Here is a 57,671-nt window from a genome sequence, read left to right as displayed (position 1 = left end):
TCATGCGTGTTTCGGACGGATGTTTTGCTTTGAGAAAAGATGGTGATTGATATGTGCAACTATCTGACATTTCAGATGAATACATATCATGTCGCCCGTGGTCGGCCAAAGGCGCGCAGACTGCCGGGCATAAAAATTTTTACCAGAAAACGCTTGCATAAACAAGCAGTTTCTTGCTTATATACCTGTGGAGCGTTAAGCTCCTTTTCTTTTCTCTGCACTGAAAAATACGAAGCGTCTGACGTTATGATAAAAAAATATCAAATATTCCGCACGCTGTCTGCGCGCGTGCTTTGTTGTGTCCTTATCGGATCGGCCGTGGCCGCGGGAGCATGGCTGTTTTCCCGTGAAGACGAGATTCCCGGCTGGCTGATGTCCGAAAACGGCGCGGAGCTGCTGTTGCAGGCCGTGAAACCGCATGATTTTTCTCTCGGCTCGGATGTGCCGGTGCCGGATGAGACGCGTCTTGCCACTCTGGGCAGCGGGCTTTCCTGGATGCGGGATTTCTGGAGCGAGGGCGGTCTCACTTCCGGCGAGGACGCCGAAGCCGCGCCGCGCTACGACGATTCGCTCAGCGCCTTCCTTTCTTCGAGGGGGGACATGTGCATTCCGAACTATTCCGAAGCCGTGCCGTGGGAGGAGGACTCGCGCTACATGGTGGAGGATTCCGGCTGCGGCACGCAGATGTTCCGCAGCGCCGTGCGCAGCGGCGACAACGCGGGTTCCCTCTTCCTCCGCTGGCTGGACAACAACGAGACCGATCAGGCCGTGAAGGCGGCTTCGTCGGTGTATTCTCTCACGAAAATCATGCCCGGCCATCTGTTCAGCGTGGAGCGCGACAAGGACAGCGGACAGGCCAGCCGCTTTTTCTATGACATCGACGAAGAGAGCCGTCTGGTGATCGAGAGGGCCGAGAACGGATTTTCGGCCCGCGTGGACGTGTTTGAATTCGACACGAAGCTCGTCAAGGTGAGCGGCGTTATCCGGTCTTCGCTGTTCGAGGCCATGGCCGACGCCGGGGAATCCGCCAATCTTGCCGTGCGTCTGGCCGACGTGTTCAGCCATCAGATCAACTTCGTGAACGAGGTGCAGGAAGGCGACACCTTCGAGTTCGTGGTGGAAAAGAAGTATCTCGGCGACGATTTCCGCCGTTACGGCGACATTGTGGCGGCCCGCTTCGTCAACAACGGGGAGACCTTTGAGGCGTTCCGCTTCGTGGACGAACAGGGCCGCGCCCGTTACTACGCCGCGGACGGCAGCTCTCTGGAAACCGAATTTCTCAAGGCTCCGCTCAACTTCACCCGCGTAAGCTCCGGCTACACCATGCACCGCCGTCATCCCATCTTCGGCAAGGTCCGCCCGCATCAGGGCGTGGACTACGCCGCGCCCCGCGGCACGCCCGTGAAGGCGCTCGGCGCGGGCAAGGTGACGTTCAAGGGCTGGAGGAGCGGCTACGGCAACACGCTCGTCATCCGTCACAGCGGCGGCATCGAAACGCAGTACGCCCATCTTTCCCGGTTTGCCTCTTCTCTCAAGGTGGGGCAGAAGGTCGATCAGGGCGAAGTGGTGGCCTTTGTGGGCGCCACGGGCACGGCCACCGGCCCCCATCTGGATTTTCGCGTCATGAAGAACGGCAAGTTCGTGCACCCCGACAGTCTTTCCGGCGCGCGTTCCGAACCGGTGTCCAGAGCAAGCCGCAAAAGCTTCCTCCAGACCGTGGCGAGCGCCCGCTCCCTGCTTGACAGCAACGCCGCCGTGGCGGAAAAGTAATCCGATTTTTTTGCTTGTATCGAAGGCTGGCGCCGTCTCCCGAAAGCGGGGCGCGCCAGCCTTTCCGTCCCCATATTTTTGAAGGCCTGCAAGGGCATGGAACAACAATGAACGAATCCGACTTTCAGCTGTCGAGCTACAACTATGATCTGCCCGAGGAACGCATAGCCCAGTATCCTCCCGAAAAGCGCGGCGCGTCGCGCCTCATGGTGCTGGATAGGGCGAGCGGAAAAAACATTCATTCCACGTTTTCTCATCTGGGCGATTTTCTGCCCGAGGGCGCGTTGCTTGTGGCCAACAATTCCTGCGTGGTTCCCGCGCGTCTGTTCGGACATCGTCCCACGGGCGGCAAGGTGGAACTTCTGCTGCTCACGCCGCCTCCGCTGCTCAAGGCCTGCGCCTCGCTCGGTGCCGACGGCTGGAGCCGTGCGCAGGCCGAAGTGCTCTTGCGCCCCTCCCGCAGCATTCACGTGGGCGACCGCCTCGTGTTCGGCGACGACATCGCCGCCGAAGTGCTCAGGAAAAAGGAATTCGGTCAGCACGACGTGACGCTGTGCTGGAAGGGCGATCTTGTGGAGTGCATGCGGCGCATAGGCAAGCTGCCTCTGCCGCCGTACATCAAGCGCGAGCAGAGCAGCGAGGACATGGCCCGCTATCAGACCGTGTACGCCGACAGGGAAAAGTCCGGCAGCGTGGCCGCGCCCACGGCGGGACTGCATTTCACCGATGAGCTTCGCGAAGAGCTGCGTCAGCGGGGCTTCGGCTGGGCGGAAGTGACGCTGCACGTGGGCTACGGCACGTTCAGCCCCGTGCGCGAGCAGGACATCCGCGAGCATCCCATGCACAGCGAGTACGTGGAAGTGTCGCCGGAAACCGCGGCAGTCATCCGTGAGGCAAAGGCTTCCGGGCGCCCCGTGGTGGCCGTGGGCACCACGTCCTGCCGCACCATGGAAGGCTGCGCCGCGCAGAACGGCGGCGTCATTCCCGAAGGCGGCTGGCACGGCTGGACCAATATCTTCATCTATCCGGGCTTCCGCTTTCAGGTGGTGGATCATCTCATCACCAATTTCCACCTGCCCGAATCGTCGCTCATCATGCTGGTGGCTGCTCTCTGCGGCAGAGAGCGCATTCTTTCCGCCTACGCCGAGGCCGTGAAGGAAAAGTACCGCTTCTTCTCCTACGGCGACGCCATGTTCGTGCGCTGACGCCGTTTCCATCATCGCTCTCCGGTGCTTCCGCGCGGGCGATGTTCGGCCTGATCTGAAAAAAAAAGACTCTCCGCATGCGTGCGGAGAGTCTTTTGCGTTCTTGAAGCAGGGCGGGGGCGTTACTTCGCGATTTCCCAGATGGTGACGGGCACCGGCACTTCCTGTTCGGTGAGCGGCGAAACGGGAAGGGAGCAGATGCGCTTGTGGCGGAGCTTGTGTTCGGGCAGCGCGTCGAGAAGGTGATGGAACACGTCCCTGCCGGGTTCGGATATCCACGCGCGGCCGCCGCTTTTCAGCATGGCGGAAAGAAAGGCGGCGATGGGGTGGGCGAAGTCCTTTTCGTACATGATGTCGCCGGCCCAGATGCGGTCGAAGCTTGCGGGCGGCAGCGTGGGATTCCGCCAGTCCATGACCTCGAAGCGCACGCCTTCCACGCTGTTGAGCACGGCGTTGACTCTGGCGTATTCCAGCGCCTCCGGCTCGTAGTCCATGGCGGTGACGTTCGCCCCGAGCCAGCGCCCGAGCAGCGCCGTGAATCCCAGGCCGCAGCCCATGTCGAGGCAGTTTTTGCCGCGTATGTCGTCCTGCATTTCCGCGAGCCACCCGGCCAGCGCCAGGGAAGAAGGCCATATTTCATTCCAGTAGGGCAGGTGGGCTTCTTCGCCTTCCTTCTGGTCCATGGCGGCCCAGAGCTTGTCCATGTCGGCGCGGCGGATGTGCCAGAGTCGGCCGCAGGACTGGAATATCCTGTCGAAGGGGGTAAACTGTTCCATGATGGTTCCTCAAGGCGACGTGACGTTGATGTTCGTAAATCCCGCAGGCTCGGCGAAGCGGCAGGGACGCGGCTTTGCCTTGGGCGTGTCAGAAGGCACGTCGGCGGACCTGCGCGGGCCGTCCGGGGCGGGCGGCCGCAGTATAGTCCTTTGTTGCTCCGGCGTGAAGCGCGCCGCGGGGGGCGTCCCAAAAGACTTGCCGGGGCGCGGCAATAGGGGTATCATGCCTGTTCACCATGACTTTTCGCGTAGGAAAAGTCGGTTTACGGGGTGAACATCCGGGGCGTCGGCTTCGCTTTCTGCCCCTTTTGAAACGACGTGCGCGCCTGCCGACGCGCCACGCACAGAGCAAAGCAGGTTTGACATGGATAATAGGGGCGAGGATAGAAAGGATTTCGCCAGGCGTTCCTTCAGAAAAAATGACGGCGAACGCGGCGAAGGCCGGCGTCAGGAACATTCGGAAAATTTCCGCCCGCGTCGATTTGAACGCGGCGACGACGAGCGCCGCGAAGGGCGCAGAGACTTCAAGAAGGACGGCTACCGCATGCGTTCGGACCGCGGCGTGTCCCGCGGCCGTGAACTCGGTGCGCTCATGGATCTGGACAACGACATTCTGCATCTTGTGATGCGCCGAGCCCAGATGCTCGCCCGCCTGCGCCGCGGCGGACGCCTCGCTCCCGAGACGGAAAAGACCCTGCGCACCGCGTGGGAAAGCAAGGCCGCGCGTCTTGCCCGCGACAACCGTCTTTCCCGCGATCTTTTCGTGCTGCTCCAGACCATCGAGCCCCTGACCCGCATGGAAGAGGAACAGGGCTTCTACAATCTCGCTCCCAACGGCGAAGCCGTGGACATTCAGATTCCCGCGCCTTCCGACACCGTGGCCGCCCGCTGCTGGCTGGCCGTGGCCGCCGCCGCCGGACAGGTGACCCGCGTTTCCCGCGTGCCGCTGACCGACGCCGTGGTGAGCGGCGTGAAGGCTCTCAATCAGATAGGCGGTCAGCTCTGGTGGGAAGAGAACGGCGACGTGCAGAGCCGCGGCGGCAACGGTCTTGCCCGCAACATGGACAAGGTGGTCCACATCGGCGACGACGCCTTCAACCTCTGGCTTGTCGTGGCGCTTTGCCTGGGCATGCCCGCGCGTCTCAAGCTCACCGGCGACAGCTCCCTGCGTTTTCTCGATCTTGCGCCGCTGCGCCACTTCCTGCCGCAGCTCGGCGTGCGTCTGACCAACGTCATTCCCTCGCAGGACGGTCTGCCCGTGCGCATGGAGTGCTCCGGCCTCATTCCCCGTCAGATCCGTCTGGCCGACGATCTGCCCGAAGACTTCGTGGCCGCGCTCGTGCTGGCCTCCGCGTTCTGGGACACGAGCTGCCGCCTGACGCTTCCCGAACATGAACCCCGTCTGCTGCCGCTGGTGCTGGACGTGCTTTCCGGCTGCGGCATGAAGGTGGAAAAGAACGGCCGCGACATTCTTGTGGAGCGCGGCGAGCTTTCCGTTCCCGCCGAGCCCGTGGTGCCCATGGACGCTTCCGTGGCTTCCGTGGTGCTCATGTTCCCCGGCTTCAACGGCGGTCGCGCCGTGCTCGAAGGCGTGTGGGGCAACAGCGAGTCCGCTTCGCTTGTGGAAAAGATTCTGCGCGGCGCGGGCCTCAACGTGAAGTACGGCGCGAACAGGGTGGAGTGCTCCGGCAAGGAGCGCGAAACCTCCGCTCCCGCGCCCGAGGTGATGCGCGACGTTTTGGAACGCTGCCCCGAACTTCTGCCGCTTTGCGTCGTCATCATGGCGGCCGCGGCGCACGAAGGCGCGAAGGTCTCCCTGCCCGAGCTTTCCGAAGAGAATCGTCACCTCGTCACGGCCTTCCTCTCCCGCTGCGGCGTGGAGGAGAAGGACGGCGTTCTCGTTCCGGTGGAAGAAACCGTGCCCGGCTCGTGGGTGGCTCCTTCCGCGCAGTGGGCCATGGCCTATGCTCTGGGGGCGTTCCTGAAGCCCAATCTGCACCTGTCCAATCCCGGCGTGATGACCGGTCTTTTCCCGGCCTTCTGGAACATGTACAACACCCTTCCTCATCCTGAACTGAAACGCAAAGTCGAGCAGGAGCCTGAAGATGCCAAACCCTCGCGCAGAAGAGTCATCGCCCATGGAGTCTATGGAGAGCTTCCTCCAGAAACCGCTTCCGGAGACGATTTCTGAGCTTGAGGCGCAGATGGCCGTCATCGGCGCGGTGCAGAAGGAGTGCGACAGAAAAATCCGGGAGCTCATGGCCGCCGAGGACATAGCCAACGGCATTGTGTTCCCGCAGGAAATTCACGAACTTCACCAGCAGAAAAACATGCTGGAAACGCACATGCAGTACCGCCGGGTGCGCATCAACCGGCTCAGGCTGTACAAGGGACTAGCGAGATAGTCCGGGCAGGGAGCGCAGGGGCCGAAAGGCGTTTTGCTTTCGGAAGGGGAAGACATTCCCGCGGCGCTCCTTGCCGCATTCACCACGGAAACGCTCCAGTGAGGATATCATGAGCGAACAACATCAGTGCCGCCAGTGCGGAACCTGCTGCCGCAAGGGCGGACCGGCGCTTCACAAGGAAGACGCCCCGCTTCTGACGGACGGCGTGCTTCAGCTTCAGGATCTCTGCACGTTTCGCGCAGGCGAACTCGTGCGGGACAATTCCAACGATCATGTGGTTCCTCTGCCCGAGGAAATAGTCAAGATTGCCGCTCCCTACGGCTCCCGTCCCGACGTCTGGACCTGCCGCTTCCTCATGGAGGACAACCGCTGCTTCATTCACGACAGAAATCCCGCGGAATGCCGGGCCCTGTTCTGCGAAGATCCGACGGCGCTTTTGTCCATGCAGGGCGAGGACAGGCTGGACCGCAAGTCCATTCTGGAACTGCTTCACGCGCCGCAGTGGCTCATGGATTCCGTGGAAGCGCATGAGGCCCGCTGCAACTATGCGGCGCTCATCGAGCTGGCCTCCCATCTGGAAAAGCAGGAGGCGGCCCGTCGCGCGCTCGTGGAAGTGGTGGAATACGACAGAGCGTTCCGCGATCTCATGATGGAAAAGGGCAAGGTGCGGAAGGAAATGCTGGACTTTCTGTTCGGGCGTCCGCTTCTGCACACCGTCATCATGTTCGGCATAGACGCCAGACGCAATGCCGACGGCAGCATTACCCTCGTGCAGACCACGAAGGCAACCTTGAAGGGGCACGAATGATCATCGTCACCGGCGGCGCCGGCCTCATCGGCGCAAACATGATATGGGAACTGAACCGCCACGGCGTGGACGACATTCTCGTGGTGGACAACCTTGCTTCCACGGAAAAGTGGAAGAACCTCTCCCACCTGCGCTACAGCAACTACATGCATCGCGACAGATTCCTGGAACAGCTGCGTTCCGGGAAGAAGCTCGAAGGCGTGGACTGCGTGATCCACATGGGCGCGTGCTCCTCCACCACCGAGCGCAATGCCGATTTTCTCATGGAGAACAACTTCCACTACACGGTGGAACTGTGCCTCGCCGCCCTTGAGGCGGGAGCGCGCTTCATCACCGCGAGCAGCGCCGCCACCTACGGCGACGGCGAACTCGGCTTTTCCGATTCGCTCGACATCATGCCGAAGCTGCGTCCGCTGAACATGTACGGCTATTCCAAGAAGCTGTTCGACTTGTGGTGCATGGAGCACAAGCTGCTCGGCGAAGTGGTGAACCTCAAGTTCTTCAACGTGTACGGTCCCGACGAATACCACAAGGGCAGCATGATGAGCATGGTGTGCCGCGCGGTGCCGCAGGTGAAGGAAACCGGAAAGATCCGTCTGTTCCGTTCGGACAATCCGCAGTACGGCGACGGCGAGTCCGTGCGCGACTTCGTGTATTCCAAGGACTGCGCGGCCCTCATGCGCTGGTTCATGGAAACGCCTTCCTGCAACGGCATCTTCAACGTGGGCACGGGCCACGCCCGCAGCTGGAACGATCTGGCGAAGGCCGTGTTTGCCGCCATGGATCGCCCGGTGGACATTGAATACTTCGACATGCCCGAACACCTCAAGGGCAAGTACCAGTATTTCACCGAAGCGGACATGGGCTGGCTCGAACGCGAGCACTGCCCGGTGAAGTTCCATTCGCTGGAAGAAGGCGTGGATGACTACGTGCGCAACTACCTCATGCAGGACGATCCGTATCTCTGCTCGCTGTAGAGAGACGCGTCTCCTCTCTTGCTGAATCAGGGCCCGTTCCGACTTTCAGAACGGGCTTTTTGTTGCTGCGGCTGTAAAAAAGCCGCTTCTTTGATAATGAAAATTTTAATTCCGGGAAACATTGGAGCAATATTTCAGGCATATTTATCATCCTGATAATTCAGGAGGTTGTATGCTTCAGGCCTTGAATATTGCCAAAAGGTACGGTCGGACGACGGCGCTTGCGCCCACGACGATACATCTGGATCCCGGCACCTTCACCGTTCTTCTCGGGCCTTCCGGTGCGGGCAAGTCCACGCTGCTGCGCAGTCTGGCGCTGCTCAGTCCGGTATCGGAAGGCAGCATCAGCGTTCGCGGAATAGGCGTTGTCGATTCTGCCGGAAAACTGCGTGAGCTGCACCGGAAAACCGGATTCATCTTTCAGCAGCATCAGCTCATTTTGAGGCAGACGGCCCTGAGAAACACGCTCAACGGCCGCATCGGTTTTCATTCTCTGTTTCATGGTCTGCTTCCGGCGTCTTCCGAGGATCTGGAGAATGCGTATGCCTGTCTTGCCCGTGTGGGAATGGAAGGCTTTGCACTGACGGCTGCGGGCAATCTTTCCGGCGGGCAGCAGCAGCGCGTCGGCATCGCCAGGGCGCTCATGCAGCAGCCGGAAATCATGCTTGCCGATGAACCGGTCGCCAGCCTGGATCCTCAGCGGGCCTACGAAGTCATAGAGCTCCTCCACGGAATCTGCCGGGAAAGGGGCATCTGTTCGGTCGTGAGTCTGCATCAGGTGGAGCTGGCACGACGTTTCGCCGACAGAATCATTGCCCTGAACGGCGGATGCGTGGTGTTCGACGGCAGTGCCGCCGAACTGGACGACGGGGTGCTGAACAGACTCTACGCAACGTCTTCCGCGGAAACATCCGTTCTGCCTCCTGTCGCCGAGCCTTCGCTGAAGCCGGCCCTGGCCGCATAGTTACCGGATACGGGTCGTACCGTTCTTCGTATCGGATCGGAGAGCGGAGTCCTGAGTATGTATTTTCATTTTCAGAGAGGAATTTTTATGAAGATCCGCAACATCGTTCTGGCGCTTCTGGGCGTGTTCACTATGCAGACCGCTGCCTTTGCGGCCGGAGACGGAAACCCTCAGACGCTTCGCGTGGCGCTTCTGCCCGATGAAAGCCCCAGCGTGGTGATAAAGAATAATGAGAATCTGAAGAACTATCTTCAGGAAAAGCTGGGCAGAAAGGTGGAGCTCGTGGTGACCACCGACTACTCCTCCATGATTGAGGCCATGCGGCACGATCGTCTGGACCTCGCCTACTTCGGACCGCTTTCCTATGTCATGGCCAAGTCGAAGTGCGATATAGAACCCTTTGCCGCCATGCAGAAGAAGGGCAAGGCCACATATCGTTCGGTCGTCATCGCCAATGCGGCCAGCGGTATTGAAAAGGTGGCGGACATCAAGGGGCACGACATGGCGTTTGGCGATGTCGCCTCCACGTCTTCTCACCTCATTCCCAAATCCATGCTTCTGAATGAGGGGCTCAAAAGCGGCGAGGATTACAAGGAACATTTCGTGGGCAGCCACGACGCCGTGGCCATGAACGTGCAGAACGGCAACGCACAGGCCGGCGGCATGTCGGAGCCCATTTTCCAGACCATGATGGAAAAGGGACTGCTGAAGGCGGACAAGGTGAGAATCATCGCCACGTCGCAGGAATTTCCCGAATATCCCTGGACCATGCGCGCAGGTCTGAATCCCGAGCTCAAGAAGGCCGTCAGACAGGCTTTTCTCGATATGAAGGATCCTGCGGTTCTCAAGCCTTTCAAGGCGGACGGCTTCACGGCCATCGACGATGCCGCCTATAATCCCGTGCGCGAGCTGGCCACGATTCTCAATCTCAATCTGGCGCAGATGTAACATGGCGGCAACTCTGGAAGACGTCCGGCGCACCGTAAGCGGCGGCTATCGCAGATCCTGCCTGAAGCTCGTCGCGCTGGGGCTGATGGTTCTTGTCTGTTCGTGGCATACCGGCCTGCTTGATCTGCAGCGCATGGTGGAGGGTGGGCCTGCGCTCTGCCAGCTGCTGGGAGAAATGTTTCCTCCTGATTTTTCCAATATGCGCAAGTGGGGAAAGCCGGTGGTCGATACGCTGTGCATGAGTGTTGCCGGTACGTTCATAGCGCTGGTTCTTTCTTTGCCCGTGGGGCTTCTGGCCGCCGGAAATGTGGCTCCGAACAGGGCCGTATATCGTCTGGCAAGGGGGATTCTCAATATTCTCCGTTCGGTACCCGAGCTTATCATGGGCATCGTTTTCGTCGCGGCGGTGGGGTTCGGCGCGCTTCCCGGCGCGCTGGCGCTGGGGCTGCATTCCGTCGGCATGGTGGGCAAGTTTTTTGCGGAGGCCATTGAACACTGTGATCCCAAGCCTGTGGAAGCCATTCGGGCCGTCGGCGCAACAAGGGCGCAGACCGTTCTTTACGGCATTCTGCCGCAGGTCATGCCGCAGCTTGTGGATACGCTTGTGTACAGGTGGGAATACAATTTCCGGGCATCCACCGTCATGGGCATGGTGGGCGCCGGAGGCATAGGCTTCGAGCTTATGGCTTCGCTGCGCATCATGCAGTACCGGGAAGTTTCGGCCATTCTTCTGGTCATTCTCGTCATGGTGACGCTGGTGGATGGCCTCGGTTCAAGAATACGGAGAAAGGTTTCATGAACGGAAAACCCCGTTGTCTGGTCACGTGTCGCATTCATGCCGAGGTTGAGGAGTATCTTGGAAGGTACTGCGAGCTTGACCTGAACCGGAGCGACGAGAGCCTTTCGCATGAAGAGTTCTGCCGGCGCGCGGCCGATGTCGATGCGGCCATGACCTTCATGCCCGACAAGGTGGATGAAAAACTTCTTGCCGGGGCTGCCCGTTTGAAGGTCATAGGGGCGGCTTTGAAGGGCTATGACAATTATGACGTGGAAGCCGCCACCCGTCATGGAGTTTGGCTGACGTACGTCCCCGACCTTCTTACCGAACCTACCGCGGAACTGACCATTGCACTTATGCTCGGACTGAGCCGGAACGTGAAGGCCGGTGACAGGCGTGTCCGCAGTGAGTTTCAGGGCTGGCGTCCCGTGCTGTTCGGTACGGGCGTATCGGGTTCCGTGGTGGGCATCATAGGTCTGGGGCGTCTGGGACAGGCCGTGGCCCGGAGACTTCAGGTATGGAATGCCAGGCTGCTCGGCTTTGACGTCTCGGAAAAGGCGCTGGCTGCTGCCCGCGCGTTCGGGGTGGAGGGCTGTGCACTGCACGAGCTTCTGGAGCGGTCGGACGTTGTTCTTGTGCTGACGCCGCTGACTGTTCAGACCCGGAGTCTGCTGAATGCCGGACGCATAGCGCTCATGAAAAAGGGCGCGTTTCTGGTGAATACCGGGCGAGGATCATGCGTGGATGAGCCCGCCGTGGCGGAAGCTCTGGAGCGGGGACATCTTGCGGGGTATGCCGCCGATGTTTTCTCATTCGAGGACTGGGCTCTCGAAGGGCGTCCCGAAAGCATTTATCCTCCGTTGCTTTCTCCGGCGCTGAATACTCTTTTTACGCCTCATCTCGGCTCTGCCGTGGACAAGGTGAGAGCAGCCATTGAAATGACGGCGGCAAGGAACATTGTGGATGTGCTTGAAGGTCGCGTGCCAGCCAATCCTGTAAACCGTGTCGGCGAAAGATAACGTTTCCGCTCTGTGATGCGTCCCCGCCTCGAACGGATTTGAGCGGAGCGGAAACGAGCTCGGACCGCTTTCGGATGGAGTGAATAATTCTGTAAGCGTCCTTGCTGAAATATACGAAAAAGCCGGAGAAGCGATGATGCTGTTCTCCGGCTTTTTTATGTAGTTTTAGAGCGTTACATGTCCACGGCTTCAAACACCGCGACGATGCTCTTTTTGGAGCGCAGTTCCAGCATGGAGCCGTTGATGTTCCATTCGTCGGCTTTGGAGAACATGGCGTGCATGTTTCTGGCCTGTTCCTCGCCCTGCGGGCACATGCGCAGGGTGGAGCCGCCGTCGGAAAAGCTGATGGCTTCACCCTTTCGCTTCCAGTTCATGAAGAAGTTGTTGCAGCCGTCGGAGCCGGAAGCCTGACCGTTGTCGCGCAGAATGAGATGGGGTTCCGGCTGCTCGGGAAAGAGTTCCACGGGCGCGCCGTTGAGCTCGTGCAGACGCCAGTAGGTCTGCTCGAGCGGCGCGGAGGCGTAGTTTTCCGTGGAGCAGACGCCGCCCTTCTGCACGAGAAAGACGTTGGAAGCTTCCAGGTGACCGTCCTGAATGCGGCCTTCCAGCACCACGGAGGAATTGCCGTTGGACTGCAGAATGTGGCTGAGCTGATCGTAGCCCCGGCCCGAAGGCTGAATGGGAATGTCCCGCTGGGAATTGCATTCGGAAAACACGGGCTTGCCGTTCTGCTTTCTGAGTTCTCCTTCGATGAGAAAGCCCTTGGAAGGCCAGGGAATATCGGCCTTCTTGAGTTCCACGGGCTGCGCGGACAGGCCGTGGAGCAGCAGATTGCCGCCGGCTTCGCGCGTGGCGGTCACGGGCTTGAGCGCGCCGCGCGTGATTTCGATGGTGCGGTTTCTGTCTTTTTCCATCCAGGTGCCCATGTACTGATTGCGGTCGCCGTCCTGAGTGAGCAGGGCCAGGCCGTCGTCTTCAAGGTACAGATGGACGGAAATGTTTTTCCCGCCGCTTTTCAGCGACCCCTGATAGCTTGCGGGCGTCTTGAGCCCGGGAAGCTGATGCTCGCCGGGCATGGTGCGATAGACAAGTACGTTCGGCCTGCCGGGAATGGAAACGACTTCGTCGGTCTGCGTGGCGAAGAGCGTTTCGCCGCTGTGCATGACGGCGGCGGCAAGACGCGCCTCGTTCGGCATGGTCTGTTCAAGATAGTACACGCGGAAGGGAATGCTTCCGCTGCCGGACGAGGGCATGGTGGACGCGGCCACGGGAATGGGGGAGTGCAGCGGATAGAGCTGCACGCTGACCACGACTTCCGGCGGCAGGGCCATGCGTTCGCGGTAGAACAGCGTGCCTTCCAGCCTGCCTACCTTGGCCCGGCTTTTTTTCCATACCACGGCGGCGCCGTCGGCGTCGGTGAATTCCAGTCTTCCCGAGCCGGACTTGGCAAGCACGAGCTTCTGCGTGCGCACCTTGTCGCCGGGGCTGTCCATGGTGGCGAGCGAGAGCACGCCGTTTTCCAGATTCCAGCTCACGCCGGAAATGGCGGTCTGATCGGGCAGACCGAGCGCGCCGTCTTCGTCCAGAAAATAGATCCGCCCTTCGTCATCCACCCATGCGCCGCTGATGTCTCCCGGAGTGCCCGAAGTGGCGACGCAGGAAATGAGAAGAAGCGAGCAGAAAAAAAAGAGCAGTGTTTTACGCATGCGGTTCCTCAGTTCAGGCCAGGGCCACGAGGTCGTACTCCCTGGTCTCTACGATGTCGGCTTCCACCATGGCGCCGTTTTCCACGCCCGGGCCGCTCACGTAGGTCAGACCGTCCACGTCGGGGGTCTGGAACCAGGTGCGGCCGGTGTGAAGACCGGGCCATTCTTCGGAACTTTCATCGACCAGCACTTCCATGCGCTGTCCGGCGTAACCGGCGAGAATTTCCTCGCTGATGCCGCGTTGCAGTTCCATGAGTTCGTCCTTTCTGGCTTCCTTGACGGAGTCGTCGATCTGATCGGGCATGGCTGCCGCGGCCGTGCCTTCTTCAGGCTGAAAGGCGAACACGCCCATATGGTGAAAGCGGTTCTTTTCCACAAAATCCATGAGCGTGCGGAAATGTTCGTCGGTTTCTCCCGGAAAGCCCACCATCATGGTCGTGCGCAGGGCGGCTTCGGGGAAAAATTCGCGTATGCGGTCCACCGCCTCCTGCGGATTGCCGGAGAAGGGGCGGCCCATGCGGCTGAGAATGTCCGGGTGGGCATGCTGCAGAGGCATGTCGAAATACGGCACGAACGGCTTGCCCGCCTCCTTGAGAAAGCGCAGCAGGTCGCGGGTGAGTCCGCCCGGATACAGATAGAGCAGGCGCAGGCGTTCCAGTCCGTCGAGCGCAAGGAGCTTTTCCAGAAGAACGCGCGGATCCCTGCCGAAGTCCGTGCCGTAGGCGGTCACGTCCTGCGCCACGACAATGAGTTCCTTCACGCCGTCGTTCACGAGGGCGGAAGCTTCCGTCACCAGCTTGTCGACCGGTTCGGAAGCGTACTTGCCGCGGATGGACGGAATGGCGCAGAACGAACAGTTGTGACGGCAGCCCTCGCCGATTTTCAGCCAGGCGTAGGAAGGGCCGGTGCTGAGCAGGCGTCCGGCGGAGGCGTGTTCCAGATGAAGCGCACGCATGATCTGATCGGCCCAGGTGTCGATGTCGTCGGTGTGGAGCCAGAGATCGACTTCCGGCAGCTCGGACTTGAGATCGGCGATGCCGTAGCGCCCGGGCAGGCAGCCCGCCACGGCCAGGAACGGCTTTTTGTTTTTCGGCAGCTCGCTGAGATCTTCGATCATCTGAAGGACGGTCTGCACGGATTCCTGCACGGCCGGCGCGATGAAGGCGCAGGTGTTGATGAACACGAGGTCGGCCTGTTCAGGCTCGTCCACGGTGAGAACGGGGCCCAGCGAGCCCAGCAGACGTTCGGTGTCCACGCGGGTTTTGGGGCAGCCAAGACTTTGGGAATAGATACGGAGCATTACTCTACCTTCGAGCAGGCCTGGACTTGTCAACAGGACTGGCCTGAGATATCCCTTTCTGCCATGAAAACAGCCTTTCGGCAAGGAGACCCCCATGACGCTGCTTGAGACGCTCATTCTCGCCACCCGCAATCAGGGCAAGGTGAGGGAACTGCGCGACCCCCTGGCCCGTTTCGGATTCGACGTGAAAAGCCTGCCCGACGATTTTCCCGAAATTCCGGAAACGGGAACCACGTTTGAAGAAAACGCCCTCATCAAGGCCCGGGCCGTGGCCGAAGCGCTCGGCGTGCCCGCGGTGGCCGACGATTCCGGCATAGAGGTGGACGCGCTCGGCGGCGCGCCCGGGGTGTATTCCGCAAGGTACAGCCTGGACTGGCCGGAGCGGGAAGGCGAAAGCACGGACGAGCGCAACAACCGCAAGCTCCTTGCCGAGCTGGAAGGCGTGAGCGCGGAAAAGCGCACCGCGCGTTTCCGCTGCTGCATGGCCATGACGTATCCTTCTTCGTGGAAGAACAGACCGGAAGACATCGTGGTGAGCGGCGCGTGGGAAGGAAGCATTGCGGACGCGCCTTCGGGAAGCAACGGCTTCGGCTACGATCCGCTTTTTCTCGATCCGGCAAGCGGCCGCACGGGCGCGGAACTTTCCCGCGAGGAAAAGATGGCGCGCAGCCACCGGGGCAAGGCGCTGGCCCGCCTTCTGGAAGAGCTGGAAAAGCGCGGGAACCTTCGCTGACGCTTTGGCGCTTCCATGATTTTTTGAGTGCGGAAAGGCCCTGTTTCTTTTTGCGGAAACAGGGCCTTTTCTGCGGCAGGAGCGCGAGAAAGTGCAGATTCTGCGTTCAGGCCGCGTCCGTCACAGGAAAAATGGCGGGTTACTTGTTCCTCAGCGGAAAATGAATGTGGGGCGTGTAGGTGTAGCTCTGGCTGAAGAGCGGCGAGGTGATGATGAAGTTCGCCGTGGCGCGGTTGTTGGCAATGGGAATGTCGTACACCTGGGCGATGCGCAGCAGGGCCTTGACGTCGGGGTCGTGAGGCTGGGCGGTGAGCGGATCGGAGAAGAAGATGATGATGTCGATGTGGCCTTCGGCCACCTGCGCGCCTATCTGCTGATCGCCGCCGAGCGGGCCGCTGAGGTAGGGCGTGACGGGCAGGCCCGTTTTTTCATTGATGAGGTGCGCCGTGGTGCCGGTGCCGCAGAGAAAGTGACGGGCCAGAATCTGGCTGTGTTCCGCGCACCATTCGATGAGGCTCTCCTTCATGTTGTCGTGGGCGATGAGAGCGATGTGCTTGGTGGCGCTCATGGTTCTTTCCATGTGATCCTCGCTTGTTGTGGGGCCGGTGCGTCCGGCTGCATGAGTGATGTTTCTGACGGCGTCATGGTAGGCGGTCAGTGTGAAGCCAGTATGAAGAAACAGCACTTCTTCATGCGGCAAAATGGTCGAATCCCGCAGAAGCGGGGGCGCGGCCGTTGAGCGTGATGCCGCCTCGGCGCACCCGTCCGAGCGCGAGCGCGGGCGCGTTCAGTTCGCGCTCAAGTTCCGGCCACAGCGCTTCGGGGCAGGTGCCTGCAAGGGCGTAGTCCTCGCCGCCTTCAAAGGCGAATTCCGGGGCGCTGACGCCCGTGTCCGAGGCAAAGCGCCGAAGCTCTTCCGGTAGAATGTCTTCCGCAAGCTCGATGTCCGCGCCGAGCCCGGAGCGGCGGCTTGCCAGAAGGCGGGGCAGATCGCGCGCGAGTCCGTCGGAAACGTCCATGAGTCCGATGCGGTTTCCGGCGTGGCGGCGCAGAGCGAATCTGGCGACGGCTTCGCCTTCCCGGGCCAGTGGCTTCGGACGCAGATGCTTTTCGCAGGCTTCGGGCCAGTCGCTCTTCGTCTCTTCCGCCTCTTCTGGCGAGGAGGCGCGCTCAAGCAGCGAGAGTCCGAGCCTTGCCAGGCCCACGGAGCCCACGAGAAACACCACATCGCCTTCTTCAGCCACGCCGCGGCGAAGCCCCTGCGGCAGAGATTCGGGAAGTTCGCCCCAGGCCGTGACGCACACGTTGACCAGCGAGGAGCGGGCCAGATCGCCGCCGGAAAGAGCCAGGGAAAAATCGTCGCACACGGCCTTCACGCCCCGGCAGAAGTCGGCAAGCCAGGCTTCGTCTTCGCGTCCCGTGAGGGTGAGCCCCATGGAAATGCCCACCGGCCTTGCGCCGCTTGCGCCCACGTCGCTCACGTTGACGGCCACGGACTTGAAGCCGATGTCGAAGGGCGTGAAGTAGCGACGGCGGAAGTGCGCGTCTTCGGCGAACACGTCGGTGGTCAGGGCAAGCGGGCCGCCCGGGCGGAGAACGGCGCAGTCGTCGCCGCGGCCGAGCAGAAGCGCCGGATGATCTTCGGGGAAAAAGCGGTCGATGAGACCGAGAATGTCGTCTTCGCTGGCCATGCGCATGGCTTACTCCAGGGTGAGGTAATCGGCGAGAATGATTTTCAGGCCGAGGCCGGGAAAGTTCACCCGGTACTTGTCCGGCGGAATTTCCTCCACGATTTTGCCGCGTCCGAACAGGCGGTGGCGGCAGAAGCCGAGTTTTTTCCTGACGGGTTTGGCGTCCGGGCTTTCCTCCAGCGTGCGGCCGTTCTTCACGGCTTCGCGCACGGCGGCCAGATAGGCGTCGTCCGCGTCTTCGCGGGAGCGGGGCGAGGGGGCGAAGTCCCTGTCGCGGGGCGGCCAGTCGTCGTCATCCTTCCGGCGCTTCCCGCGGAAGGAATCGTCCGTTTCCTCGCCGTCTTCGTCCCAGTGCCAGGAGCGGCGCTTCGGCGCGCCGAAGCCGGAAAAGGCCGGGGCGGGCTGTTCCCGGATGCGGCGTTTCGTCAGCGCGCCGCCGTAGTTTTCATAAATTTCGTTCAGCGTGTCCGTAGGAAGTTCACGGATGAAGGGACTCGGCGAGGCGGGTTCCTGACTGCCGGAGCTGCGGTTGTAGAGGCTGAGTGGCACGAAAAGATCGAGCGTGTCCTTGGCGCGCGTGCAGGCCACGTACATGAGCCGCCGCTCTTCCTCGAAGTCTTCGGGACGCACCAGCGCGTGGCGGGAGGGAAAGCGGTCTTCCACAAGGTCGATGACGAGCACGGCCGACCATTCCAGCCCCTTGGCGGAATGCACGGTGGAAAGGGTGATCTTTCTCTCGCCGTCGTCTTCTTCCGGGGCTTCTTCGGGGCTGTCCAGAGAAAGATCGGCAATGAAGAGCTGGAGATCTTCGTAGGACGAGGCGATGCCGGACATTTCTTCCAGACCCTGCAGGCGGCGGGGCCAGTCGTCGGGAAAAAGTTCCTCCATTTTCGGGCGGTAGTGTTCGAGAATGGTGTCGATGACTTCTTCGGGGCGGGGATTTCTCACGCGCAGGTCGGCAATGAGCGCCATGTTTTCCAGAAAGTCCGGCCAGCGTGTGCAGGCTTTCTTGAGCGCGGCCTCGTCGCTGCCGGAAGCCAGGGCGAAGAGCTTGCGCGAGGTTTTCGGGCCGATGCCGCGGGAGAGCGCGGCGATGCGGTCGAAGGAGGGCAGATCGAGAGGATTGCTCACCAGACGGGCGAAGGCCATGACGTCCTTCACGTGCGCGGCTTCGGCGTAGCGCAGGCCGCCGTACTTGCGGAAGCCTATGCCGCGCTTGTTGAGCTCGATTTCCATGTTGTAGGACTGGTAGCCGGAGCGGAACAGCACGGCGATTTCCCGGGCGGGCACCGTGTCGAGCAGCTCTTCGATGCGCCTTGCCGCAAGCACGGCCTGCGTCTTGTCGCTGAGGGGCCGGTACAGCGTGACCGCGGGCTCGGCGGGCACGGGACGGCGGGAGAAAAGATGCTTGCGGTACCCTTCGGTGGTGTTGGCGAGCAGACTGTTGGCAATGTCGAGCACGGGCTGCACGGAGCGGTAGTTCTCTTCCAGCCGGATGATGCGCGTGTTGTGAAAGAGCTTGGGAAAATCGAGAATGTTGTGAACGGTGGCGCCGCGGAAGGCGTAGATGGACTGCGCGTCGTCGCCCACGGCCATGATGTTGCCGTTCTCTCCGGCCATCATGCGCACGAGCCTGGCCTGCACCTTGTTGGTGTCTTGATATTCGTCCACCATGATCTGGCGGAAGCGCTGCTTCTGCGTTTCCAGCACGTCGGGCTTGTCGAGGAAGAGCTGTTCCAGCTCGAAGAGCAGATCGTCGTAGTCGAGGAGGGCGTGTTCGCGCTTGTATTTGCGGTAGGCTTCGCCGAGTTCCGCAAGATCCGAGGCGTGCGGCAGCAGATGCTGCGCCTCGCGGCGGAGCACCTCGTCGAGTTCCATTTCCTTGTTGCGCGCCTTGCTCAGAAGTCCGAGCACGGCCTGCGTGCGCGGAAAGCTGCGGTCGCCCTTGCCGATTTTCAGCGCTTCCTTGCAGGCCTGAATGGCGGCGACGCTGTCGGAAGTGTCCATGACCGTGAGGGAGCCGCCCGTCCAGTCCGGGCTCCAGCGCCGCAGCACGGAAAAGGCGAAGCTGTGGAACGTGCCGCCCTGCACGCCGAGAAGCTGATGGTCGAGCAGATTGGCGGCGCGGTGCAGCATTTCCTGCGAGGCCTTGCGCGTGAAGGTGAGCAGCAGCATGGAATGCGGATCGAAGCCGTGTTCGGCCAGCCACGCCAGACGGTACACGATGGTGCGGGTTTTGCCGGAGCCTGCGCCGGCAATGACCAGCATGGGCCCTTCGGGCGCGGTGACGGCCTGTTTCTGGGCCTCGTTGAGAATGGAGATGTCGAGCATGGCGTGAATCAGTCTGCGGAGGGACCGTCGATATCATCGGCGGAGGGAAGAGGATCGGGGGCTCCGGCTTCGCGCAGCCTTGCCCACAGCTCGTCGATGCCGAGCCTCGTGACTGCGGAAACCACCACGGGTTTCTGTCCGCCGAGAATGGCTTCCCAGGTCTTCTGCTGGGCGGAGCGTTCCTTGAGGGAGCACTTGTCGGCCTTGGTGAGCACGGCGATGACGGGAAGCTTCCGGGCTTTGGCGAAATCGGCCATCAGCCGGTCGGACTGCTGCGTGGGAATGCGGCAGTCGATGAGCAGGGCGAGCGCGCGCAGCGTTCTGGTTTCTTCCAGATACTTTTGAATGAGGGCCGCCCAGTTGCGGCGCTCCTCGTGGCCGCGGCGGGCGTAGCCGTAGCCGGGCAGATCGGTGAGGCAGAAGCCGTCGGGCTTGACCAGAAAAAGGTTGACCGAACGGGTCTTGCCCGGTTCGGAACTGACCTTGGCCAGTTTTTTCCTGCGGGCGAGAGCGTTGATGAGCGAGGACTTGCCCACGTTGGAGCGGCCGGCCAGCGCAATCTGCGGCATGTGATGCGAGGCGTCTTCCAGCTGTTCAAGGGTGTACAGGGTGGCCAGAAGTTCCAGCGCGGGTTCGGAACAGGTCTTTTTTTCGGCGGACGGGTCGGTCATGGCGCTCCTCCCGAGTTGACAAAGTGAGCCTCTATCGGACAATATATCTTGCTTTTCGGAAAAAGCCGAGATTAGCCTGCTCCGGCGGAAAAGGCAAATATTCCGCAGGGCGTCCCCCGCAGCGCGGGGAATATTTCCTCCGTTTTCGGAGGCCGGAAGGGTCCGCGTCGGCCCGTTTCGGATTTTTTACGAAAAAATATCATATTCTTGCCTGGAGGCATCATGTATTCCACTACTGACTTTCGTCGCGGCCTGAAGATCGAGATCGATGGCACTCCTTACGAAATCGTTGAATTCCAGCACTTCAAGCCCGGCAAGGGCGGCGCCATGGTGCGCACCAAGCTGCGCAACATCCTGAACGGCCGCGTGGTGGACAATACCTTCCGCTCCGGCGAAAAGGTGGGCAAGCCCGACATGGAACAGCGCGACATGCAGTACCTGTACCGCGAAGGCGACGACCTCATCTTCATGGACATGACCACCTACGAACAGATTTCCCTGCCCGTGTCCGACACCGACGGCAAGGCCGACTGGCTGCTGGAATCCCAGCAGTGCCGCGTGCTGCTCTACAACGGACAGCCCATCGACATTGAAGTGCCCGTGAGCCTCGTGATGACCGTGGTCAAGACCGAACCCGGCGTGAAGGGCGACACCGTTTCCAACGTGACCAAGCCCGCCACCCTGGAAACCGGCGTGACCATTCAGGTGCCGATTTTCGTGAACGAAGGCGACCGCGTCAAGGTCGATACCCGCACCCGCGAATATCTCGGCCGCGACTAATTCGCGTTCTTTTCTTTTGCGCTGTCGGCAGGACGTGTTGCGCGCCCTTCCGGCAGCGCTTTCGTTTTTCGGGAGAAAAACGGATTCCGGGCCCGTCCCGGAAGGGTTCACTTGAAGTTTGAAGGGGATGCCAATGTACGGACACAGACTGGTACGCGAACTGCTCGGACTGCTTTTTCTTTTCTGCGGTCTGCTTATGCTGCTCAGTCTCTGGAGCTATCATGTCGGCGATCCCACCTTCAATCAGGCCGTGAGCATGAACGCTTCTTCCGTGCAGAACGCGGCCGGACTGTTCGGCGCGTATCTGTCGGGCTTTCTGGTGGACTGCTTCGGTCTGGGCTCCTTCTTGTGGGTCGTGTTCTTTCTGGCCGTGGGCGCGGGGCTGGTGTCCCGCTGGCTGGTGCTCAAGTGGTACCGCTGGGTGGGCTATCTCCTGCTTTTTTCCTGCATGCTGGTGGCCTCTTCCGTATTCGACATAAGCGTGCACGGCATTCACGGCGGCGGCCTTGCCGGACAGTGGCTTTCCGCCTTTTCCCTTATTTTTTTCAGTCCCGTCGGCTCGTTTCTGCTGTGGTTCTTCGTGTTCCTCATTGCCATGGAACTGTCGTTCAGCATTTCGTGGCTGACGCTCATTGCTTCGTTCGCCTCCTGGGTGATGCGGAAAATTCCGTCCTTCGGCACGACCTACGATCTGCCCGTGCCGCATCTGCCCGAGGCGTTGAAGCGCCTGCCCGGGCTTGTCGCCGGATGGCGCAGGATTCCGGACGTGGCAAAGCGTCCCCGCCCTGTGCTCGACATCGTGTTCGGCAGGAAGAAGGACGTTGCGGAAACGCCTGCGCCCGTGCTTGAAATAAAAACGGATCTGCCGAAGGCTCCCGAGCTTCCGGGCACGGAGCCGGAGCCTGTGGATTCCGGCATTCGGGAAGAGGATTTGAGTGATCTTCTGCGCCTTGTGGAACGTCCGGAGACTGCCGGCGGCAGGACGGGTGCATCCGAACCTGCCGTGGCCACCGTGTTCGTGCCGGAACCGGTTCCTGCGCCTGCGGCGGAAAAGGCTCCGGCGCAGGAAGAGAGCGAATTTATTTTTGAGCTGGAGGAGCCCGTCGAAACGCCGGTCTCTTCCGTTGCGGCGACGCCCTCCGTTGCGACCGGTTCTGCGCCGGTTTCCCCCACGCCCTCCGCGGCAGTGAGCGCTGTGCCGGTTTCTCCGATTTCCTCCGCAGCAGTCGGTTCTGCGCCTGCTTCTCCGGCTGCCGAACCTGTTGTCGTGTCTCCGGCGGCTTTTGCAGCATCGAGCGTCGAGTCGACTCCGCCGGCTTCCGAAGCTCCGTCGGTTGCGCCTGCCGCTCCCGCGGCGGCTGCGCCTGTGTTTTCCGCTCCTGCCCCCTCGGTGACGGCGTCCGCGCCCGCCGCGCCTTCTTTTGAGCCCGCGCAGGCTCCGGCTCCTGCCGCCGTGCCCGTGCAGACCGTTTCTCCCGCGCCCTTCATCGAACCCGACGTGCCGGAGGAAGACCTGCCGCCTTCGGCCCTGGCCGCGCTTTCCGCCTCGGCTTCGGCCGTGAACACCGACGATCTGCCCGCGGTGGTGACGGCTGCGCCGTCGCCCGAAAAGCAGCCCGTGTCGCAGACGCAGGTGCCCGGGCAGGCTTCCCCCCAGTTTTTCCGCGCGGCGGAAACGCCTGCCGCGCCGCACAAGGACGCCGCCTACGCCTCCGTGGACAGCGCCGTGGCCGGAGCGCTCGCTGCGCAGAAAGAGCTCGAAGCCGAAGCCGCCGCTCCCGCTGCGCCTGCGCCCGTGCTGCCGAAGCGCAGGGAGCTTCAGCTGCCGCCTCTGGAACTGCTTTCGCCGCTGCCGGAAGAGGATCTTGCCAGCAGACCCGATGAGCTCACCCTGGCCAGACAGGGCAACGCGCTCATCACATGCCTCAAGAACTTCAACGTGAACGCCACGCTGGCGCGCATCACGCCCGGCCCCGTGGTCACGCTCTTCGAGGTGCGTCCGGCTCCGGGCGTCAAGGCCACGCGCATCACCAATCTGGCCAACGATCTGGCCATGTCGCTCAAGGCCGTGTCCGTGCGCATGCAGGCTCCCGTGCCCGGCACCGACACCGTGGGCGTGGAAGTGCCCAACGAAAAGCGCTGCACCGTGCATTTCCGGGAAATTGTGGAAAACGAAAATTTCCGTCAGGCCAAATCGCTGCTCACCGTGGCGCTCGGCAAGGATACCGGCGGGCGTCCCGTGTCCGCGGATCTGGCCAAAATGCCGCATCTTCTGGTGGCCGGCGCCACCGGCGCGGGCAAGAGCGTGTGCCTGAACGCCATCATTCTCAGCCTGCTCTACCGCGCCCGTCCCGACGAAGTGCAGATGATTCTGGTGGACCCCAAGCGCGTGGAACTTTCCATGTACGCGGACCTGCCCCATCTCGTGCATCCCGTGGTGACGGACATGGATCTCACCAAGAACGCGCTGCTCTGGGCCATTGAGGAGATGAACCGCCGCCTTTCGCTGTTCTCCAAGGTCAAGGTGCGCAACATCACGGGCTACAACGACCGTCAGGCCCGTCTGCGCGCCGAGGTGGAGGCCGGAGGCCCCATGCCCGTGGACGCGGAAACCGGCGAGCCGGAAGATCTTTCCAACATGCCGTTCCTCGTCATCATCGTCGATGAGCTCGCCGACCTCATGATGGTGAAGCGCAAGGAAGTGGAAGGCAGCATCGTGCGTCTTGCGCAGCTCGCCCGAGCCGCGGGCATTCACCTCATCATCGCCACGCAGCGCCCCAGCGTGGACGTGGTGACGGGCATCATCAAGGCGAACTTCCCCTGCCGCATCGCCTTCAAGGTGACGAGCGGTCAGGATTCGCGCACCATCATCGACGGCGCGGGCGCGGAAAAGCTGCTCGGCATGGGCGACATGCTGTTCAAGCCCAACGGCGGCATGATTCAGCGTCTGCACGGCGCCTTCGTGAGCGACGATGAAGTGTCGGCCGTGGTGGAATTCTGGAAAAAGCAGCAGCCGCCGAACTACAAGGTCGATTTTGCGGAATTCGGCAACGACGACGCCGACGACGCCGAAGATTTCGGACAGCCCGCCTCCCGGAGCAACGAAATCGTGGACGATCCCATTTACGCCGAAGCCGTGCAGTTCGTGCTGGACAACGGCAAGGTGTCCATTTCCCTGCTGCAGCGGCGTTTCCGCATAGGCTTCAACCGCGCGGCCCGCTTCGTGGAGCAGATGGAAAAGGACGGTCTGCTCAGTCAGGCCGACGGCACGCGTCCGCGCAGCGTGGTGCATCGCTAGCCCCGGCCGAAAAGCGCGTTCTGCTCCGCTTCTGCAATCGGGGCGAGCCGGAAAGCGGCCGGCGCAACACATTTGCGGAAAGCCAATGGGCGCTTTTCCGCGCCGCAGTCCGGCGGGACTGCGGAACGGGCCGTTCCCGCGCCATGCGGAGCGGCGATCCTGTCACCCCATGTCTCCGGCCCGGCCGGAAAAGGAGGAACTGCCTTGATACTCGACGGTAAGGCGACTGCGGCGTCCATACGCGCCGCGCTTCGTGAGGACATAGCGAAAGACAGGGAGAAAGCCGGACGCGCTCCCTGCCTGGCGGTGATTCTGGTGGGCGAGGATCCGGCTTCGCAGGTGTACGTGCGCAACAAGGAAAAGGCCTGCGCCGACGCCGGCATCGACACGCGTTCCTACCGCAGACCCGCCTCCATTCTTCAGCAGGAGCTGGAAGAGCTCATCGCGTCCCTCAACGCCGATCCGGCCGTGGACGGCATTCTGCTTCAGCTTCCCCTGCCCGAAGGGCTGGACGAGCGTCCCTGCATCGAGGCCATCAGCCCGGACAAGGACGTGGACGGCCTCACCGCCGTCAATCAGGGCCGCGTGGCCATGAACGTGCCCGGGCTTCGTCCCTGCACGCCCGCGGGCATTCTGGCGCTGCTCGACCACTACAACATTTCCGTGAGCGGCAAGCGGGCCGTGGTCATCGGCCGCAGCAACCTTGTGGGCCGTCCGGTGTCCCTCATGCTCGGCAGCCGCGACTACAACGCCACCGTGACCATGTGCCATTCCCGCACGCCCGATCTGGCCGCCGTGTGCCGCGAGGCCGATATCATCGTGGCCGCGCTCGGCAAGCCCCGCTTCGTCACGGCCGACATGGTCAAGCCCGGAGCCGTCATCATCGACGTGGGCATCAACCGCGGCGAGGACGGCAAGCTCTGCGGCGACGTGGACTTTGAGCACGTGGCCCCGCTCGCTTCCGCCATCACGCCGGTTCCCGGCGGCATCGGCCCCATGACCATTTCTCAGCTTCTTGTGAACACCGCTCGGGCCTGGAGAAAAAAGCTTCTCGGCGCATAGCGGGAAAGCTCGCCCGGCCTGCGCAGCAACGAGAAGCGCAGGCCGCACCCCGATCTTCCGCCCGGGGAGAGCCTCACTTGCGGCTTCACGTTTTGCCCTTTCCGTCCTTGTCGGTCGGAAAGGGCTTTTTTGTGTGCGCGAGACTGGCCCGGGAGCCCTGGGCGAGGGCGGCGCCCGCACAAAGGCCGGGCGAAGGAGCGAACCTCGAAACCGGCCCCGGCTTTTTCGCCTGCCGCCGCGCTCGAGCAAAAATTTTTTGAAGTCATGGGGCGCAAGGGCGCGGGAGAGAAAAAGCAATACAGCGCGCTTTTCCCCGGACGCTGAGTGTGCTAGGGTGGCCCAAAATTGAGGACAAGGCGAAAAAAGTTTTTCGCATGATCGGGCAGTTGTTTGATATTGCAGTATATTTTTCTCTGCTTGAAAACGATTGTCAAAATTTTGCCGTTTCAGAGACGGAAAAAGGAGCGCCTATGACCGCAACGCGTAAGGAGCATGATTTTCTTGGCGATCTGGAAATTCCCGCCGATGTCTATTACGGCATCCAGACCAGCCGGGCTCTGGAGAACTTCCGCATTTCGGGCACGACCATTGCCTCCATGCCGCGCTTCATTCAGGCGTTCGGCTATGTGAAGAAGGCGGCGGCGCTGGCCAACATGGAGCTCGGCGTGCTGCCGGAATCCATCGGCCGCTACATCTGCCTCGCCTGCGACAAGGTCATTGCCGGAGAGTACAACGATCAGTTTCCCGTGGACGTGTATCAGGGCGGCGCGGGCACGTCGTGCAACATGAACGCCAACGAGGTTATCGCCAACGTCGCCCTTGAGCTCATGGGGCACAGGAAGGGCGAATATCAGTACTGCCATCCCAACAATCACGTGAACTGCTCGCAGTCCACCAACGACGTGTATCCCACGGCCATCCGTCTGGCGCTCTACACCACGCTGACGGACTTCATGGGCGACATGGCATACCTGCGTCAGGGCTTTGCGGCCAAGGCCGTGGAGTTCCGCGACGTCATGAAGATGGGCCGGACCCAGATGCAGGACGCCGTGCCCATGACGCTGGGCATGGAATTTTCCGCGTGGGCGACCACCATCGGCGAAGACATCCGCCGCATCGGCGAAGGCCGCGAGCAGATCTGCGACATCAGCATGGGCGCGACGGCCATAGGCACGGGCATCAACACGCCGGAAGGCTATGCCGCGCTGGTGACGAAGCGCCTCGCGGAAATTTCCTCGCTGCCGCTGTTCATGGCGGAAAATCTGGTGGAAGCCACGTCCGACTGCTGCGCCTACGTGCAGATTTCCGGCCTGCTCAAGCGTTTTGTGGTCAAGCTCTCCAAAATATGCAACGACCTGCGGCTGCTCTCGTCCGGGCCCTGCTGCGGTCTGAACGAAATCAATCTGCCGCCCCGTCAGCCGGGTTCCTCCATTATGCCCGGCAAGGTGAATCCGGTCATTCCCGAGGTGGTGAATCAGGTCTGTTTCGACGTCATCGGCAAGGACGTGACCATTTCCATGGCCGCGGAAGCCGGACAGCTGGAACTCAACGCCATGGAGCCCGTCATTGCCTACACACTGTTTGCCTCGCTGAAGCATCTCGGCAACGCCTGCCACATTCTGCGGGATCTGTGCGTGGACGGCATTACGGCCAACCGCGAGCACTGCGCCTCGCTCGTGCGCAACGCCATAGGCGTGGTGACGGCGCTCGCCCCCTACATCGGCTACGAACGCTCGTCGGAAATCGCGCGGGAGGCGCTGGCCTCCGGGCAGTCGGTGTACGATCTCGTGGTGCGGCACAAGTACATGACCAGCGAGGAAATCGACTACGTGCTGAGCCCTGAGCGCATGATGCAGCCCGGCGAGGACAAGGAGCTCCAGCGCAGGATTGCAAAGCGTCTGGGCTAGGCCGCCGGACGCTCCGCGGCCTTCGGACTGTGGCCGCGCGGCGGGAGCGTGCGGGCTTTCCCGCAGTGTGCCGCGCTGATTCTGCCCGGAGGTGTCCGCCCGGTCATGGCGGGCTGAGCGCGAATTGGCATGACAAACGAAGAGGCCGCCGTCCATGCGGACGGCGGCCTCTCTTTTCATCTTTGCGCGAGGGGAATTCCCCGCTCCCGCTTAGTCTTCCTTGTGTTCGCGGCGGGGACGATCGCTGCGTTCACGACGTTCGCCGCGGCGTTCGCGACGTTCGCCGTCGCCGCGTTCACTGCGTTCGCGGCGGGCGGGACGGGCGGTGTCTTCGGGCTTCCATTCGATGCCCTGCTGTTCGAGCAGCACGGCCTTGCGGCTCGCGCGGATGCGGTCGCCGTTGATTTCGATGACCTTGACCAGCATGTCTTCGCCGAGGTGGGCCACGTCTTCGGTCTTTTCCACGCGGTTGGTGTCGAGCTGGGAGATGTGCACCAGGGCTTCGAGGTTGGGCAGAATTTCCACGATGGCGCCGATTTCCAGAATGCGCTTGACCTTGGCGTTGTAGTTCTTGCCGAGTTCCGCGTGCTGGTCGTAGTAGAGCACCATTTCCTTGGCGGCCTGCATGGACTTCTGCGTGGGGGCGAAGATGGTGATGCGGCCGGAATCTTCAATATCGATGGCCGCGCCGGTGGCGCTGGTGATGGCCTTGATGTTCTTGCCGCCGGGGCCGATGATCATGCGGATGATTTCAGGATTCACGAACACTTCCTCGTGCTGGGGAGCGTAGGGAGAGAGTTCGCGCACGGCGGGCATGGCCTTGGCCATGACGTCGAGAATGTGCAGACGGGCGACGCGGGCCTGTTCCATGGCGCGGGCCATGACTTCGGTGGGCAGGCCGTTGATCTTGATGTCCATCTGGATGGCGCTGATGCCGTCGGCCGTGCCGGCGATCTTGAAGTCCATGTCGCCGAGGGCGTCTTCGTCACCGAGAATGTCGGTGAGCACGGTGTAGGTGTCGCCGTCCTTGATGAGGCCCATGGCCACGCCGGCCACGGGAGCGCTGATCGGCACGCCGGCGTCCATGAGGGAGAGGCAGCCGCCGCACACGGCGGCCATGGAGGACGAACCGTTGGATTCCACGGTGTCGGACACCACGCGGATGGTGTAGGGGAAGCTTTCGGGCGAGGGCAGAACGGCCTTGAGGGCGCGTTCGGCGAGGTGGCCGTGACCGATTTCGCGGCGGGACACGCGCACGGACTTCACTTCGCCCACGGTGAAGGGCGGGAAGTTGTAGTGCAGCATGAAGCGCTTGGTTTCGTCGCCGTTCAGGGTATCGACCTTCTGTTCGTCGGACGTGCTGCCGAGGGTGGTGACGGCAATGGTCTTGGTTTCGCCGCGGGCGAAGATGGCGGAGCCGTGGGCGCGGGGCAGCACCGACGTTTCGATTTCGATGGGACGCACGGTCTTGGTGTCGCGGTTGTCGATGCGGGTGCCTTCGTTGAGCACTCTCTGGCGCACGAGCTTCTTTTCGAGGTGTTCGAGCACTTCGCCGATGGCGGCCTGCGCCGCGGGATCGTCGGCATAGCGTTCGTCGGTGGACATGAGGGCCTTCACCTTGTCCTTGACGGCCTTGCGGGCGTCCTTTCTGAGCAGCTTGTCGGGAGTGCGCAGGGCGTCTTCCATGCCGGACTTGATGGCGAGGTCTTCCACGTAGGCGAACAGTTCGGGATCGTCCTGCTTGGGAATGAATTCGGTCTTGGCCTTGCCGGCCAGCTTCACGAGTTCTTCCTGAGCGTCGATGAGGGGCTGAATGGCCTTGTGGGCCCAGTTCAGGCCGTCGATGAGGTCCTGTTCCTTGACGAGCTTGGCTTCGCCTTCCACCATGACCACGGCGTCGCGGGAGGCGGCGAGCACGATGTCCATGTCGGAGCGCTTGAGTTCTTCGGTGGTGGGGTTCAGCACGAACTGACCGTCCACGCGGCCGAGGCGCGCGCCGGCCACGGGGCCCGCGAAGGGAATGTTGGAAATGCAGGTGGCTGCGGAAGCCGCGGTGATGCAGAGCACGTCGGGATCGTTTTCGCCGTCGGCGGAAATGACGGTGGCGAGCACCTGCACCTCATTGCCGTAGCCCTTGGGGAAGAGCGGACGGATGGGGCGGTCGATGAGGCGGGCCACGAGGGTTTCATGGTCGCTCGGGCGGCCGATTTCGCGGCGGAAGAAGTTGCCGGGAATGCGGCCGGCGGCGTACATGCGTTCGGCGTATTCCACGGTGAGGGGGAAGAAGTCCTTGGGGGTGTCGAGCTGGGCTTCACACACGGTGACGAGGGCCACGGTGCCGCCGCACTGAATCCAGATGGCGCCGTTGGCCTGACGGGCCACGCGGCCCGTTTCCAGAATGATTTCCTTGCCGCCTACGGTGGCGGACACACGAGTGCTGTTGAGCAGACCCATATGGTTACTCCTGGAAGGAGACTCCGTGAAGAAAGACGAAAATTTCGCCTCTGTTCGCGGATGCTCCTTCCTCGCGTTGAGGTTGAGGGGAAAAAGGCCCCTTTCCATGCAGGATGGGGGAGCGGAATTTCTTCCGCTCCCCCTTGTTTCCGGATCGTTTTCCGACTACTTGCGCAGACCGAGCTTTTCGATCAGGGCGCGGTAGCTCTGAATGTCGGTCTTCTTGAGGTAGTTCAGCATCTTGCGACGCTGGCCGACCAGCTTGAGCAGGCCGGTACGGGAGTGGAAGTCCTTCTTGTTGGCCTTGAAGTGGTCGGCGAGACCATTGATGCGGGCGGTGAGAAGGGCGATCTGAACTTCAGCGGAGCCGGTGTCGCCTTCGTGCTTGGCGTACTGAGCGATGACGGCCTGCTTCTGAGCGGAATCCATAGCCACAGCGGTATCCTCCTCTCTGGCTTCTGCCAGAGGTTAGTGGGTAAAAAGCCCCCGAAGCACTGCCCAGACAGGGCGATCCCTGTCCATGCGGGCTTCTGCCAGAGCCAGAGGCGAGCCATCCTGCGCCAGTATGAGGGCGCGTTCGCCGGGTTCGAAATCACCGAATTCCGGCAGATGGGGAACGGGCATGCCGTTTTTCAGATGCGCTTCCTGCATTTTTCCGACGGAAATGTTTTTCCAGCCGGGCAGGGCGGCGCTCATGGGCATGATCCATTCTGGCAGCCTTTCAGGCTCGGCAAGGATTTCGTCCAGCGTGTGGGCGACCTCCAGGCCAAACGGGTGGCTGTATTCCCGGGTCAGTTCCGTGAGCATGGCTCCGCACCCGAGTCGTATCCCCAAGCTGTGGGCCAGGGACCGTATGTAGGAGCCGGAACTGCACGTTACCCGGAATCGCACATCCGGCATGTTCACCCATTGAACAGCGGCGCGCGAAACATGTATGCTTTTCACCTTGACCGGCACTTCCTTGCCGGCGCGGGCCAGCTTGTACAGCGGCTGACCCTGGTGCTTTGCGGCGGAATAGGGCGGAACGGGCTGTTCCGTCACATCCAGCCAGGCCTCCACTTCGCGGCGGGCGGCCTTCTCAAGCGCGGAGCCCGGAGCGAGATCGTCTTCGCTCAGGGGCGTTTCGGCAACCACGGAGCCTTCGGCGTCCCAGGTGTCGGTAACGACGCCGAGGCGCAGCGTGCCGCCGTAGGTTTTCACTCCGCCTTCCAGCAGATAGCCGGAAAGTTTTGTGGCGTTGCCGAGCAGAACGAGCAGCACGCCGGTGGCCATGGGGTCGAGAGTGCCCGCATGACCGATTTTTTTCTGCCCGAGGCGCTTCACGCGGGCGATGGCCTGCGCGGAGCTGAGCCCCTTGGGCTTGTTCAGTACCAGTATGCCGTGCTGCTGTTCCATGCGAGAAGTCTATGTACCTTTAATTATCAGGATAGTCCAGCCCCGGCGAAGTGCCCGGGCAGGGAGAGCCCGGAAAATTCGCTTTTGCCGGCGCCACTGCGCGGGCGGAAACGGAATATCCCGGAATTATTGAAATATGTTTTGAAGCTCTGCCTGGAAATCTAGTTGAGCAGCGGCCTTGCCACGGGATGCTTGGCCTCCACATGATCTTCCACTTCCGTGCCCTTGGGCGGGGTGAACTGGAAGTCCTTGGCGGAGACGGGCGCGTTGGGCTTCAGGTCCTGCAGCTCGATGGTGTTGGTGTTGCCGTAGAAGTCCATGACCATGGCGCGGCGGATGAGCGAGGTGTCGGGGTCGAGCCAGATCTGGGCCTCGGTGAGTTCCGTGGTGGGATCCTTGGGGTAGAGAAGCAGATGAATGAGCTTGCCGTCTTCCGGCGACTGGGCGGCTTCCACGTCGAAATCGCGGGAAAGGGCGCTCTGGCCGGTGATCACCTGGATGAGGGAACGGGAATCTTCGGCCAGCGCGCGGGAATAGCGGTAGGCGAGTTCCTCGTCGGGCAGGTAGTTCCAGATTTCCTTGTCCGTCACCATGAGAAGTTCTGCGTGGGGCGCGGCGGTTTCCCAGCGCACGAGAAGGGGCTTCTGGAAGAGAATGACGCCGTTTCTTTTTTCCACGACGCCGCTTTCTCTCTGCAGAAGCTGCTGCGTGAAGTCGGCGCGGAAGCTCTGCATGCCGGCGTAGGCGGTCTGCATCTTGTTCACCGCGGCGGTGATGTCGGCGGCGGAAGCGCTCTGGGCGAAGAGGCCGAGGGCAAGAAAGGCACAGAAGAGGATTCGCAGCAGTCTGCTCATGATTTTTTCCTTATTCCTCCCGACGCCCGGAGGCGGGCGGCGATGCGCGCCGCAGGGGAGGTTGAAAAAGGCCCGGAAGCCCGGGCCGGAAACCAGTGTGCGGGGAGGAAACCCTCCCCGCGGAATGCTTATTCAGCGTCTTCGTCGGACTGGGTGAGTCCGTAGTTGTCGGCGAGAATGGGGCCGAAGAAGAAGCTGACGTCGCCGAGTTCCTCTTCGATGCGGAGGAGCTGGTTGTACTTGGCGATGCGGTCGGAACGGCTGGCGGAGCCGGTCTTGATCTGGCCGGAGTTGGTGCCCACGGCGAGGTCGGCGATGAAGGTGTCTTCGGTTTCGCCGGAACGGTGGGACACGATGGTGGCGTAGCCGGCGTTCTTGGCGATTTCGATGGTGTCGAGGGTTTCGGTGAGGGTGCCGATCTGGTTCACCTTGATGAGCACGGCGTTGGCGAGGCCGTCTTCGATGCCTTCGGCAAGGATGTCGGGGTTGGTGACGAAGAGGTCGTCGCCAACGAGCTGGATGTGATCGCCGAGGCGGTCGGTGAGCAGCTTCCAGCCTTCGCGGTCGTCTTCGGCCATGCCGTCTTCAATGGAGATGAGCGGATAGCGCTTGGTGAAGTCTTCGAGCCAGTCCACCATCTGTTCGCTGGTGAGTTCGAGGCCTTCGCCGGCGATGACGTACTTGCCGTCCTTGTAGAATTCGGAGGAGGCGGCGTCGATGCCGAGGGCGACTTCCGCGCCGGGGATGTAGCCGGCGGCTTCAATGGCCTTGATGAGGTAGCTGAAGGCTTCGTCGTGGCTCTTGAGGTTGGGAGCGAAGCCGCCTTCGTCGCCCACGGAGGTCACGTGGCCGTCCTTGGCGAGGATGCCCTTGAGGGTGTGGAACACTTCGGCGCCGATGCGCAGGGCGTCGGCAAAGGTCTTGGCGCCCACGGGCATGATCATGAATTCCTGGATGTCCAGATTGTTGGGAGCATGCGCGCCGCCGTTGATGACGTTCATCATGGGGGAGGGCATGATCTTGGCGTTCACGCCGCCGAGGTACTGATACAGGGGCAGGCCGAGGTATTCGGCGGCGGCGCGGGCCGTGGCGAGCGACACGCCGAGCATGGCGTTGGCGCCGAGGCGGGACTTGTTTTCGGTGCCGTCGAGGTCGATGAGGGTGTTGTCCACCTGCACCTGACGCAGGGCGTCGAGGCCGATCACGGCTTCGGCGATTTCGCCGTTCACATGTTCTACGGCGCGGGTCACGCCCTTGCCCTTGTAGCGGCCCTTGTCGCCGTCGCGCAGTTCGAGGGCTTCGCGGCTGCCGGTGGAGGCGCCGGAAGGAACGGCGGCGCGGCCGACGTGGCCGGATTCGAGACCGACTTCCACTTCAACAGTGGGATTGCCGCGGGAATCGAGAATCTCGCGGGCCCATACGGAAGTGATGGTGCTGTTGTTCATGGCGGGAACTCCTTGGAATATGCCGGACTCAGTCCGGGTAAGAGAACAGAATGCTATGCCGTGGCGGTCTTCCGGTTCCAGAGGAGCCGGAGCCCTTCAAGAATAAGATCGGGTCTGACGATGTCAAAGGCCCGGCAGATTCTGGAAAGGTCGTGGGCCGCGCCGCCCGTGCCCACAACGAGCGTGGGGCCGGGAAGCTGGGTTTTGAGTCGTTCGCACAGGCCTTCGGTCATGGCGGCGAAGCCGAACAGAAAGCCGTGGTTCATGCTGGTGATGGTGTTGCGCCCGATGCGGACGTGATCTTCCGTCATTTCCAGCGAGATGCGCGGCAGCTTGGCCGTGTTGGCGGCAAGCGCGTTGCGCGAGGAAAAAAGTCCGGGGCAGATGAGGCCGCCCAGATAGGCGTTGCCGGACACGCAGTCGAAGGTGGTGGCGGTGCCGAAGTCCACGGAAATGATGGACGGCGCATCGGGAAACAGTTTTCTGGCGGCAAAGGCGGCCAGAAGACGATCCGCGCCCACTTCCTGCGGCTGTTCGTAGCCGTTGACGAGGTCTATTTCAAAGTCGCCGGGGAAGGACAGCGGCGTTTTGCCGAGGTATTTCTGCAGGGCCTCGTGAAGCAGGGTGCTCACGTCGGGCACCACGGAGCAGACAAGGCAGGCCGTGATGTCTTCGGGCTTCAGGCGGCGCAGGGAAAGAAGCTGGAGCAGCGAGAGTCCCAGGCTGTCCGCCGTGTGCGAAGCTCTGGTGGGCAGCGAGTAGGCGGCCTCCAGGGCGTCGGGGCGGGCGAAGACTATCTTGATGCAGGTATTGCCTATGTCGGCAAGAAGGAGATGTTCAGACATGCGTGAACCACCCGGAAAAAGAAAAGACAAGAGAGTTTATCCTTTCTTTGCAGCGTTCGCAATGGGTAAAAGGTCCGGTTTCCGGGGCGGGAACGGTGTCAGGATTTCTTGTCGCTCTTTCGGGAGAGCGGATGCGCGGCGTCGTAGATGCGCGTGAGGGCCTCCATGTTGAGGTGCGTGTAGCGCTGCGTGGTGGAAATGCGGCTGTGACCGAGCAGTTCCTGCACGGCGCGCAGATCGGCCCCGCCTTCCAGCAGGTGCGTGGCAAAGGAGTGCCGCAGATCGTGGGGGGAGAGGTGCTGCGGAATGCCCGCCTCTTCGGCCCGTTCCTCCAGAATGCGCGCGGCCTGACGGCGATCCAGCCTTTTGCCGCGCCGACCGAGAAAGGCGGCCCGTTCGCCGTGCGCGGGAGGCACGCGGTCGCGCACGGAAAGCCAGCGGGAAAGCGCGTCTTTGCTGGCGTCGCTGAGCGGCACGATGCGTTCCTTGCTGCCCTTGCCCATGACCTGCACGTGACCGCTTTCGGGGCGTATGTCGTTCACGTTGAGGCCGAGCGCCTCGGAAATGCGCAGGCCCGAGCCGTAGAGCAGCTCAAGAAGCGCCTTGTCGCGCAGGAGAAACACATCGTCGGCGGATATGTCGCCCGGGTGGGCGGCAACGGCTTCGGCGGGTTTTTCGTCCAGCAGGCTGAACACCTGATCCACGTTGAGCATGGCGGGATGCCGCTGATCCTGCTTGGGATTGCGCACCCCGGAGCAGGGATCGGCCTCAATCTTGTGCAGGCGCAGAAGATGCCGGAACAGTGAACGCAGGGCGGAGAGCTTGCGCGCCATGGACGAGCGCGCCATGCCCTGCCGGAACAGCGAGGCGGAAAAGCCCTGCACCATCTGCCGCGTGATTTCGGAAGGCCGCTCCAGCGAAGCGCCCATGCCGCGCAGGTAGGTTTCAAATTCCAGAATGTCCACGGCGTAGGCCGCCACCGTGGCTTCGGACGCGCCTTTCTGAAACTCCATCCAGGCGAGAAAGGTGGCGGCGGGCACGGGCAGGTCGGCGGTGATTTCGGCAAGGCGGCTCATGCTCTGGCCTCGTAGCGGGAATCGGAAAGACGCCTCGCGAGCTTCTTCACTTCCAGAATCATGAGCACGGCGCTCACGGAAGCGCTGTTCCAGGAGCCGCTTTGCGCCTGCGCGGCGTAGAGAAGCTCATCCTGGGAAAGGGGGCCGTTCTGCAGAAGGGCGAGAATGGTTTCCTCTTCCTCGGTGAGGGGCGCGGTGGCGTAAGCGGGCTTTTTCTCGGGCGCTTTGCGGGCCGGGCGCTGTTCTTTTCGCTCGGGAGCGGCCGTTTCGGTGCGGGAAGAGGCGCGATCGGCTCTCGAGGGCGTCGAAGGCTCGCTCTTTTCGGAGAACGCGGGCAAAGCGGCGGTCTGCGGGCGCGGCTCTTCTTTCGGGCGGGGGGAAGTGTCGGTTGCGGGGGATCGGGGGCTCTCCGGCTGCGCGGGCGAGGCGTCTTCAATTTCTTCAATTTCTTCCGGCGCGTCGTGCTTTGCCGGGGCAGGAGAAGTTTTTTCTGCGGGCCTGCCGCGTGTCGGCGCTGCCGGGGAATGCTTCAGCGAATCCTGAAGATGCGGCAGCAGATCGGCCAGAATGTCCGCCGCGCCGGATACGGGCCGCGCGCCATCCAGAAGCAGTTTTTTCGTGCCTTCGCGGCAGGGGGCGCGCAGGGCGTTCGGCGAGGGCGCATAGACGCTTCTGCCCTGTTCCGCGGCCAGACGCGCCGTGATGAGACTGCCGCTGCGCGCGCGGCTGGCCTCCGCCACCAGCACGCCGAGGCAGAGGCCGCTGATGAGGCGGTTGCGCACGGGAAAAGCGCCGGGGCCGGGCACCCAGCCCGGCGGCATTTCGCTTGCCGCAAGCCCGTGTTCGACCACATCGAGGTAGAGGTCGCGGTGGCCGGAGGGGAAGGGCAGATCCACGCCTCCGGGCAGCACGGCGATGGTGCGGCCCGGGCCGCCGAGTGCCGCGTGATGGGCGTAGCCGTCCACGCCGTAGGCCAGGCCGGAAACCACGGTCACGCCCGCGGCGGAAAGCTCTTCGGCAACGGCCGCCGTAAAGTCGATGGCTGCGGAAGAAGCGTCGCGGGAGCCCACGATGGCCACGCACGGCGCGCGCAGAAGCGAGGCGTCGCCTGCGGCGTAGAGCAGGGCGGGCGCGTCGGGCAGTTCCCGCAGCAGCGGCGGATAGCGCTTGTCCGTCCACAGGATGATGGAGGCGTGAAGCGTGTGGGCGGCGTCCCATTCCGGACGGGCCGCGGCTCTCCAGGCGTTGTTCAGGTATCCTTCGGCCTTCTGGGCGGGCACGCCCGCTTCCGGCCATGCGGGAACGTTGGTGACGGCCTCGTAGGCGGAGCCGAAATGCTTGAGCAGAAGACACGCTCCGCGCACGCCGAGCCCGGCGGTGTGGCGCAGGGCCAGCGCCGCCCAGTATTCGCGGCGTCCGTCGTCGTCCAGAGCGGCGAGGCCCGTCTGCTGCGGAAGAGATGCGTTCATGTCAGGCCGCTCTCCCTTCGGTGTGGAAGAGTACCGCCGCCTTGGCGAGCGCTTCCTGCGTGGCGAGAAGGTACACGATGTCGCCGGCGAGAAGCTGCGTCTGGGCGTTGGGATTGTTGTTGATCGTATCGCCGCGCCGCACGCCTGCGGCCGTCACGCCGTGTTCCTTGCGCAGCGCTGCCTGCGCAATGGTCTTGCCTGCAAGGGGGGAGCCTTCTTCCACGGCGTAGGCCACGAGCTGCAGATCGGGCAGGCTGTCCATGATGGAGCCGCCCATGCCGAGCCTGCGCTGCATGCCGTAGTTTTCGCGGCGGATGGCGGACACGTACTGATCGATGGTCTGGCGCGGCACGAGGTAGTGGTTGAGCACGCGGGCGAACACTTCCAGCGAGGTTTCAAACTCTTCGGGAATCACTTCGTTGGCGCCCACTTCCTTGTAGGAGTCCAGATTGCCGAGGAAGCGCGTGCGCACGATGATGTGCAGCGAGGGATTCATGGCGCGGGCGTTGGCGATGATGGCGCGGCTGCCCGCCGGATCGGACGTGAGAATGGCGAGCGCCCTGGCCGTGGACGCGCCGAGATGTTCCAGCACCAGCGGGAAGGAGGCGTCGCCGTGCCGGATGGGTTCGGTGGCGCGGTATTTTTCCACGGTGTCGGGATTCATTTCCGAAATGATGTAGGGAATGCCGCAGCTTTTTGCGCCGTGGGCCATGATCTGCCCGCCGATGCCGAAGCCGATGATGATGAGGTGATCCTTGAGCTGCCGGCCGTCGCGGATGATGCCGTGGGCGTTGTCTTCGGCGTCGTGTTCGTCGGAGTCGTCGGTGGCGGCTTCGGCGGTCTGCATGTTGGGCCGTTTCAGGATTCTGCCGGTGACCCTGGGAGCCGCGCCGATGAGCAGGGGGGTGAGCACCATGGTCAGAATGCTGGAGGCGAGGAAGATCTGATAGGCGTCGTTGCTGATGAGTTCGAGGCCGAGGGCGGACTTGGCGAGCACGAAGGAGAATTCACCCACCTGGGCGAGGCTGAAGGCCGTAAGCAGGGCCGTGCGCATGGAGTACCTAAGCACGCGCACCGCGGGCACGACCATGAGGATTTTCGCCAGAATGATGGCCGCGGCGCACAGGGAGATGACGGGCAGATGCGTGAGGAAGAATTTGACGTCGAGCAGCATGCCCACGGAAATGAAGAAGATGCTGGAGAACACTTCCTTGAAGGGCATGATGCTCTCAAGCGTGTTGAGGCTGTATTCCGACTCGGCCATCATGAGGCCGGCGAGGAACGCGCCGAGGGCGAGCGAGAGGCCGAGCCACGAGGTGATGAGCGCCACGGCGAGGCACAGGCCGAGGGTGGTCATGAGCATGAGCTCGCGGCTGCGGGTGCTCACCACGCTGAACATGAGCCGGTGGAGCAGGTATTTGCCGAAAAGGAGAATGCCGCCGATGACGAGCACGCCCTTGCCCACGGCGAAGATCATGGAATTGGTGTCGAGTTCGAGGCCGCCCGCCAGCAGCGGGAAGATGAGCACCATGGGCACGATGGCGAGATCCTGAAAAATGAGCACGGCGAGGCAGACCTGCCCCTGCGGGGATTCGGTGAGCGCCTTCTGCTGGAGAATGCTCAGCACGATGGCCGTGGACGAGAGCGTGACCATGCAGCCGTACACGATGCCGAGCCGCGGCCCGCTCCACCAGAACGTGAGCAGGAACACGAAGGCCATGGTGAGCAGCACCTGGGAGGAGCCGCCCAGAAAGAGCGGCTTCTTGAGCCGCACGAGTTCCTTGCCGGAGAGCTCCATGCCGATGGAGAACATGAGGAAGGCCACGCCCACGTCGGCCATGGTGTCCACGGCTTCTGGGCTGGGAATGAGTCCGAGGGCGGAAGGACCGCACAGCACGCCGGTGAGCAGAAAGCCCACGATGGACGGCAGGCGGAAGCGCAGACAGACAAGAACGACGATGATGGAGAGGATAAAAAGAACGACGATTTCGCGAAGAATCATGTCTTCCATGGGGCAGTCTCGCAGGAAGGGATATGGAGAGGTGAACCATGTGTTCACAAGCCTGTTATTCTGTCATGTTTTCCGGCCGCATGCAACGGAACGGAGAACGGATGCCGGGGGGCGGAACGCTGCTCGGAGAGTTTGTTCGGAGGGTGGGGCGAGGCTCGTCAGGGGTTGGGAGTCGTTCGGAAGGACGTGCGGAAAACGGCCCGGAAAGATGCCCGGAATGCGCCCTGCGGGTCGGGGTAAAAGCAGGCTCGGAATGCGGCCGGACGTTTGCCCGGAGTTGCGGCCCGGCGTCGAACCGAAAACGAACCGAAGTCGCCCCGGAGGGCGGCCCGAAAGAGGCGGGGAGGGGCCGGGCGAAGAGTCCGGGCGAGCCTTCGAAAGCGCGGAGGCGGCGCGGCGATTTTTCCTGATTTTTTCTTTGGCGCCGTTGCGGGGCGCGGGCGCGGCGCGGGGGGAATTCTTTGACAATGGGGAGAAAAGGTCCTATCCTCATTCGTTATTTCTACTTTGCTGGAGTCCGTTCATGGCACAGATTCAGGCTATCAAGGGCTTTGCCGACCAGTTTCCGGCGCAGAGCCGTCTTTTTGAGATGATGGAAGCCACTGCCCGCGAGGTGTTTCCCCGCTACGGTTTTGGCGAACTTCGCACTCCGCTCATGGAATACACCGACCTTTTCTGCCGCGGCATCGGCACGGAAACCGACGTGGTGCAGAAGGAGATGTACTGCATTCCCGACAGCAAGGGCCGTTCCATGTCCCTGCGTCCCGAAGCCACGGCCGGCGTCATGCGCGCCTACATTGAAAGCGGCGTCTATGCCCGCGAGGCCGTGAGCAGATTTTTCACCATCGGCCCCATGTTCCGGCATGAACGTCCCCAGAAGGGCCGCATGCGTCAGTTCCATCAGATCAACTGCGAGTGCCTCGGTCCGAAGGAACCCGAGGCCGATGCGGAAATCATCTGCATGATGATGGAGTTTCTCGGCAGACTCGGTCTGAAGAACCTTACCCTGCAGATCAACTCTCTGGGCTGCTCGAGCTGCCGTCCGAAGTATCGCCAGAAGCTTCACGACTGGCTGGCTTCTCTCGATCAGTCGAAGCTCTGCGAAGACTGCCGCCGCCGCATGGAAACCAATCCGCTGCGCGTGCTGGACTGCAAGGTGCCCGACTGCAAGGAACTCACGGCCGACGCGCCCGTGATTCTGGAAAACGAATGCCCCGACTGCCGCGCCCACTTCGAGGCCGTGCTGCGCCATCTCGACGCGGAAAAGGTGCCCTATCAGATCAATCACCGTCTGGTGCGCGGCCTTGACTACTACACCCGCACCACCTGGGAAGTGGTTTCCAACGAAATCGGTTCTCAGGGCTCCGTGGCCGGCGGCGGCCGTTACGACGGTCTTGTGGAACAGCTCGGCGGACCCGCCGTGCCCGGCATAGGCTTCGCCTGCGGCATGGAGCGCCTCGCGCTTCTGCTCGAAGGCCGCGAAATGCCCGAAGTGCGTCCCGACTTCTACGTGGCCGTGCTCGACGATTCCTGCCGCGACGCTGCGTTCGCCCTGGCCCAGAACCTGCGCCGCGAAGGCTTTTCCGGCACCATGGGCTACGAGAGCCGCAGCATGAAGGCCACCATGCGTCAGGCCGGAAAATCCGGCGCGCGCTTCACGCTCATCATGGGAACCAACGAGCTGGCTTCCGGCAGCGTCATCATTAAAAACATGGAATCTGGCGAGCAGCACGAGGTCTCCTGCGCCGACGCGGCCGCCAGCCTGAACGCCGAACAATAAAGAGGAATGGTCATGAGCCAGTTTGAAGACAACGAAAAAAACGTCGTGGATGTTCAGAAGGAACACGCCCGATACATCAAACCGCTGGGTGACTGGCAGCGCACCCATCACTGCAACGACCTGACCATTGCCGACAACGGTAAGACCGTGTGCCTCATGGGCTGGGTGCAGTATCGCCGCGACCACGGCGGCCTCATCTTCGTGGACCTGCGCGATCGCGACGGCCTCACGCAGGTGGTGTTCAGCCCCGAAGTCGCTCCTGAAGCGCATCGCGACGCCCACATTCTGCGCAGCGAATACGTCATCGCCATCAAGGGCCGCGTGCGTCCCCGCCCCGAAGGCATGACCAACCCCAACCTGCACACCGGCGAAATCGAAGTGGTGGTGCTGGAATGGAAGCTGCTCAACACGGCCAAGACCCCGCCCTTCCAGGTGGAGGACCGCACCGACTGCTCCGAGTCCGTGCGTCTGCAGTACCGCTACCTCGACCTGCGCCGTCCCGTCATGGCGCACAACCTTCGCGTGCGTCACAACATCGTGAAGGCCTGCCGCAACTATCTGAACGACCTCGACTTCCTTGAAGTCGAAACGCCGTACCTCACCAAGTCCACCCCCGAAGGCGCGCGCGACTTCCTCGTGCCCAGCCGTCTTTCTCCTGGCGAATTCTACGCGCTGCCCCAGTCGCCTCAGCAGTTCAAGCAGATGCTCATGATGAGCGGCGTGGACCGCTATTATCAGGTGGCCCGCTGCTTCCGCGACGAAGACCTGCGCGCCGACCGTCAGCCCGAGTTCACCCAGGTGGACATCGAAATGAGCTTCGTGAACGAAGATCAGGTCATGGCCATGGCCGAAGGTCTCATCGCCCGCGTGTTCAAGGAAGCCATCGGCGTGGACATCGAGCTGCCCCTCAAGCGCATGCCCTACGACGAGGCCATGCGCGACTACGGCTCCGACAAGCCCGACACCCGCTTTGATCTCAAGCTCAAGGACGTGACCGACATCGTTCACGGTTCCGCCTTCAAGCTCTTTGCCGGCGCCAAGCTGGTGAAGGCCCTGCGCGTGCCCGGCGGCGCCACCATGACCCGCAAGGAAATCGACGAACTCACCGATTTCGTGAAGGGCTTCGGCGCTCAGGGCCTGGCCTGGATCAAGATTCATGAAAACGAATGGCAGTCGCCCATCGCCAAGTTCCTTTCCGACAAGGAAAGGGCGGGCATTGCGGAAGTGTGCGGCCTCGAAGTGGGCGACATCGTGTTCTTCCAGGCCGGCGAACCCGGTCTCGTGAACAACGCCCTCGGCAGTTTGCGCGTGAAGCTCGGCAACAAGCTCGGCCTCATTCCCGAAAACACCTGGAACCTGCTCTGGGTGACCGACTTCCCGCTCTTTGAATACAGCGAGGAAGAACATCGCTGGGTGGCCTGCCATCATCCCTTCACCGCCGCGCAGGATGAAAGCTACGACATCATGCTTACCGATCCCGCCCGCGCCAAGGCCCGCGCCTACGACATGGTGCTGAACGGCAACGAAATCGGCGGCGGCTCCATCCGTATTCACAACCCCGCCGACCAGACCCGCATGTTCGAGGGCCTCGGCTTCACCGAAGAGTCCGCCAAGGCTCAGTTCGGCTACTTCATTCAGGCTCTGGACTACGGCACCCCGCCCCACGGCGGCATCGCCTTCGGTCTCGACCGCGTGGCCATGCTGCTTACGGGCGCTTCGTCCATCCGTGACGTCATTGCGTTCCCCAAGAATCAGAAGGCCGCCTGCCTGCTTACCGAAGCTCCGTCCCCCGTGGACAACAAGCAGTTGCGTGAACTGGGCATTCGACTGCGTGAAAAGACGGCCCCCGCTCCCAGCAATTCCGCGGAGTAAAACATGCTTCGTCCCGTTCTTCAGTATCCCGATCCCACGCTCGCCAAGATCAGTGAACCTGTGGCCGAGATCAACGACGACATCCGCGCCCTTGCGCAGGATCTGCTCGACACCCTCACCACCGTGGGCGGCGTGGGCATTGCCGCGCCGCAGATCGGCGTGCTCAAGCGCGTGGTGGTCATCGACGTGTCGCAGGAAAAGAACGATCCCGACCTGCCTCAGGATTTCCGGGTGTTCGTCAATCCCGTGGTCACGGTGCTTGATCCCAAAGGCCATGAGGAAAACGAAGGCTGCCTTTCCGTGCCCGATCTGCGCGCCAAGGTGAAGCGTCCCCGCCGCGTGGCCCTCGACGCCCTTGATCTGGACGGCAAGCCCGTTCACATCGAAGGCGAAGGCTATTACGGCGCCTGCATGCAGCATGAAACCGATCATCTCGACGGCAAGCTGTTCATCGATTACCTGAGCTATCTCAAGCGCTCTCTGTACGACAAGAAAATACGGAAGGGCAGAAGATAGCCGCGCCGGGCCTGCGCCCGCCGTCTGTTCAGCATTCGGGCCCGGACGAAAGTCCGGGCCTTTTTCTTTTTCGGGCCCATCCCGGCTGGACGGAAAAACTGATAGACCGTACAGTGTGACCACGCTGACGTCGGGCTCTTGCCGAACTTGCCCGCGCAGCGACAACATTTTTAAATGCACGAAGGCGCGCGAGCCCCTTTGTTGTCCGTCATGGAGCTGACATGTCGAAACTGCGCATCGTATTCATGGGCACGCCGGATTTTGCGGCGGTGATTCTCAAGGCCGTGGCCGCGTGGGAAGGCGGCGAAGTGGTGGCCGTCTATACCCAGCCGGATCGTCCCGCCGGGCGGGGCAAGAAGCTGAAGGCCTCCGCCGCCAAGGAACTGGCGCTTCAGCTCGGCCTGCCCGTGTATCAGCCGCGCAACTTCCGCGACGACGCCGACGTGCAGGCCCTTGCCGATCTCAGGCCCGACGTGCTCGTGGTGGCGGCCTACGGCCTGCTTTTGCCGCAGCGCGTGCTCGATATTCCCACGCTCGGGCCGTACAACGTTCACGGCTCTCTGCTTCCTCAGTACCGCGGGGCCGCGCCCATTCAGCGCGCCGTCATGAACGGCGACGCCATTTCCGGCGTGACCATCATGAAAATGGAAGCCGGGCTCGACTCCGGCCCCATGCTTCTGCAGCAGGCGGTGAGCATTGAGCCGGACGACACGGCAGGCACGCTGTTCGACACGCTGGCCGAACACGGGGCGAAGCTCATGGTCGGCGCGCTCGGCATGATCGCCGAGGGCAGAGCGGCCTTTGTTCCGCAGAATGAGGAACTCGTGACCCATGCGGCCAAGATTTCCGCGGCCGAGGAATATATCGACTGGTCGAAGGACGCGAAGAGCATTCACAACATCATCCGCGGCCTCACGCCCGCGCCCGGAGCCAAAACCGTGCTCCGCATGGAAGGCCGCGAGCCGGTGATGCTCCGCATCGAGCCGGGCGAACCCGTGGAAAGCTCGCAGAACGCCGCGCCCGGCACGCTTATGGGCATGGACGGCGACGCGCTTCTCGTCGCCTGCGGCTCCGGTTCCTACCGCATCACGCGCCTGCGTCCGGCGGGCAAGTCCACCATGAGCGCCGCAGATTTCCGCAACGGGCGTCTGCGCGGCCTTGCCGAACCGTACGGCATGCTGGGCGGCAAGGAATAGGCGCCGTTTTTGTCCCTCCGCTCAGGCAAAACGCCGACGCGGCCGAAGGGCGGGGCTCTCTTGCCCGCTCTTTTGTGGGCGACGTCGATGCCGCTTACCGCGTGTTGACGAAACGGAGAGCCGGGCCGCCTTTTCTGCGTTCCATCACGGCAAAAAAATCGAAAAACGCGCCAGGAGCTTTTCTCCGGCGCGAAAACGCCGCACGACAAGTCCATGATCGAAAAAACAAAAAAAACGTCTCAAAATCCGTCGGTTTCCGCAGCCCGGAAGGGCGCGCTGGAACTTCTGCATCAGCTCTTCCGTCATCCCGAGGACGGAACGCCGCTGCCCGTCATGCTTTCCCGGTACGGAACCTCCGCCTCGCTCGACGGGCGTGACGCCGCGCTGCTTTCCGAGCTGGTCTATGGCGTGCTGCGTCGTCATGCCGCGCTGGATGCGGCGCTGGCCGGATTTTTGAAAAAGCCGGATGCGCTTTCGTTTCAGGTGCGCATGCTGCTTCGGCTCGGAGCGTACGAGATTCTGTTCATGGACGGCATTCCGGCCCGGGCCACGGTGAACGAGCTGGTCAATCTGGCGCGGCGTCGTTTCGGTCAGGGGCTGGGAGGTCTGGTCAACGGTGTGCTGCGCGCCGTGGATCGCGCGTCGGAGGAGCTTCGAGGTGCGATTCGCGGGAGGGAAGAGGCGCTTTCCCGCGAGGAGCTGGATGCGGAAGGCGCGGCAACGGCGACGTCGCTGCCGCAGTGGCTTGTCGACATGTGGGCGTCGCAGTACGGAGAGAAGGAAGCGTGCCGCCTTGCAGAAAACACGCTTGCGCATCCTTCGCCGTGCTGGCGGGCGAACCTTTCCCGGGCGTGGGGCGAAATGCTGGTGCAGCACTGGCTGGAAAAGGGCTTCACGCCGGTGGGGCAGGGCGGCTTTTCCGTCGAGGGCCTGGACAGAAACCGACCGGACGCGGCAAAGCAGCAGACGCTTCTGGAGACCTTTGAAAAGCAGGGCAATCTGACGCGGCAGGGCGCGTCCTCCCAGCTTGTGGCCGAATACGTGGCAGACTGGATTCTTGCCGATGAGAGGCTCGCCAAAGCGCCGCTCTGGGACGCCTGCTGCGGGCGTGGCGGAAAAACCACGGCCCTGCTGGAAAAGGGCGTGCATGTGGCGCTCGCCGGCGAACCGGCGTCGTTCCGCCTTGAGGAGCTCAAGGCCGCGCTGCTTCGCCTCGGGCTGCCGTGGCCGCAGCTGCAATGCGCGGCCGCACAGCAGATAAATGAATCTTTCCCATTGATATTATTGGATGTTCCGTGCAGCGGCACGGGGACGATAGCCAGAAACGCCGAGCTTCGCCTGCGCCTTTCTCCGGAGCGTCTTGCCGAAGCCGTGCGCACGCAGGCCGACATTCTCCGCCATGCTTGGGAACATCTTCTTCCCGGAGGTGCGCTGTTTTACGTGACCTGCGCCTTGAATCGCGAGGAAAACGAAGCGCAGATCGCCCGTTTCGTGGAACTTCGCAGCGGGGATTGCCGTCTTGTGGAGCAGCGGAGCTTTCTTCCTCTGTTTCCGGGGCAGGACGCCCTGTTCCTGGCCATACTCCGAAAGGTCAGCTGAGCGGACGCGTTCGCGCGCCGTTCTCTTCCCTTGCCATTTTTCAGGCCGCGGTGTGCTCCGCGGCCTTTTTTTTAATATCGAAGGGCGCACCGAAAAGGCGCGCCCTCAAGCACGGGATCATGGGGAAAGGATGCCCCCATGCGGGGCGCAGGGCAAAGCCCTGCACCGTTCTGTCCCATCCTTTTTTATTTCTCTTCATTCAGCCCGAGAAGGCTGAGGATGCGGGTCAGTTCTTCGGGGCTGGCGTAGGGAATCTGGATGCGTCCCTGCTGTTCGTTGCCGCTGATGGTGGCTTTGGTGCCGCTGCTTTGCCGCAGGAGGCTTTGCAGATTCTTGATGATCTGCGGTTTCGGGGCGCGGGCGGGGCGGGGCGTCTGCGTCTGGTTTCCGGGCGCGAGCTTTTCCGGCAGCGCGCCGGTGCGTTTGCAGACGTCGGCGGCGGATTCCGTTTCGCGCACGGACAAGTGATGCTGGAGCACGGCGGCGTGAAGGGCTTCGCGCAGTTTGGCGTCGCTTACGGAGAGCAGGGCGCGGGCGTGCCCGGCGCTGATGTCGCCTTTGGCGAGGGAGTCCTGCATGGAGGGGGAGAGCTGGAGCAGGCGCAGGGCGTTGGCCACGGCCGAGCGGCTTTTGCCGAGCTGTTCCGCCAGTTCTTCCTGACTCAGGCCGTGCGCTTCGCGCAACGCCTGCAGGGCTTCGGCTTCTTCCATGGGGTTGAGGTCTTCCCTCTGCAGGTTTTCCACGAGGGCCACGGTCATGGCTTCCTTGTCGGTGTACTCCGTGACGATGACGGGCACTTCCGTGAGACCGGCCATGCGGGCTGCACGCCAGCGGCGTTCACCGGCCACGATTTCGTAGCGCTGCGGCATGCCGGGCAGCAGGCGCACCAGAAGCGGCTGAATGACGCCCTGATTTCTGATGGACGCCGCCAGTTCTCCGAGGGCGTTGTTGTCGAAGTGTTTGCGGGGCTGATTCTTGCCGGGCACAAGCTGCGTGAGCGCCAGCTTTCTGGGCTCTTCGCTGCTGTTTTCCATGGCGGAGCTGAGCAGGGAGCTGAGTCCGCGACCGAGTCCGCGTTCGGGTATATTCATGGCGTCTCCGTTCATCGCAGCCTGTTCAGGGATTGAGAGGGCTGCGGCGGGAAAAATGTTTTGTGTTCAGAGTGGCGGCGGAAGGCGAAACCTTCCGGGCAAAGGGGCGAGGGACAGGCGTTGCTGATTCGCCGTGCCGCGCGTTGCTTGCAGACCGCGGCGACGGAGCGCCTGCGTCAGGGCAGGGCCGTTTTATGCACGACTTCGCGCGCCAGTTCGAGATAGGCTTCCGCGCCCTTGGATTTGATGTCGTAGTGCAGAATGGACTTGCCGTGGCTGGGGGCTTCGGACAGGCGCACGTTGCGGGGAATGACGGTTTTGAACATGTGCTTGGGGAAGCAGCGTTCGGCTTCCGCCTTGACCTGACGGGCGAGCTTGTTGCGGGAATCGTACATGGTGAGCAGAACGCCGAGGATCTTGAGTTCCTTGTTGAGGCGTTTGCGCACCTGTTCATAGGTGTGCAGCAGCTTGACGATGCCTTCCAGCGCGAAGAATTCGCATTGCAGCGGAATGAGAATTTCGTGCGCGGCGCACAGGGTGTTGATGGTGATGAGCCCGAGGGAGGGCGGGCAGTCGATGATGATGTAGTCGTAGTTGTCGGCCACCTGACCGAGCAGATCGGCGAGATAGAATTCCCGGGCCATTTTATCGACGAGTTCTATTTCAATGCCGACGAGGTCGGTGGACGAAGGCAGCAGGGAGAGATAGGGCGTGGCCGTGGGGAGCAGGGTTTCTTCCAGCGTGGAGGTGCCGCAGAGGGCCGTGTAGAGGTTGCGCGGAAGATTCTGCTGGTCGAAGCCAAGCGAGCTGGTGGAGTTTGCCTGCGGATCGCAATCCACCAGCAGGACACGATTTTCCATGATAGCCAGAGAGGCGGAAAGGTTGACAGACGTGGTGGTTTTGCCCACGCCGCCTTTCTGGTTGGCGACAGCAATGATTCTGGCCAAAATTCAAGCTCCTTTCCCGATTTCTTTTTTACATAAACGCAGGCATGGGGAAAAGCAAGGAGTGTTTCACGTGAAACACAGGTGCGGCGATGTTTCACGTGAAACATCGCAAGGGTGGGCCTCCCTGCGGGGTGGGGAGCTGAAAGAGAGGCGCTTTAGAGCTGAAATTATTTATTTTCTTGTTTGCTGCCATTTTTTGTTTGCCGCGAAAGGTTCTGTACTCTGGAGGCGATGCGGCCGGGAAATGGGGCGTGCTGCCGCCACGGCCCAGAAGGCCGAAGCCTGCGGGCTCGTTGGACACTGGGGGATGTTTCCCGCCCCGGAGGCCGAGGTCATGCAGAAGCGGTGCTGCCCGGACGCCGCCTCGGGGAAGGCAGACCAGAAACCGACGCCATGCGGATGCTGCGGCAGGCTCGCGGTCAAGCTCTCGGGGAATGCCCGACGCTCGCTGCCCGAATCGGAGCAGGCGGCCCGGCTCGGCAGAAGCGCTCGTCATCCGCCCGACGGCGGACTTTGGCTGCGGCGGCGCCCGGAACAGGCGCGGCCCGATGCAGTCCGACGCAGCCCGAAAAAAGGCGGACATCCTGCGATGTCCGCCTTGAACGTTCACCCTGAAAAAGTCGGGCGAAGGGCGTATCGTCCTGCCTGTGCCGGATGACGTTGCCCCGGCATCAGTGCCCCGTGATGTTGTACTTTTTCAGCTTGTACTGCATGAGGCTGCGGGAAATGCCGAGCAGCTCGGCGGCATGGGCCTGCACGAAGTCGGCGCGCACGAGCGCGCGCTTGATGAGCGCCGCCTCAATCTTGTCCAGCGTGTCGGCCAGGTTGAGCTCCACGGGCAGCAGGTCCACGGCGCTCTTGAACTGCGATTCCTCGCCGCGGATTTCCGGCGGCAGGTCGTCCACGCCGATGACCGGGCCGGGCACCATGACCATGCAGCCTTCCAGCACGTTCTGAAGCTGCCGGATGTTGCCGGGCCAGTCGTAGCCGGTGAGATAGTTCTGCGCTTCGGGGCTGAAGCTCTTGGTGGGAATGCCGTTGTCTTCGGCAATCTTTTCCGTGAAGTGGGCGATGAGCAGCGGAATGTCCTCCCGGCGCTCGCGCAGCGGCGGAATGTGAATCTGCACCACGTTGAGCCGGTAGAACAGATCCTCGCGGAACGTGCCTTCCTCCACCATTTTAGCGAGATCGCGGTTGGTGGCGGCCACCACGCGGATGTCCACGCTGATGGGCTCCGTGCCGCCTACGCGCTCGAACACGCGCTCCTGCAGCACGCGCAGCAGCTTGACCTGCAGATCCATGCTGAGCTCGCCCACTTCGTCGAGAAAGAGCGTGCCGTGATCGGCCTGCTCGAAGCGGCCGCGGCGCGTGGCCACGGCGCCGGTGAAGGAGCCTTTTTCGTGGCCGAAGAGTTCGCTTTCCAGCACGCCGGAGTTGAAGGCCATGCAGTTGACCGAAACAAAGGGGCCTTCCTTGCGCGGAGAGCTGAAATGGATGGCCCGGGCCACGAGTTCCTTGCCCGTGCCCGATTCGCCGGTGATGAGCACCGTGGAACGGCTCACGGCCACGCGGTCCACAATGGAGAGCGTGTTTCGGATGGCCTTGGATTTGCCGATGATGTGATGCGTGCGGTAGCGCTCTTCCAGCGATTCCTGGAGCAGCTTGTACTGACGGTGGGCCTTGGAAAGCTCTACGGCGTTGTGGACGGAAAGCAGCAGCTCGTCGTTGGCAAAGGGCTTGGTGATGTAGTCGAACGCGCCGTAGCGCATGGCTTCCACCGCGCTTTCAATGCTGCCGAAGGCCGTCATGATGAGCACCGGCAGATCCGGCCACGACTTCTTGATGCGCTGAAGCACTTCCTTGCCGGAGAGCTTCGGCATCTTCATGTCGGTGATGACGACGTCGACTTCCGATTCGTCGAGAAAATGGAGGGCCATTTCAGGATCGTTCAAGGCGGTCACTTCGTAGCCTGCATCCTTGAGCAGCGCCTCCATGACGATGAGATAGTTCTTTTCATCGTCGATGACGAGAATGTGGGATATATCACTCATGACTGTTTCCTTCTTCTTCAGACGACTTGCGGGCGGGGAAGCTGATGGTGATGAGCGCGCCTCCCTGCTGAGCGTTGGAGAGTTTCATGGTTCCGCCGTGGGCGTCAATGATGGCCTGCACGATGGGCAGGCCGAGGCCGGTGCCGTTGTCCTTGGTGGTGAAGAACGGATCCATGGCCTTGTTCAGGGCGTCTTCGCTGAATCCCGGCCCCGTGTCGCGGAACGTGAGCGTGACTTTGCCGTCGGAAGGCAGGGAGCTTTCGATGAAGATTTCTCCCGGCCCCTGCATGGCCTGCTGCGCGTTGGCCAGAATGTTGTAGAAGGCGCGGTAGAGCAGGTCGGCGTCGCCGAGCACGGTGACGTCGGGCGAAAGATCGGCATGCACCTCTATGCCCTGACGCTGAAATTCGCCGCCGAGAAAGGCCATGGCCTTGTTGATGACGTCCTGAATGTTCACCACGTCCTGACGGGGCTGACGCGGTCTGGCGTAGTCGAGAAAATCGTTCACCGTGGTGCCGAGGCGGCACGATTCGTCGTAAATGGCGGAGAGCATGGCCTGCGTGGTGGCGTCTTCCGTCTTGTGGCGGCGGATGAGAAATTCGGAGCTGGAACGGATGATGCCCAGCGGATTGCGTATTTCATGGGCGATGGAGGCCACCATGCGGCCCATGCTGGCGAGTTTTTCCGCCTGATGCAGCTGGGCTTCGAGCTGCCGGTTTCTGGCCATGCGGCGGCTCAGGGTGAATTCGGCCTTGCGCGCCACGAAGTGCAGCAGGAAGAACAGGATCAGCGTGGAAATGAGAAAGCCCGTGATGATGAGCCACTGCGAGCGGATGGTGCCCCGATACTGGGGGGTCATGTCCTGCACGATTTCCAGCACGCCGAGCACGGGCACGGGCTGACCGTGCAGCCGCAGACCCTGGAAGTCGGTGTCCACAGTGAGGGGGAACACGGTGCGCAGCAGAAAGGTGCCCTTGGGCAGATTCGGCGTGACGAGCGCCTGCGCGTAGGGCATGGAGGAGAGCACGTCGAAGTGATGGGGCTTTCCTTCAAACACCAGCGGAATGCCGGCGGTGTACATGTCGGTTCGGCGCACTTCTCTGGGATCGGTGGAATAGAGAATGGTGTAGTGATCGTCGAACAGGCGCACGCTTTCGAGCTGCAGACCGTGCAGCTGCGACTGAATGACTTCGTCGAGCAGCTTGTACTGCGCCGGATTGGACAGCGCCACGCGGCCCGAGGCGTAGGTGACGGGCAGGGTGAACTTGCGGAAAATCTGGCGGTTGATGTTGTCTGCAAGCAGCAGCGCGTATTCCTCCTGACTTTCCAGCATGGAGCGGTTCATGGTGCTGCCGATGAAAAGCGTGAGGATGACGCTGGAGATGAGAATCAGCACCAGCGAGATGTAGGAGAAGAACTTGGCCAGATTGAACGGCAGCTTGTTTTCTGCGCTGTTCTGACTTGCGTCATCCATAAGGGTTCCTTCGGGCAAGAGGCGTGGAAAAGGGGGAAGGCCGCGCGGCGACGGGCCGCTCGCCGGAGACGATGTTTGCCGCGCCGAAAGGGGGCGGGCGTGAAAAACATGCGCCGCGCCTGCAAAGAAGCGCATTTCGCCTCTTTTGCAGACGCGGCTGCCGATGTTAGAAGTTCATGGTTTCCGAGGGAATGGCGGTGAACATGGCCAGTCTGGCCGCGTCTTCTTCGGAGCCGGGCATGCCGAGGCGGGCGCGCGCGAGCTTCTTGCCGTTTTCCACGGCGGGCTGATCCACGGGATTGATGCCCATGAGCCAGCCGGTGAAGATGGTGGCGGCTTCGAGGAGCATCATCATCTTGCCGGCGGAGAAGGCGCTTTCATCGGGCATGTCGAGATGCACCACGGGCACGTCCTTCTGCGCCAGGGTGGCGCGGGTGGCCAGGGTTTCGGCGTCGAGAATGTCGCCGAAGCTGTGACCCTTCAGGTACTGCCACTGTTCGGGCAGCTTGGTGGGCATGGGCAGCAGCGTCTTGTTGGCGGGCGTGCTCACGAAGAGGCAGATCTTGTCCTTGGGGCCGTCGAGGAACATCTGAAGCAGGGAATGCTGATCGGTCACGCCGGTGGCGGGAATGGGCATGGTGCCCTTGCCGTCCTTGCCGAGGCTTTCCGCCCAGAGCTGGCAGAACCAGGGTCCGAACGTGGACCAGGCGGGAATGTAGCAGAAGTAGATCACCTGACTCTTGCCGGCTTCGGACATCTGCCAGGCCCAGCGGGCGAGCTTCCAGGAAGGATGGTCGAGCAGCGAGTCGGGGTTTTCCGCCAGCGGACGGCCCACGGAAATGGCGCCCTGAATGAGTCCCTTCCAGTCCATGCCGAGGAACACCGCCGGCACCATGCCCACGGCGGAGAGCACGGAATAGCGGCCGCCGAGATTGTCCGGCACGGGCAGGGAGCGCAGGGCGTACTTGTCCACCTCGTCGCGCAGGAAGCCCTTGTTGGCGTCGGTCACCACGAACAGATGTTCCTGCCAGGTGCCGGGGAGCTTGCCCTGCAGCCAGGGCAGCACGAGGAGGTACTGGGCGATGGTCTCGATGGTGCCGCCGGACTTGCTGACCACGACCACCAGCGTGTCTTCGGGCACCAGCTTGTCCAGATGTTCCTGGAGCCATTCGGGATGCACGTTGTCGGCAATCCACAGGCAGGGGCCGTCGTAGTTGGGGCGGTCCTGACCGGGGGCGAAGGCGCGCTGAAGCGCACGGGGACCGAGCGCCGAACCGCCGATGCCGAGCAGCAGCATGTGCTTGAAACTCTTCAAAAATTCTTCATGAATTTCAAGCTGATGAATGAGATCTTCCGCAAAGGGAAGCGCCAGGAAGGGAAGAACCGGCAGCTCCTGCTTCAGCTTTTCGATGAAGCGGGAGTCGTCGGAAGGACGGTCGGCAACGCCGCCGATCCATGCATGGGCCCAATCAAGTTTCGCCTGAGTCATAAACGCACCATCCGGTAAAGAGGTTTAGTTGTACAGTGCTTCCTTTATGCGATGCAGAGCATCCATGAGAACGTCGTCGGCAACGGCGTAGGAGAGGCGGATGCAGTGAGGATCGCCGAAGGCTTCGCCGGGAACGCAGGCCACGCGGGCCTTTTCCAGCAGCATGGAGCACACGGCTTCTCCGTTAGGCATCTGGGGCGTGAACAGGGCGCTCACGTCGGGGAACAGGTAGAAGGCGCCTCCGGGGCGGTGGCACACCACGCCGGGCCAGGTGGAAATTTCGGCCATGGCGAGATCGCGGCGGCGCAGGAAGGAGAGGCGCATTTCCTCCACGCAGTCGTAGGGGCCGTCCAGAGCGGCCACGGCGGCCTTCTGGGCGATGGAGCACATGTGCGAGGTCATCTGTCCCTGCAGCTTGGAGCACTGTTTGATGAGGTCCTCATGGGCGAGCGTGTAGCCCACGCGCCAGCCGGGCATGGAAAACGCCTTGGACAGGCCGTTCAGAATGGCGATCTTTTCAGGGAACTTTTCCCACCAGTGCGAGGCGCTCACGGGTTTGCCGTCGTACACGAGCTGTTCATACATTTCATCGGCCAGCACGAAGACGTCGTGGTCGAAGCACCACTTGACGAGGGCGTCGAGTTCTTCCTGCGTGTAGGCCACGCCCGTGGGGTTGGAGGGCGAGTTCAGGATCATCATGCGGGTTCTGGGGGTGAGGGCCTTTTCGAGATCGGAAGGGTCGATGCGGAAGCCGCGGGAGGAGTCGGCCTTCACGAGCACGGGATTGCCGCCCGCAAGACGGATGAGGTCGGGGTAGCTGGTCCAGTAGGGGCAGGGCAGGAGCACGTCGTCGCCGTCGTTGAGCATGGCGAGGAGCGTGTTGGCCAGAGACTGCTTGCCGCCGGTGGTGAGAATGACGTTTTCGGGCCTGGCCGAGACGTTGTACTGACGCTGAAAATAATGGCAGACCGCGTTGCGGACTTCCATGATGCCGTTGACGGGGGTATATTTGGTGAAGTTTTCGTCGATGGCCTTCTTGGCTGCCTCGCAGATGTGATGCGGGGTGGGAGCATCGGGTTCGCCCACGGCCAGGCTGGTGACGGCGATGCCGCGAGCCTTCAGTTCGAGGGCCTTGGCATTGATGGCAAGGGTGGCGGAGGGCTTGATCTTTTTCATTCTGTCGGCAAAGTTCATGGTTGCGCTTCCTGTTTGATATGAGCGATAAAAGGCCTGACGGTCACGGTAAAGTCTATCAACTTCACGGGGGCATGTAAATTGATGTTTGCCCGGGAAAGGCATTGCCGCAGTCCGTTGCGGAGATTTTGATGCTTTGCCGTCGCGAGGCTCTTCAAAACTGCGGACGCTGCGTTGCGGCAGGGGCCGCGCGCAAGAAAAAAAGGAAACAAGCGTCATGGAAACGCGTCTTCTGACATATCCCGAAGGGTGCCGCATCGGTCGTTTCGTCCGCAGGGAAAAGCGTTTTTTTGTTCTTGCAAGGCTCGACGGTCAGGAAGTTGTGGCGCACACCAACAATACCGGCACCATGCTCGGTCTGCTGCGTCCGGGCATGCCGGTGCTGCTGTCTCCGGCGACGAATCCGGCGCGCAAGCTGAAATGGACCGTGGAGGCGCTGGGTCAGCCCTGCGGCGACGGCTTTTTCTGGGCCGGGGTGAACACCTCCGTGCCCAACAGACTGCTGGAGGCGATGTTTCACGCCGGGCTGCTTTCGTGGGCGGCAGGGTACACGAATCTGCGGCGCGAGGCCGTGAACGGAGAGAGCCGGCTCGACGGTCTGCTCACGGGGCCCGATCTTCCGCCGCTGTGGGTGGAGTGCAAGAACGTGACGCTGGTGGAAGACGAGGTGGCGGCGTTTCCCGACGCGGTGACGGCCCGGGGAACCAAGCATCTGCACACGCTCATGCGCCTGGCGGCGGAGGGCGGAAGGGCCGCCATGCTGTACGTGATTCAGCGGCCGGACGGGCGCTGTTTCGACGCGGCCGACTACGTGGATCCCGACTATGCCGCAGCGCTTTCCGAAGCCGTCCGCGCCGGCGTGGAAGTGTATCCCACGGTGTTTCACGTGCGGGAGGACGGCGTGTATTACGGCGGCATGCTGAAGTATCGCGGGGAGTAGTCAAAGGGACGGCGCTCAGCGCAAAGAGGCGTTCAACGGTCTGCCGAGGAGGTATGCCATGATAAGAAATCTGATCATCGTCGTGCTGGCGGCGGCGTGCGTGTTTCTGTTCGCCAGTCAGTACATGGACCACAAGGCCTGGAAGGAAGCGGAAATCAGTCCTGCGGAATACGGCGGTCTTGTGGAGCTTCGGGAGCTTTTTTCGGCTTCGGACTATCGGGAAAAGGTGCTGCCGCTGCTGCGCGAGGCCTTTGTGGACGGCCGCGTGACCAGAGGTCGCCTGGAAGAGCTCGGCAGAAAGCTGAGCGGCATAGGCCCCCGCACGCTTGAGATGCTGGAAGCGGACCGCACGCGGGATCGCGTGTCCCGCGCCTGGGACGACGCCCGCGACGGAGCGGCGGCGCTCGGCGAGAGTCTCGGGCGTCAGATGGGCAAGGCCATGCGCGAGCTCGGCGACGCCGTGGAAGGGCTGAAGCCGAAGCGTGCGCCCGAACGCCCGGAAGGCACCGTGGATCTGTAGCCGGGCCCCGACTCGTTTGAAAAAGCCGTGAGCGTGCTCAGGGAGCATGTTCACGGCTTTTTGTCGTCTGTCTGTCGGAAGAAGAGATGTTCGGAATATCGGAAGGGCGCGCGGCCGGGGCGTTTGGGGCGCTTCGGCCGCGCTGTTTCAGCTGAGAGCCGGATCAGAAGCCGGCGGCGAGGCCGTCGCCGCGCGGATCGGTGGCGCCCTGAAGCACGCCGTTGTCCCGCACGAGGATGGCGCCCGCGTGTCCCATGGTGTCGGTGAAGTCTTCGACCACCTTGATGGGATGGCCGCGCTTTTTGAGTTCCTCGACCACGGAAGCGGGAATGCGTCCTTCAAGCTTCACGTCGTTGGACGCCGCGCCCCAGGTGCGGCCGTAGAGCCAGCGGGGGGCGGTAATGGCTTCCTGCGGAGACATGCCGAAGTCCACCACGCGGGTCACGATGGCGGCCTGCGTCTGCGGCTGACCTTCGCCGCCCATGGTGCCGTACACGAGGTAGGGCTTGCCGTCCTTGAGCAGCATGGCGGGGTTCAGCGTGTGCATGGTGCGCTTTCCGGGTTCCAGATGGTTCACGTGCTTCGGATCAAGGGAGAAGAAGCTGCCGCGGTTCTGGAGCAGCACGCCCGTGCCTTCCGCCACGATGCCGGAGCCGAAGTCGTGATAGATGCTCTGGATGAGGGAAACGGCGTTGCCGTCCTTGTCCACCACGCCGAGCCAGATGGTGTCGCCCTTGGGATCGAGGGGAGCCTTGGGACCGGCGGCCTTCTTCATGTCGATGCGCGCGGCCTGCTTTTTGCCGTGAGCTTCGGAGAGAAGGCGATCCAGCGGAATGGACACGAAGGCCGGATCGGAAAGGTAGGCGTCGCGGTCGGCGAAGGCTTCCTTGGTGGCTTCGATGATGGCGTGGTAGTAGTCGGCGCTGCCTTCGCCCATGGCCTTCACGTCGAAATTGTTCAGGATGTTCAGAATTTCCAGGGACGCCATGCCCTGGGTGTTCGGCGGCAGGTTGCAGGCGGCAAGGCCGCGGTAGTTCACGCGGATGGGCTCCACCCAGTCCGCCTTGTGATCGGCAAAGTCCTTGAGCGAGAGCATGCCGCCGTTCTTTTCGAGATCGGCCACGATGCGCTTGGCGATGTCGCCCTTGTAGAATTCGGAAGCGCCCTTTTCCGCAATGGCGGTCAGCGTGGCGGCGAGATCGGGCTGACGGAGCATGTCGCCCGTGACGAGGGGCTTGCCGTCCTTCATGAACACGCGGGCAAATTCGGGGAAGCGCTGAAGATCGCGGAACACCTTGTCGTCGGGATCGGCGTTGACGGCGCTCCAGTAGGAAAGGGAGGTGCTCACCGGAAAGCCGTCTCTGGCGTAGGCGATGGCCGAGGAGAAGAGCTCCTTCCAGGGCATGGTCGTCTTGAGGGCGGACTGGCTGTAGCGATAGGCCTCGTCCCAGCCGGAAACCGCGCCGGGCACGGTGTTGGCTGCGAGGTAGCCGCGGGAGGGAATGTTTTTGAGTCCCTTTGAGGCGTAGAAGTCGATGGTGGCCTTTGCGCCTGCGCGACCGCTGGCGTTCAGGCCGCGCAGCTCGCCGGTTTTGGCGTTGTAGATGAGCCAGAAGTTGTCGCCTCCGGGGGTGCACATCTGCGGATAGACCACCGCCAGAGTGACGGCCGTGGCCACGGCGGCGTCCACGGCGTTGCCGCCGCGGCGCAGCACGTCGAGACCGGCCTGCGTGGCCAGATAGTTGGGGGAAGTCACCATGCCGCGCGTGGCCAGAGGATTGGTGCTCTGGGAAATGGTGGCACAGTAGGAAGGGCTTTCCATGGCTGCGGCTCCGTTGCGGGGGGCGCAGAGCACGGCGCAGAGCGCCGCGGCTCCGAACACTGCCGCCCGTTTGAAGAAAAGGTTCATGCGTGCTCCTAGAGTAAAAAATTACGGAACATTGTCCAAGAGTATCGCATGAACGTATGCAAGTTTTGTGCCGAAATATTTTTCGATATTATTTCGGACTATTGAAATAGTCGTGATGCTGAAAATGCTCTGAATGAGTTCTTTTTTGTGCCGTTTGTTCCGGCCCAACATACCGGTTGAGAACAAAAAAATATCGGCCGAAAGGAGGAAAAATGGTGCGTCGCAACGTTTTTTGCCCGTGCGGAGCCTCTGAAATAAAAAGGGGGAGGGCGTTGGAAAAGCTGACGCGGGCGTGCGCGTCATGGTCTGAGTTTGAGCCGAGATCGTCCCACGGCCCGTGGTCCTTCCGCTCATTCGGCTTAGGCTCATGGATGGGGTGCTCGACATGGTTCCCGGCGCGTTTGCTCCGTGTGCA

Annotated in this window: 47 protein-coding genes (1 of these 47 running past the window's edge); 22 read left to right on the top strand and 25 right to left on the bottom strand. The window is 62.2% G+C overall.

Features of this window, described 5'->3' with window-relative positions; genetic code table 11:
- Window positions 1–4, bottom strand: partial view of a helix-turn-helix domain-containing protein gene (locus ACZM96_RS00885; RefSeq protein ID WP_489486732.1) — the beginning only. It extends 1,355 nt beyond the left edge of the window; the window shows 4 of its 1,359 coding nt (coding positions 1–4); it begins with the start codon at window positions 2–4; the stop codon falls past the left edge of the window.
- Window positions 5–318: 314 nt separating this feature from the next.
- Between ACZM96_RS00885 and ACZM96_RS00880 the strand changes: the two genes are divergently transcribed.
- Entirely contained in the window at window positions 319–1,770 is a 1,452-nt protein-coding gene (locus ACZM96_RS00880) for a M23 family metallopeptidase (protein WP_489486730.1), read from the top strand.
- Between the two features lie 107 nt (window positions 1,771–1,877).
- Window positions 1,878–2,975 (top strand): tRNA preQ1(34) S-adenosylmethionine ribosyltransferase-isomerase QueA, encoded by a 1,098-nt coding sequence (queA, locus tag ACZM96_RS00875; RefSeq protein ID WP_489486729.1) that lies wholly within the window; start codon window positions 1,878–1,880, stop codon window positions 2,973–2,975.
- Between the two features lie 122 nt (window positions 2,976–3,097).
- Here queA and ACZM96_RS00870 read toward each other — a convergent pair whose 3' ends face one another.
- A complete protein-coding gene (locus ACZM96_RS00870) occupies window positions 3,098–3,751 on the bottom strand; it encodes a class I SAM-dependent methyltransferase (protein WP_489486728.1) in 654 nt (217 codons plus the stop codon).
- Window positions 3,752–4,115: 364 nt separating this feature from the next.
- Here ACZM96_RS00870 and ACZM96_RS00865 point away from each other — a divergent pair, with 364 nt between their 5' ends.
- The 8 genes from ACZM96_RS00865 (at window position 4,116) to ACZM96_RS00830 (ending at window position 11,650) form a co-directional block, all read left to right on the top strand.
- On the top strand, window positions 4,116–5,942 hold the full coding sequence (locus ACZM96_RS00865; protein ID WP_489486727.1) for a 3-phosphoshikimate 1-carboxyvinyltransferase: 1,827 nt from the start codon (window positions 4,116–4,118) through the stop codon (window positions 5,940–5,942).
- On the top strand, window positions 5,899–6,156 hold the full coding sequence (locus tag ACZM96_RS00860; RefSeq protein ID WP_489486726.1) for a hypothetical protein: 258 nt from the start codon (window positions 5,899–5,901) through the stop codon (window positions 6,154–6,156). The genes ACZM96_RS00865 and ACZM96_RS00860 overlap by 44 nt, the downstream gene beginning before the upstream one ends.
- A 109-nt stretch (window positions 6,157–6,265) precedes the next feature.
- The gene (locus ACZM96_RS00855) at window positions 6,266–6,964 is read left to right on the top strand and encodes a YkgJ family cysteine cluster protein (RefSeq protein ID WP_489486725.1); all 699 of its coding nucleotides are present in this window, start codon (window positions 6,266–6,268) and stop codon (window positions 6,962–6,964) included.
- On the top strand, window positions 6,961–7,941 hold the full coding sequence (rfaD, locus tag ACZM96_RS00850) for an ADP-glyceromanno-heptose 6-epimerase (protein WP_489486724.1): 981 nt from the start codon (window positions 6,961–6,963) through the stop codon (window positions 7,939–7,941). Before ACZM96_RS00855 ends, rfaD begins: the two co-directional genes overlap by 4 nt.
- A 172-nt stretch (window positions 7,942–8,113) precedes the next feature.
- Complete coding sequence (locus ACZM96_RS00845; RefSeq protein ID WP_346665590.1) at window positions 8,114–8,905, top strand: phosphonate ABC transporter ATP-binding protein; 792 nt, start codon at window positions 8,114–8,116, stop codon at window positions 8,903–8,905.
- Window positions 8,906–8,992: 87 nt separating this feature from the next.
- Window positions 8,993–9,853: a phosphate/phosphite/phosphonate ABC transporter substrate-binding protein gene (gene phnD, locus ACZM96_RS00840; RefSeq protein WP_346665589.1), complete on the top strand. Its 861-nt coding sequence runs from the start codon at window positions 8,993–8,995 to the stop codon at window positions 9,851–9,853.
- Window position 9,854: 1 nt separating this feature from the next.
- Entirely contained in the window at window positions 9,855–10,652 is a 798-nt protein-coding gene (phnE, locus tag ACZM96_RS00835) for a phosphonate ABC transporter, permease protein PhnE (RefSeq protein ID WP_346665588.1), read from the top strand.
- Window positions 10,649–11,650 carry an NAD(P)-dependent oxidoreductase gene (locus ACZM96_RS00830; RefSeq protein WP_418764127.1) on the top strand — a complete coding sequence of 334 codons (1,002 nt, stop codon included), beginning with the start codon at window positions 10,649–10,651 and terminating at the stop codon, window positions 11,648–11,650. Before phnE ends, ACZM96_RS00830 begins: the two co-directional genes overlap by 4 nt.
- 173 nt (window positions 11,651–11,823) lie before the next feature.
- Here ACZM96_RS00830 and ACZM96_RS00825 read toward each other — a convergent pair whose 3' ends face one another.
- Both ACZM96_RS00825 and rimO read right to left on the bottom strand, forming a co-directional pair.
- Window positions 11,824–13,356, bottom strand: a complete 1,533-nt coding sequence (locus ACZM96_RS00825; RefSeq protein ID WP_489486723.1) for an META domain-containing protein — start codon at window positions 13,354–13,356, stop codon at window positions 11,824–11,826.
- Window positions 13,357–13,369: 13 nt separating this feature from the next.
- Window positions 13,370–14,656: a 30S ribosomal protein S12 methylthiotransferase RimO gene (rimO, locus tag ACZM96_RS00820; RefSeq protein ID WP_489486722.1), complete on the bottom strand. Its 1,287-nt coding sequence runs from the start codon at window positions 14,654–14,656 to the stop codon at window positions 13,370–13,372.
- Between the two features lie 94 nt (window positions 14,657–14,750).
- Between rimO and rdgB the strand changes: the two genes are divergently transcribed.
- Window positions 14,751–15,389 (top strand): RdgB/HAM1 family non-canonical purine NTP pyrophosphatase, encoded by a 639-nt coding sequence (gene rdgB / locus ACZM96_RS00815; RefSeq protein WP_489486720.1) that lies wholly within the window; start codon window positions 14,751–14,753, stop codon window positions 15,387–15,389.
- Between the two features lie 139 nt (window positions 15,390–15,528).
- On the opposite strand, the gene ACZM96_RS00810 is transcribed toward rdgB, so the two are convergent.
- The 4 genes from ACZM96_RS00810 to yihA are packed head-to-tail and all read right to left on the bottom strand — an operon-like array spanning window position 15,529 to window position 20,082.
- The gene (locus tag ACZM96_RS00810; protein WP_489486719.1) at window positions 15,529–16,089 is read right to left on the bottom strand and encodes a methylglyoxal synthase; all 561 of its coding nucleotides are present in this window, start codon (window positions 16,087–16,089) and stop codon (window positions 15,529–15,531) included.
- Window positions 16,079–17,086 carry a thiamine-phosphate kinase gene (gene thiL / locus ACZM96_RS00805; protein WP_489486718.1) on the bottom strand — a complete coding sequence of 336 codons (1,008 nt, stop codon included), beginning with the start codon at window positions 17,084–17,086 and terminating at the stop codon, window positions 16,079–16,081. The genes ACZM96_RS00810 and thiL overlap by 11 nt, the downstream gene beginning before the upstream one ends.
- A 3-nt stretch (window positions 17,087–17,089) precedes the next feature.
- Complete coding sequence (locus ACZM96_RS00800; RefSeq protein ID WP_489486717.1) at window positions 17,090–19,411, bottom strand: ATP-dependent helicase; 2,322 nt, start codon at window positions 19,409–19,411, stop codon at window positions 17,090–17,092.
- Window positions 19,412–19,419: 8 nt separating this feature from the next.
- Window positions 19,420–20,082, bottom strand: a complete 663-nt coding sequence (gene yihA, locus ACZM96_RS00795; RefSeq protein WP_489486716.1) for a ribosome biogenesis GTP-binding protein YihA/YsxC — start codon at window positions 20,080–20,082, stop codon at window positions 19,420–19,422.
- A gap of 222 nt (window positions 20,083–20,304) precedes the next feature.
- Here yihA and efp point away from each other — a divergent pair, with 222 nt between their 5' ends.
- From efp to aspA, 4 genes are all read left to right on the top strand, one after another.
- Window positions 20,305–20,862 carry an elongation factor P gene (gene efp, locus ACZM96_RS00790; protein WP_294484450.1) on the top strand — a complete coding sequence of 186 codons (558 nt, stop codon included), beginning with the start codon at window positions 20,305–20,307 and terminating at the stop codon, window positions 20,860–20,862.
- Between the two features lie 133 nt (window positions 20,863–20,995).
- Window positions 20,996–24,160: a DNA translocase FtsK gene (locus ACZM96_RS00785; RefSeq protein ID WP_489486714.1), complete on the top strand. Its 3,165-nt coding sequence runs from the start codon at window positions 20,996–20,998 to the stop codon at window positions 24,158–24,160.
- A 204-nt stretch (window positions 24,161–24,364) separates the two neighbouring features.
- A complete protein-coding gene (gene folD, locus ACZM96_RS00780) occupies window positions 24,365–25,222 on the top strand; it encodes a bifunctional methylenetetrahydrofolate dehydrogenase/methenyltetrahydrofolate cyclohydrolase FolD (RefSeq protein ID WP_489486713.1) in 858 nt (285 codons plus the stop codon).
- Between the two features lie 470 nt (window positions 25,223–25,692).
- Complete coding sequence (aspA, locus tag ACZM96_RS00775; protein ID WP_489486712.1) at window positions 25,693–27,129, top strand: aspartate ammonia-lyase; 1,437 nt, start codon at window positions 25,693–25,695, stop codon at window positions 27,127–27,129.
- A gap of 210 nt (window positions 27,130–27,339) precedes the next feature.
- Here aspA and pnp read toward each other — a convergent pair whose 3' ends face one another.
- From pnp to ACZM96_RS00730, 9 genes are all read right to left on the bottom strand, one after another.
- Complete coding sequence (gene pnp, locus ACZM96_RS00770; protein WP_489486710.1) at window positions 27,340–29,583, bottom strand: polyribonucleotide nucleotidyltransferase; 2,244 nt, start codon at window positions 29,581–29,583, stop codon at window positions 27,340–27,342.
- 165 nt (window positions 29,584–29,748) lie between these two features.
- Complete coding sequence (gene rpsO, locus ACZM96_RS00765; protein ID WP_294484515.1) at window positions 29,749–30,012, bottom strand: 30S ribosomal protein S15; 264 nt, start codon at window positions 30,010–30,012, stop codon at window positions 29,749–29,751.
- A 39-nt stretch (window positions 30,013–30,051) separates the two neighbouring features.
- Window positions 30,052–30,978 carry a tRNA pseudouridine(55) synthase TruB gene (gene truB, locus ACZM96_RS00760; RefSeq protein WP_489486709.1) on the bottom strand — a complete coding sequence of 309 codons (927 nt, stop codon included), beginning with the start codon at window positions 30,976–30,978 and terminating at the stop codon, window positions 30,052–30,054.
- A gap of 161 nt (window positions 30,979–31,139) precedes the next feature.
- Complete coding sequence (gene lolA / locus ACZM96_RS00755; RefSeq protein ID WP_489486708.1) at window positions 31,140–31,832, bottom strand: outer membrane lipoprotein periplasmic chaperone LolA; 693 nt, start codon at window positions 31,830–31,832, stop codon at window positions 31,140–31,142.
- 128 nt (window positions 31,833–31,960) lie between these two features.
- On the bottom strand, window positions 31,961–33,277 hold the full coding sequence (gene eno, locus ACZM96_RS00750) for a phosphopyruvate hydratase (RefSeq protein ID WP_294484428.1): 1,317 nt from the start codon (window positions 33,275–33,277) through the stop codon (window positions 31,961–31,963).
- Window positions 33,278–33,330: 53 nt separating this feature from the next.
- The gene (locus ACZM96_RS00745; protein ID WP_489486706.1) at window positions 33,331–34,122 is read right to left on the bottom strand and encodes a type III pantothenate kinase; all 792 of its coding nucleotides are present in this window, start codon (window positions 34,120–34,122) and stop codon (window positions 33,331–33,333) included.
- Between the two features lie 98 nt (window positions 34,123–34,220).
- Window positions 34,221–35,198 carry a tyrosine recombinase XerC gene (locus ACZM96_RS00740; protein WP_489486704.1) on the bottom strand — a complete coding sequence of 326 codons (978 nt, stop codon included), beginning with the start codon at window positions 35,196–35,198 and terminating at the stop codon, window positions 34,221–34,223.
- Window positions 35,195–36,667 carry a DNA-processing protein DprA gene (gene dprA / locus ACZM96_RS00735; RefSeq protein WP_489486703.1) on the bottom strand — a complete coding sequence of 491 codons (1,473 nt, stop codon included), beginning with the start codon at window positions 36,665–36,667 and terminating at the stop codon, window positions 35,195–35,197. Before dprA ends, ACZM96_RS00740 begins: the two co-directional genes overlap by 4 nt.
- 1 nt (window position 36,668) lies before the next feature.
- Window positions 36,669–38,669 (bottom strand): monovalent cation:proton antiporter family protein, encoded by a 2,001-nt coding sequence (locus ACZM96_RS00730; RefSeq protein WP_489486702.1) that lies wholly within the window; start codon window positions 38,667–38,669, stop codon window positions 36,669–36,671.
- A gap of 532 nt (window positions 38,670–39,201) precedes the next feature.
- On the opposite strand from ACZM96_RS00730, the gene hisS reads away from it, so the two are divergent.
- The 5 genes from hisS to ACZM96_RS00705 all read left to right on the top strand — a co-directional run bounded on the left by hisS (window position 39,202) and on the right by ACZM96_RS00705 (window position 45,641).
- Window positions 39,202–40,458 (top strand): histidine--tRNA ligase, encoded by a 1,257-nt coding sequence (hisS, locus tag ACZM96_RS00725; protein WP_489486701.1) that lies wholly within the window; start codon window positions 39,202–39,204, stop codon window positions 40,456–40,458.
- Between the two features lie 12 nt (window positions 40,459–40,470).
- Complete coding sequence (gene aspS, locus ACZM96_RS00720; RefSeq protein WP_489486700.1) at window positions 40,471–42,330, top strand: aspartate--tRNA ligase; 1,860 nt, start codon at window positions 40,471–40,473, stop codon at window positions 42,328–42,330.
- 3 nt (window positions 42,331–42,333) lie between these two features.
- Window positions 42,334–42,846: a peptide deformylase gene (gene def, locus ACZM96_RS00715; RefSeq protein ID WP_346665568.1), complete on the top strand. Its 513-nt coding sequence runs from the start codon at window positions 42,334–42,336 to the stop codon at window positions 42,844–42,846.
- Between the two features lie 221 nt (window positions 42,847–43,067).
- Window positions 43,068–44,042 carry a methionyl-tRNA formyltransferase gene (gene fmt, locus ACZM96_RS00710; protein WP_489486699.1) on the top strand — a complete coding sequence of 325 codons (975 nt, stop codon included), beginning with the start codon at window positions 43,068–43,070 and terminating at the stop codon, window positions 44,040–44,042.
- A 213-nt stretch (window positions 44,043–44,255) separates the two neighbouring features.
- Window positions 44,256–45,641 carry a transcription antitermination factor NusB gene (locus ACZM96_RS00705; RefSeq protein WP_489486697.1) on the top strand — a complete coding sequence of 462 codons (1,386 nt, stop codon included), beginning with the start codon at window positions 44,256–44,258 and terminating at the stop codon, window positions 45,639–45,641.
- Between the two features lie 185 nt (window positions 45,642–45,826).
- Here ACZM96_RS00705 and ACZM96_RS00700 read toward each other — a convergent pair whose 3' ends face one another.
- From ACZM96_RS00700 to ACZM96_RS00675, 6 genes are all read right to left on the bottom strand, one after another.
- A complete protein-coding gene (locus ACZM96_RS00700; protein ID WP_489486696.1) occupies window positions 45,827–46,732 on the bottom strand; it encodes a ParB/RepB/Spo0J family partition protein in 906 nt (301 codons plus the stop codon).
- Between the two features lie 176 nt (window positions 46,733–46,908).
- A complete protein-coding gene (locus ACZM96_RS00695; protein ID WP_294484394.1) occupies window positions 46,909–47,679 on the bottom strand; it encodes a ParA family protein in 771 nt (256 codons plus the stop codon).
- A 671-nt stretch (window positions 47,680–48,350) separates the two neighbouring features.
- On the bottom strand, window positions 48,351–49,730 hold the full coding sequence (locus ACZM96_RS00690; RefSeq protein WP_294484392.1) for a sigma-54-dependent transcriptional regulator: 1,380 nt from the start codon (window positions 49,728–49,730) through the stop codon (window positions 48,351–48,353).
- On the bottom strand, window positions 49,723–51,204 hold the full coding sequence (locus ACZM96_RS00685; protein WP_489486695.1) for a sensor histidine kinase: 1,482 nt from the start codon (window positions 51,202–51,204) through the stop codon (window positions 49,723–49,725). The genes ACZM96_RS00690 and ACZM96_RS00685 overlap by 8 nt, the downstream gene beginning before the upstream one ends.
- Window positions 51,205–51,370: 166 nt before the next feature.
- Entirely contained in the window at window positions 51,371–52,693 is a 1,323-nt protein-coding gene (locus tag ACZM96_RS00680) for a glucose-6-phosphate isomerase (protein ID WP_489486694.1), read from the bottom strand.
- A 24-nt stretch (window positions 52,694–52,717) separates the two neighbouring features.
- Window positions 52,718–53,887: a pyridoxal phosphate-dependent aminotransferase gene (locus ACZM96_RS00675; protein ID WP_346665562.1), complete on the bottom strand. Its 1,170-nt coding sequence runs from the start codon at window positions 53,885–53,887 to the stop codon at window positions 52,718–52,720.
- A 217-nt stretch (window positions 53,888–54,104) separates the two neighbouring features.
- On the opposite strand from ACZM96_RS00675, the gene sfsA reads away from it, so the two are divergent.
- Complete coding sequence (gene sfsA, locus ACZM96_RS00670; protein WP_489486692.1) at window positions 54,105–54,827, top strand: DNA/RNA nuclease SfsA; 723 nt, start codon at window positions 54,105–54,107, stop codon at window positions 54,825–54,827.
- 58 nt (window positions 54,828–54,885) lie between these two features.
- Window positions 54,886–55,347, top strand: coding sequence for a hypothetical protein (locus ACZM96_RS00665; RefSeq protein ID WP_294484376.1), 462 nt, complete (start codon window positions 54,886–54,888; stop codon window positions 55,345–55,347).
- Between the two features lie 163 nt (window positions 55,348–55,510).
- On the opposite strand, the gene ggt is transcribed toward ACZM96_RS00665, so the two are convergent.
- A complete protein-coding gene (gene ggt / locus ACZM96_RS00660) occupies window positions 55,511–57,256 on the bottom strand; it encodes a gamma-glutamyltransferase (protein WP_489486690.1) in 1,746 nt (581 codons plus the stop codon).
- A gap of 88 nt (window positions 57,257–57,344) precedes the next feature.
- Window positions 57,345–57,671, bottom strand: a 327-nt coding sequence (locus tag ACZM96_RS00655; protein ID WP_489486689.1) for a hypothetical protein, incomplete at its 5' end; no start/stop codon positions are given.

This window comes from Mailhella sp. (assembly GCF_057866825.1).
This window is presented reverse-complemented; position numbering and strand designations above follow the sequence as displayed.

Bases quoted from the DNA above. Each gene is read 5' to 3' on its own strand.
- ggt (WP_489486690.1), bottom strand. From the start codon at position 57,256: ATGAACCTTTTCTTCAAACGGGCGGCAGTGTTCGGAGCCGCGGCGCTC.
- ACZM96_RS00700 (WP_489486696.1), bottom strand. From the start codon at position 46,732: ATGAATATACCCGAACGCGGACTCGGTCGCGGACTCAGCTCCCTGCTC.
- lolA (WP_489486708.1), bottom strand. From the start codon at position 31,832: ATGAGCAGACTGCTGCGAATCCTCTTCTGTGCCTTTCTTGCCCTCGGC.
- phnD (WP_346665589.1), top strand. From the start codon at position 8,993: ATGAAGATCCGCAACATCGTTCTGGCGCTTCTGGGCGTGTTCACTATG.
- phnE (WP_346665588.1), top strand. From the start codon at position 9,855: ATGGCGGCAACTCTGGAAGACGTCCGGCGCACCGTAAGCGGCGGCTAT.
- ACZM96_RS00690 (WP_294484392.1), bottom strand. From the start codon at position 49,730: ATGAGTGATATATCCCACATTCTCGTCATCGACGATGAAAAGAACTAT.
- ACZM96_RS00680 (WP_489486694.1), bottom strand. From the start codon at position 52,693: ATGACTCAGGCGAAACTTGATTGGGCCCATGCATGGATCGGCGGCGTT.
- ACZM96_RS00855 (WP_489486725.1), top strand. From the start codon at position 6,266: ATGAGCGAACAACATCAGTGCCGCCAGTGCGGAACCTGCTGCCGCAAG.
- ACZM96_RS00800 (WP_489486717.1), bottom strand. From the start codon at position 19,411: ATGCTCGACATCTCCATTCTCAACGAGGCCCAGAAACAGGCCGTCACC.
- ACZM96_RS00675 (WP_346665562.1), bottom strand. From the start codon at position 53,887: ATGAACTTTGCCGACAGAATGAAAAAGATCAAGCCCTCCGCCACCCTT.
- rimO (WP_489486722.1), bottom strand. From the start codon at position 14,656: ATGCTCCGTATCTATTCCCAAAGTCTTGGCTGCCCCAAAACCCGCGTG.
- def (WP_346665568.1), top strand. From the start codon at position 42,334: ATGCTTCGTCCCGTTCTTCAGTATCCCGATCCCACGCTCGCCAAGATC.
- ACZM96_RS00860 (WP_489486726.1), top strand. From the start codon at position 5,899: ATGGAGAGCTTCCTCCAGAAACCGCTTCCGGAGACGATTTCTGAGCTT.
- rpsO (WP_294484515.1), bottom strand. From the start codon at position 30,012: ATGGATTCCGCTCAGAAGCAGGCCGTCATCGCTCAGTACGCCAAGCAC.
- sfsA (WP_489486692.1), top strand. From the start codon at position 54,105: ATGGAAACGCGTCTTCTGACATATCCCGAAGGGTGCCGCATCGGTCGT.
- ACZM96_RS00705 (WP_489486697.1), top strand. From the start codon at position 44,256: ATGATCGAAAAAACAAAAAAAACGTCTCAAAATCCGTCGGTTTCCGCA.
- ACZM96_RS00730 (WP_489486702.1), bottom strand. From the start codon at position 38,669: ATGATTCTTCGCGAAATCGTCGTTCTTTTTATCCTCTCCATCATCGTC.
- rdgB (WP_489486720.1), top strand. From the start codon at position 14,751: ATGACGCTGCTTGAGACGCTCATTCTCGCCACCCGCAATCAGGGCAAG.
- fmt (WP_489486699.1), top strand. From the start codon at position 43,068: ATGTCGAAACTGCGCATCGTATTCATGGGCACGCCGGATTTTGCGGCG.
- ACZM96_RS00825 (WP_489486723.1), bottom strand. From the start codon at position 13,356: ATGCGTAAAACACTGCTCTTTTTTTTCTGCTCGCTTCTTCTCATTTCC.
- hisS (WP_489486701.1), top strand. From the start codon at position 39,202: ATGGCACAGATTCAGGCTATCAAGGGCTTTGCCGACCAGTTTCCGGCG.
- efp (WP_294484450.1), top strand. From the start codon at position 20,305: ATGTATTCCACTACTGACTTTCGTCGCGGCCTGAAGATCGAGATCGAT.
- aspA (WP_489486712.1), top strand. From the start codon at position 25,693: ATGACCGCAACGCGTAAGGAGCATGATTTTCTTGGCGATCTGGAAATT.
- ACZM96_RS00665 (WP_294484376.1), top strand. From the start codon at position 54,886: ATGATAAGAAATCTGATCATCGTCGTGCTGGCGGCGGCGTGCGTGTTT.
- ACZM96_RS00740 (WP_489486704.1), bottom strand. From the start codon at position 35,198: ATGAGCCGCCTTGCCGAAATCACCGCCGACCTGCCCGTGCCCGCCGCC.
- pnp (WP_489486710.1), bottom strand. From the start codon at position 29,583: ATGGGTCTGCTCAACAGCACTCGTGTGTCCGCCACCGTAGGCGGCAAG.
- queA (WP_489486729.1), top strand. From the start codon at position 1,878: ATGAACGAATCCGACTTTCAGCTGTCGAGCTACAACTATGATCTGCCC.
- thiL (WP_489486718.1), bottom strand. From the start codon at position 17,086: ATGCGCATGGCCAGCGAAGACGACATTCTCGGTCTCATCGACCGCTTT.
- ACZM96_RS00685 (WP_489486695.1), bottom strand. From the start codon at position 51,204: ATGGATGACGCAAGTCAGAACAGCGCAGAAAACAAGCTGCCGTTCAAT.
- ACZM96_RS00745 (WP_489486706.1), bottom strand. From the start codon at position 34,122: ATGTCTGAACATCTCCTTCTTGCCGACATAGGCAATACCTGCATCAAG.
- aspS (WP_489486700.1), top strand. From the start codon at position 40,471: ATGAGCCAGTTTGAAGACAACGAAAAAAACGTCGTGGATGTTCAGAAG.
- eno (WP_294484428.1), bottom strand. From the start codon at position 33,277: ATGAACAACAGCACCATCACTTCCGTATGGGCCCGCGAGATTCTCGAT.
- dprA (WP_489486703.1), bottom strand. From the start codon at position 36,667: ATGAACGCATCTCTTCCGCAGCAGACGGGCCTCGCCGCTCTGGACGAC.
- ACZM96_RS00830 (WP_418764127.1), top strand. From the start codon at position 10,649: ATGAACGGAAAACCCCGTTGTCTGGTCACGTGTCGCATTCATGCCGAG.
- ACZM96_RS00870 (WP_489486728.1), bottom strand. From the start codon at position 3,751: ATGGAACAGTTTACCCCCTTCGACAGGATATTCCAGTCCTGCGGCCGA.
- ACZM96_RS00785 (WP_489486714.1), top strand. From the start codon at position 20,996: ATGTACGGACACAGACTGGTACGCGAACTGCTCGGACTGCTTTTTCTT.
- ACZM96_RS00845 (WP_346665590.1), top strand. From the start codon at position 8,114: ATGCTTCAGGCCTTGAATATTGCCAAAAGGTACGGTCGGACGACGGCG.
- yihA (WP_489486716.1), bottom strand. From the start codon at position 20,082: ATGACCGACCCGTCCGCCGAAAAAAAGACCTGTTCCGAACCCGCGCTG.
- rfaD (WP_489486724.1), top strand. From the start codon at position 6,961: ATGATCATCGTCACCGGCGGCGCCGGCCTCATCGGCGCAAACATGATA.
- ACZM96_RS00865 (WP_489486727.1), top strand. From the start codon at position 4,116: ATGGATAATAGGGGCGAGGATAGAAAGGATTTCGCCAGGCGTTCCTTC.
- truB (WP_489486709.1), bottom strand. From the start codon at position 30,978: ATGGAACAGCAGCACGGCATACTGGTACTGAACAAGCCCAAGGGGCTC.